Genomic DNA, 57,671 nt, shown 5'->3' with positions numbered 1-57,671 from the left:
TTTTTGCGGGCCACTGTTTCTCAAAGGGATGACCGCCAGCGGGCATGCTTTTCGGTCGTTGAACTTATCACCGCCACTGCAATTAGCACTGGGCGGGATGATTGTTGGGTTATTATCGCTAATTTTCCCGGAAGTCTGGGGCAATGGTTACAGCGTGGTGCAATCATTATTAACCACGCCACCGGGAATTTTATTAATTGGCGGAATACTGATTTGTAAGTTGTTGGCGGTATTAGCCAGCAGCGGTTCGGGGGCTCCTGGCGGGGTATTTACACCCACTCTGTTTGTTGGTGCGGCGCTAGGTATGTTATGTGGGCAGATGTTTGCCTGGTGGCCATGGTTTGGTGGCAATATGTTTGGTGACAATATTGCGCTATTAATGGCATTAACAGGTATGGCGACATTGCTGGCTGCCACCACACACGCGCCTATCATGGCCGCGCTGATGGTGTGTGAAATGACCGGTGAATACACCCTGCTTCCAGGGCTACTATTATCCTGTGTTATTTCGACAACAATAGCCCGTTGGTTACGTCCTATTTCTGTCTATCATTCACGCTAAAATGCGTCGATAATGACGTCAATCAGAGACGATTATTCATTTCGCCAAAAACAAATTAACCATAACAGGTTTACCCATAAAAATAACCGTAATATATATTATTTAACCATCGCCGTTAGATCTAAATACTTGCCCAGAGGCTTTTGCTCTGGGTGCGGCAGATAAGGTAATTGCCCTAATTGTGGTGCAGGTAAACGTTCGCGTAACATTGCGATTGTTTCAGCATAATGGGCAAGTCCTGGATTAATACGGTTAGCAACCCACCCTAATAAGGGTAAGCCATCATTGATAATAGCTTGAGCTGTTAATAAAGCATGATTAATACAGCCTAATTTAATACCGACGACTAAAATAACCGGTAATTGCTCTTGCACCACCCAATCAGAATAAAAACGCTGATCGTTCATCATCACTTTCCAGCCGCCACAACCTTCGACGACAACAGTATCGGCTTTGGTGGCTAATTGCCGCAATCCTTCTGTCATTTTGTTGTAGTTAATGAGGGTGCCGGAGCAGGCATGGATAACATCCCCAACCAGTGGGTATGGGTTAACTTCCTGATAATCCACTTCAATTGAGGATGAAGCTTGTAAAATCAGTGCATCTTGGTTACGCAATCCATTCGGAGTTTCTTGACTCATCGTCGCTACCGGCTTATAACCCACAGCTGTTCTGCCATTTTGGCTTAAGGCCTGAAGTAAGGCCCGTGACACTACGGTTTTACCAACAGCTGTGTCGGTACCCGTCACAAAAACACGCGTTAACATAACAATACTCCGCCATCTGGCCACGTCGACTTAAGTCTTTCCGCCTAATATTAGCGAAATTGATAATATAGATAAAAGTCTAGGCGATGCCGACCACCGACAGCTTGCGTTAGCGCAATGTTTTGCTGAACGGGGAGATATTTTTAACGAATAGCGCTCAATAATACTGGGAATATGGGCCATATACCCACTAATAATTAACTCTTAATTATTAGTGGCGCTCTATCCTTGGAGTAATTTCACCAACAATGAACCATTATATAATGCTTCTTTTACCAGTGCCGCTCCGGGCATTGTTCCCTGATTAAAAAATGCGGTCGGTTCAACAAGAATATTTTCGCTGTAAGCCGGTAGTGCTTGTTGGCGGATACAAGATGCAATGGCGGGATGAAGAATAGAAGCTGCTTTATTTAATGGTGAACCGACCAGAATTTTTTCCGGATTAAATAAATTAACCATAATGGCAATAATTCGCCCGACGCTATGACCAACACCCAAGATAATATCTTTAGCTAATTGATCGCCAGTTAAAGCCGCATCACATAAAGATTCAACGGTCAGTGGTGAGCCATGTAATAAAGAACTCATTGAGCCATTTAATCGTTGTTGGGCAATTTCTAGCATATTTTCAATGCTGGCAACGGTTTCCAGGCAACCGTGATTACCGCAATAACAGCGTTTGCCGTAAGGGTCAACTTGAGTATGACCCATTTCAATGACGCTACGGCTACCCGCATGTAATACTCGGCCAGCAGTAATCACCCCAGCACCAACATTATGATCAATCACGACTTGAATAACATTCTGACAGCCGCGCGAAGCCCCATACAGAGCTTCAGCCATCGTCCAGGCGCAAATATCATGTTGCAGATAAACCGGTAACCCAGTTAACTCTTCTAACGCTGAGCCCAGTAGCATCTCATTGACGTCATAAAACGGCATTTTATGTACAATACCCGCTGGCGCATCAATAATGCCTGGCATAGTAATGGCGATGGCAGTCAGCCTTTCAAGTTTTTCCTGATGCCGGATAAAGAACTGTTCGACTTCGCTGAGAATACGATTAAGTAAAGGTTCTGGGTGACTATCCGGTAATGGAATCTGGTCTTCAACCACCAGTTTACTGCTGAGATCACGCAATGCGAGAGTAATAAAACCTCGGCTGATTCGCCCAGAGACATAGTGCCAAGCCTCGGTATCAAGCACCAAACCAATTGCTGGCCGCCCCCGGCTGCCCACATCTTGATATTCAGTCTCTTTCACCAGATGGGCTTCAACCAATTCCCGCACAATTTTGGTGATACTGGCAGGGGCCAGTTGTGCCCTTTTAGACAGTTCAATACGGGATATCGGGCCGAACAAATCAATCAGCCGATAAACGGCCCCTGCATTGGTTTGCTTGATTTGATCAATATGCCCAGGCTGTCCATCCGTTATCACTAAACCGGCTCCTTCTCTGTCACCGAGTATTTTTCGCGCTTCTAAATAAAGATTATGGGCTATGTTGGGGCTTTTAGCATATGGCGTCAACTATTTGATTAGTTATGTGATTTACTGCACATAATCACCCATACCCTTTCACTTTGTGCTGGTTATTTACACGAAATAAGCTTAAAAAACAGCCGCTGTTATTATTGACTCCCGGCGGACTAAACGTTTTTATGCTTTGCCGCATTGGGGATATCCGCCACCATCAGGCGAATCAATGCTTCTGCCGGCGCGGTCACTGGCCGATGTTTATGATTAACCAGCCACACCTCGGTAGTGGCACTGGCTTCCGCCAATGGCAAATATTTCACCCCATCCACTTTTATTCGTGTAAATGATGCGGGCAAGATAGAAACACCTAAACCTGAGGAAACCAGACCGACAATCGTCATCGCCTCCCCGACTTCTTGCGTAATATATGGCGTGATACCGGCGCGAGCTAACAATGCAAGAATCTCGTCGTAAAGTGCGGTGCCAACCTCCCGCGAAAAGAACACAAAAGGTTGTTCAGCCAAGGCGCTAAATTTAACTCGGCCCAAGGGCAAGGCGGCTAACGGACTTTCTTCGTGCACCACGGCGACTAAGGGCTCACGTAATAGCAGACGGTATTGCAGTGCATCGGGCAAGCGAGTGTTGCGCATGACGCCAAGATCCAGTCGCCCGTCCAGTAAGGGTTCAATTTGCTGTTTGCTATTGATTTCACGCATTTTAATATGGACTTGCGGATGTAATTGACGAAAAGCCCGCAAATTTTTGGACACTGTGCTAATAAAAGGGGCGGATGAGGTAAAACCGATGGTCAGTTCCCCAGACTCTCCGCGATGCAGCCGCGCAGCTTTCTCAGACGCCGAATTTACCTGCGCCAGAATTTGATAGGCTTCTTTTAAAAACAGTTCGCCAGCTTGAGTCAGACTGACATTGCGGTTATTGCGGGCAAACAACCGCGCCCCAATTTGTTCTTCCAGAATTTGAATTTGTTGACTCAATGGTGGTTGAGAAATGCGCAAACGCTCTGCGGCTCGTCCGAAATGCAACTCTTCTGCCACCGCAATGAAATAACGTAAGTGCCTGAGTTCAATACTCATCCAACCCCATTGAGACTTTTAAAGTATTATTATGAATGATTAATATATTAGACAAAAAAGTCCGCTATTCCTATGATTTTGTTATTAGCTGGCCTCTTGCTCTCGCAGCACCTGTATTATTGATAAGGAAATACCGTGACTCCCTCTTTGCGCACTCCGACGACGGATACCGCAGTGCCGCCCCTCTCAGTAAATGATGCTACCACGCGCTTAATTGCGGCACGAAAACGCCCTTATATTCAACGCGGTACGCCAGAATTCATGCGCGTCACACTGGCTTTCTTTTCAGCCGGTTTAGCCACTTTTGCCCTGCTCTATTGCATCCAACCCATATTGCCGCTGTTATCGCAGGATTTTTCTATCTCTCCGGCAAGCAGCAGTTTATCGCTTTCATCTGCGACTGGAATGCTGGCTTTGGGGCTGATGTTTACCGGCCCATTATCAGATGCGATTGGCCGTAAATCAGTGATGGTGGTTGCGCTGATGCTGGCGGCTATCTGCACATTAATTTGTTCTTTTATGACGAGCTGGCATGGGATTTTGCTGATGCGGGCATTGATTGGCTTATCCCTGAGTGGGGTGGCGGCCGTAGCTATGACCTATCTCAGTGAGGAAATTCACCCCAGTTTTGTCGCGCTCTCGATGGGGTTGTATATCAGTGGAAACTCTATTGGCGGGATGAGTGGCCGCTTGGTCACAGGGGTGCTGAGTGATTTCTTTTCCTGGCGTATCGCACTGGCGGTAATTGGTTTATTTGCTTTGGCCGCCGCTTGTATGTTCTGGCGTATTCTTCCAGCCTCTAAACACTTCCGGGCAACCCCGCTACGGCCCCGAACACTTGTGATTAATTTCAAATTACATTGGCGTGATTCGGGCTTACCTCTGCTGTTCGCCGAAGGCTTTTTAATTATGGGCAGCTTTGTGACTTTATTTAATTACATTGGTTATCGTTTGTTGGCGCAGCCTTATTATCTCAGTCAGGCCATCGTGGGTTTATTATCGATAGTTTATCTTACCGGCTCTTATAGCTCACCCAAAGCCGGTGCTTTGACCAGCCGCTATGGCCGGGGGCCGGTGTTAATGGCCTCAATAGGCATGATGTTGATTGGGGTTATTATCACCGGTTTCTCTCCTGTAATAATAATCTTTATCGGCATGATGATATTTACCGCCGGTTTCTTTGCCGCACATTCTGTCGCCAGCAGTTGGATTGGCCGCCGTGCTCGCCGCGCTAAAGCACAGGCTTCTTCACTTTATCTCTTTTGTTATTATGCAGGATCGAGTGTTGCGGGAACATTAGGCGGTATTTTCTGGCTTAATTTAGGTTGGACCGGCGTTGTTTCATTTATCGCCACCCTTTTGTTGCTCGCGTTGTATGTCGGTCAGAGATTACGAAAATTGCCCGAAGCCGCCAAAATTTAATCTGAAATCAAATAAAGTCTCTGTGACGTCAAATTACAATTTGACGTCCTCTCTGCTATGTACCTATGATTAGAACGAACCTAACGACTTTAGGTGACTGTTGCTTGGAATATAAATTAAGTCTCTAATGTATTAAGGGATTTTATGACGAGACGTTTCCTTAATTTATTTAATGTCAGGAGAAAATATGACAACTCACTTTCTTACGCTTTGGGACATACTGGCGACAACATTTTCAATTTTCTTTTTCATCGCATACTTGCTGATTTTGTTCCAGGTCATTTCCGATCTCTTCAGGGATCATGAGCTTGGTGGCTTTTATAAAGCAATTTGGATTTTGTTCTTGCTCTTCATCCCGTTACTCACCTCTCTTGTGTATCTTATTACTCGCGGCAAAGGTATGGCGCAGCGCTATCGGGCCTCGGTGCAGAAATCAGTTTCGGATACTAATGAGTATATCCGTCACGTTGCAGGTAAATCGCCGGCAGAACAGATTTCTGATGCTAAAAAATTATTAGATGAAGGCACTATTACTGAAAGTGAATATCAGCAGTTAAAAGCGAAAGCGCTGGCCTGATATTCTGATTTATCACTAAAGGCTAACGGGCACTCATCTGCCAGTTAGCTTTTTTTATTCTTAGGATTAAATGGATAAAAACAATCGACAGTGTTTAGCGATATTCGGCAATAAAACTCTCTTCATTACCCTGTTCACGACTCAATCCTGTTATAAATGACTCAGCATAAAGAGGAAGGTCGCCGTAGGCTTCCTAATAATATCTGCTACAGTCAGCCCCCTCCAGTGATGTGGAGAATGTTTTTACATTTTTGTATATACCCGTTTATTGATGGTTACTTCGGGCTTTCAGATCTGTCTTTTTACTGATATAACATAGTGTATGTTGTAACTAAAATGGCTTTTGTCAGAAAAGATGATGAATAAATATGATTTGATAGATCGACTAAATAACCGCTTTACCTCATTGGAGATCGGATTGCAGGACCTCCACCAGCAACTGGAAGACTTACCTTTACTTGCAGCTCGTGTTTTCTCTCTCCCTGAAATAGAGAAAGGCACGGAAAATCAACCTATTAAGCATATCACTGTGAGTGCCACAGTGGGTACTCCGGCACGAGATATGGCTTTACAGCATTACCAGCGGCTATTTATTCATCACCAAGGCCAGAATGTCAGCAGCAAAGCCGCCCTCCGACTGCCAGGAATACTCTGTTTTTCAGTGACTGATAGTCAATTAGCGGCTTGCCAACAGAGCATCAAATACATTAATCAATTAAAAACCGAGCTGGAACATATCATTACCGTTGAATCGGGCTTGCCGAGTGAACAGCGTTTCGAGTTTGTTCACACCCATTTGCATGGGCTGATCACATTAAATACTTACCGCACCATTACCCCATTAATAAATCCCAGTTCGGTGCGTTTTGGTTGGGCGAACAAACATATTATTAAAAATGTCACGCGCGAAGAAATTCTGACACAACTAAACAAAAGCTTGAATGCAGGCCGTGCTGTTCCGCCATTTACCCGTGAGCAATGGGCTGAATTGATTAATAAAGAAATTAATGAGGTTAAGCAACTGCCAAAAAAGGTGCGCTTAAAAATCAAGCGCCCAGTAAAAGTACAGCCGATTGCGCGAATCTGGTATCAGGAACAGCAGAAACAAGTGCAACACCCCTGCCCTATGCCATTGATTGCATTTTGCCAAATTCAATCAGAGATTGAATTGCCTAAATTAGGGGAGTTAACCGACTACGATGTCACTCAGATTAAGCATAAATATAAACCCGATGCCAAGCCTTTACGTTTGTTGGTGCCAAGGTTGCATTTACATGTCGAAATAGAGGGAGAAAGTATAATTTAATTATTATACCGTCCATAAAACCTAAAACTTATGCTTCTCTCGGGGTTATTATTGCAGCTCAATCACCAGAAGAAATTAACCCCTTCACGTAGAACTTTCTTAGGGACATAGTTATTCAAACCTGACGAATGGCAATATTCAATCAAATCTTTTAAAGAGTGACAGCCCACTTTTTCATAAATATACCTAAGCCTATTTTCAATGGTTCTATTTGATAAGAATAATTTCTCTGCTATTTCTTTTGCTGTCATTTTTTGAATTGCATAAAATATGATATCAAGCTCTCTTTCTGAAAAATCATTTACCGGAGGGGTTAGTGTAATAACAGAGGGTTTTAAACTGTTAAAAAAATCACAGACAGAAATAAAGTTAAACTTTTTACCAAAAAAAACAGTCCCTAACACATCCCCATTGGGGTTATAAATAGGAAACTTAGGGAAGTACCATGGTGAAAGAATCCTTTCACGTCCAAAAGACGACGTAACAATGATCTCGGCCCCCTCTCTGCTTTGCTCTGCCTTTCTGTCGTGAGCCTTGAAATCATCACTATACTCAGACCATTGGCATGGCATCTCCTCATCTAAACGCCCTTCAAAATCAAAGCCCGGCTGAATATCAAATAAATCCAGACAAGATTCATTTAAATAAACGAATTGGGATTTATTGTCTTTTATCGCCCAAGGAATTCTGGCTTTTTCCATTATAGCAATGAGCGATATTTCACTAAGTGAACTAACTGTTAGGCTAGATTCATCGGGTTGACTACTTTTTTCTTTTTTATCTTCCATAAAATAAACTCCTGCCGAGTCAAAATAACACCTTGATAAATACAAACCACCTTAACTATAGCCACCTGATGGCTCACGTAAAAAATACTACTCAATGAAACTATTCACGAAAGTAAATAATTGTTCACTTTAAACTACATCATTGATATATATCATGCAAAGAGAAGCAAATATTATTCTAAGCTAAAAACGAAAAAAAACACTACCTAAATAAGATGATTTTTTATTTTTAGCCTATTAGCTGACACTGTTTTAATTATCACGCTTATTAGATTCTGATAATATAATGCAATTGAATTTCCCCTAACCACGCCGAAAAAGATCCCGACGTGGTTAGAGAGGCTCAAATGCGCGTTATTTCATACTTCCAACCATATCCTCTGGTTTGACCCATTCATCAAACTGCTCATCAGTAACATAGCCGAGTTTCAGGGCAGCGGCTTTGAGTGTCAGCCCCTCTTTATGAGCTTTCTTGGCAATCTCCGCCGCTTTGTCATAGCCAATATGTGTATTTAGCGCAGTAACCAACATCAGCGATTCATTCAATAGCTGAGTAATTCGGTCGCGATTTGGCTCAATACCCACCGCACAATGCTCATTAAAACCGCGCATACCATCAGCCAGCAAACGAATGGATTGCAGGAAGTTATGAATCACCAATGGGCGGAATACGTTCAGTTCGAAGTTACCGGACGCCCCGCCAATATTGACGGCCACATCATTACCCATCACTTGCGCGCATAGCATGGTCATAGCTTCACATTGTGTCGGGTTCACTTTACCCGGCATGATAGAACTGCCCGGCTCATTCTCAGGAATGGAAATCTCACCAATACCACAGCGAGGGCCTGAGGACAGCCAGCGCACATCGTTGGCAATTTTCATCAGCGATGCCGCTAAACCTTTCAATGCACCATGACCATGAACTAATGCATCGCAAGTGGCAAGTGCTTCAAATTTATTCGGCGCAGTGATAAAAGGTTGCTGAACCAATGCGGCTATCTCATTCGCTACGCGCACGGCATATTCTGGATGAGTATTCAGGCCGGTTCCTACTGCGGTGCCGCCTAGCGCCAACTCACAAAGGTGGGGAATAGTCGCTTCAATATGCTGCACGCTGTGGGCCAGCATTGCCACCCAGCCAGAAATCTCCTGCCCCAATGTCAATGGGGTGGCGTCTTGCAAATGCGTCCGACCAATCTTCACTATATCGCGATAGGCTTCAGCTTTCTTAGCCAAAGTCCCCTGCAATGCTTTTAACTCAGGCAATAAGTGTTCTCTTAACCCAATAACTGCGGCGACATGCATTGCGGTTGGGAATACATCATTTGAACTTTGGCTTTTATTAACATCATCATTAGGATGAACCAAACGATGATTCCCCCGCTCCCCCCCTAATAATTCACTGGCACGATTAGCCAGCACCTCATTCATATTCATATTAGTTTGAGTGCCGGAACCGGTTTGCCAAATAGAAAGCGGAAACTCGCCAGCATGGTCGCCATTCAATACTTCGTCAGCCGCCGCCATGATAGCTTTAGCGCGATCGGCGGGTAACAAGCCCAGCGCCATATTGACCTGTGCCGCCGCCCGTTTGGTCAGCGCCAGCGCATAAATCAATTCGGTCGGCATTTTCTCTTGCGAAATACGGAAATGTTCCAGTGAACGCTGGGTTTGTGCGCCCCATAATTGACTTGCTGGCACATCGATAGGCCCCATTGAGTCGTTTTCACTGCGGGTGGTCACCATCACTGTCTCCTTAGCATATAGAACAAAAAATTGAGGACTGACGGGTATATCATGGCATATTTATCATCATCTTTATGCGACTGATTCGCATTTTCACCATTTTATTGATTTCAGCAACGCGGTGAATTGCATTACCACTTGCAACCCCTACATCCCCATTGTTTACTAAGGGACTATTTTTATCAGGGCGATGCGTTTCGCCAGATTCGGGGGCAGATAGCCAACATGCAAAAAATGAAGAATGCAGTACAGAACTACGCCTGGGGCAGTACTGATGCACTGACTAAACTTTACGGCATGGCGAATCCGCAAAATCAGCCCATGGCTGAATTATGGATGGGGGCTCATCCCAAAAGCAGTTCTGAAGTGGTGGATGCTAAAGGGCAATGGCATTCATTGCGTGAAGTTATTGAGCAAGATCCTGATGCCAATTTAGGCCACGATGTTTTCCAACGTTTCGGCGAATTACCTTTCCTGTTCAAAGTGCTGTGTGCCGCCCAGCCATTATCCATTCAGGTACACCCAAGTAAGGCCGCAGCTGAAATTGGCTTTGCTAAAGAGAATCAGGCCGGTATTCCACTGGATGCTGCCGAACGCAATTATAAAGATGCTAACCATAAGCCAGAGTTGGTTTATGCCCTGACCCCTTTCCAGGCCATGAATGGTTTCCGCACCTTGGATGACATCGCAACATTACTCCAGCCGTTAGCCGCCGCTCATCCAAATATCGCCGCGTTTCTCCGCGAACCTGACACTGAACATTTAGCAACATTATTTGCCCGTTTGCTGAGTATGGCTGGCGAAGAAAAAACGCGCGCGCTGGGGATTTTGAAAGCGGCCTTGAACAACCAATTAGGTGAGCCATGGGATACTATCCGCAGTATTTCGCGTTTCTACCCTGATGACAGCGGTTTGTTCTCGCCCTTATTGTTAAATGTGGTGACACTGCAACCCGGTGAAGCCATGTTCCTGTATGCTGAAACACCGCATGCCTATCTGGACGGTGTGGCGCTGGAGGTGATGGCAAACTCGGATAATGTATTACGCGCCGGGCTGACACCTAAGTTTATTGATATTCCCGAGTTAATGGCTAATCTGCAATTTATCCCGAAACCCGCGTCTACTTTGCTGACAACACCACAACAGCAGGGTCACGAATTGGTGTTCCCAATTCCGGTTGAGGATTTTGCTTTTTCGCTGCATACATTAACGCCAGAGCCGCAAGTGTTGGCGCAGAACAGTGCCGCTATCGTATTTTGCGTTCAAGGCCAGGCGGTGTTGACGAAACAACAGCAAGTCATCACGCTGCAACCGGGGGAATCCTGTTTTATTCCGGCGAATGAGTCACCAGTGAGTGTTCTCGGAGTGGGGTCAATTGCCCGTGTTTACAACGGAGGGTGAACGAACTCACTCATTTTGTTGTCTATTGCTGGCCTTTTGATGCTGCAGTGGTTAGATTTCACCATCGTCATCAGCCGTTATCGTCGCAATAATATTTGTGAATGGTTAATCTAGGCCTATATTAGTTTGGTGAATGTTATTTTCTTACGCATTCCCGCTGGTGTTATTTAATTAGTGACTCATTACCGCGTTCAACATAGTGAATTTGGTGTATTAGAAAAGGATGAACAGAACAATGAAAAAATCGTTAGTGGCTGTCAGCGTCATTGTGGTACTTGGCGCTGCATGGACTGGGGCCTCATGGTATACCGGCAAATTGATTGAACAACGAATGGGCGAATTGGTTAACAACGCCAACGGCCAGATCAGAACTTTGCTACCTAAAGCTGGCGTAAAATTCGCCTATAAAGATTATCAGCGCGGTCTGTTCAGTAGCCAGGTTCGCTATATTTTACAAGCCGATAGCACTGTTGCGGGCGAAAAAGCCTTAAAAGATGGTGATGAAGTGGCATTTATCGAAACTATCGATCACGGCCCATTCCCATTAGCGCAGTTAAAAAAATTCAATCTGATCCCAAGCATGGCCTCGGTACACACCGAGCTTGCCAATACGCCAGCCTTGAAAAAACTGTTTGAAGTGACTAAAGGCCAATCACCCTTTACTGCAGACTCCCGCATTTCGTACAGCGGCGATACCTCTTCTGCCATTACGTTTATTCCAATTGATTATCAGCAAAACACCACTAGCATGAAATTCGCTGGCGCTAAAATTGATGCTGATGTGTCGCGAGATCTGCGCAATGTGAAAATGAGCGGTTCTAGTGACAGTCTTGTTTTTGCGAGCAAAAATCAGTGGGATCAACTTGAGCAATTTAGCCTGCAAGGTTTGGTTATTAAAAGTAACACCAATGTAGGCAAGTTTGATCTCAGCATTGGTGACCAACAACTGGGCATCAAGCAGATTGGTTTAAATGTCGATGGCAAAGACACCGCGACACTGGTTGGTTTTAACCTGAATACTCAATTAGGTGAAACCGATAAAGATTTGAACGGTAAGTTGACCTATACATTAGACGCTCTAAAAATTCAGGATAATGATTTTGGTGCCGGTAAATTGGCCTTCACTTTCGACCATTTGGACGGTCAAAGCTTGAAACAATTCTCCAGCGCCTATAATCAACAAGCTTTGCAAGCTGTTCAGGCGGGTGAAAATCTGGATCCGGAAGCTTATCAGCAACAAATGGCCGATATGTTACTGGCTAACCTCCCTGCCTTGCTGAAAGGTAATCCGACCATTAGCATTGCACCACTGAGCTGGAAAAATGCCAAAGGGGAAAGCACCTTTACTCTGAATGTCGCTCTGACTGATCCAACACAAGCGAAAGCAAGTAATGAGCCGCTACTCGCGCAGTCAGTGAAAAAAGTCGACGCGACGCTGACCATTCCGATGGCAATGGCGACCGAGCTGACCACCCAAACTGCGCGTCTACAGGGCTACAGCCCAGAAGAAGCACAAAAATTGGCACAACAGCAGGTTCAAGGCATTGCGGCTATGGGCCAGATGTTTAAACTGACCACCACCAAAGATGATGTTATCAGCAGCAGTTTCCATTTTGCCGATAACCAGGTTGATTTGAATGGTCAGAAAATGTCGCTGCAAGAATTCGTTGGCCTGTTTGGTATGTTCGGTGGCGCACCCGCTGAAGAAGATACCGGCCCCGAGTCTGAAGATGTGCCAGTAGAACCTGCACCCGCAGTTCCAGCACCATAAGTTGCTGAACAGCTATCAGTAATAGCATTCAGTCATAAACTTGAAATAGCGAACGGGGCCTAATGGCTCCGTTTTTATCTAAAGAGGTCTGGATAATGGAAGATAAGACGATTATCGATGAAAAAACAATTATCGAAGAAAAAACAAAGTTAGGGCCAGATCCCCACTGTAAGCACCCGATGGCAGGGTTTCCCCAAGTGTGCTTTATCAAAAATACCACCCAGAACCCAAACATTATTATTGGTGATTATACCTATTACGACGATCCGCAAGACTCTGAGAACTTTGAGCGCAACGTGCTCTATCACTACCCCTTTATCGGCGATAAGTTGATTATCGGTAAATTCTGCGCATTGGCGCATGGGGTTAAATTTATTATGAATGGTGCCAACCATAAGATTTCAGGATTTTCGACTTATCCATTTAATATTTTTGGCAATGGCTGGGAAAGAGTCACACCGTCAATGGATGAGCTGCCTTATAAGGGCGATACTCATGTCGGAAATGATGTCTGGATCGGCTATGAGGTACTGATTATGCCGGGTGTCACTATTGGCAACGGAGCCATTATTTCCTCGCGTTCAGTGGTCACTCGCGATGTCCCAGCTTATAGCGTGGTGGGCGGAAATCCTGCAACACTGATTAAAAACCGCTTCTCACCCGAAGTAACCCGCAAGCTGGAGGCCATTGCCTGGTGGGATTGGCCAATAGCAAAAATTAGCCGCCACCTCCATTTGATCACCGCGGGTGATGTTGAGGCGCTGACATTAGCAAACAGCGAGAGCGATCAGCCGTGATCAGGCTGAGCCGCGACGGATCAACACCGGCGGTAATATAACGCTTTGTAGCTGCAAATCGACACCTGCGATACGCTGAAGTAATCTCTGCCCAGCACTGTAGCCAATTTCTCGAGCAGAGCTGGTGATAAAGGTGAGTGGCGGTTCAGTGAGTTCAGCTTCTGGGACATCACCAAAACCAATTAATGCAACTTGCTGATCGAGATAAGCATCTACTCCCGCGCTGCCAATCGTCCGGCCGGTGCGCAAAATACCAAAGTATGCCCCGAGCGCGACGGATGCTTGATGGCAAACTATGGCACTGACATTGGGGTGATGACGTAATAACCTTTCGGCAGCATCCGCCGCTGCCTGCTGCTGACCATCACATTCAACCACCCATTCCGAACGAAAGGGTAGCCCATATTGCACTAGCGTGGCACAAAAGCCCCCTAGCCGCTCGGCCCGGGTTAATGAGTGCGAATGCCCGCCAAGATAGGCAATTTGCCGATGACCACGGCCAATAAGGAATTCGGTTGCCATTTTTGCCGCTTGCATATTATCGGGCCGGACCACATCCACCCCATCCAACACATTTGAACGAGCAGCACAAATCAGCGGAATATCATGCTCTGCGGCCTTTTCTTGCAGCCCCATCTCACGTTTAGCACCACCGCCCAGCACCAAGCCATCGACGCCTTGATCAATCAGCGTATCAAAACACCGCGATAATCCCTTTCCTTCGCGGCCACTTTGCGTCAGGAACAACAGCTTGCCTTCCGCCTCAATTGCCTCACTGAGCCCGGCAGTCATTTCTGCATAAAAGGGATCACTGATATCGCGCACAATCAAGCCAATCACGCCGGACGCCCCGCCGCGTAATTGTGCCGCCTGACGGTTACGCACATAGCCTAATTGTTCAATTGCCTGATTGACCCGGTCAGCAGTTGCCGGGGAGATACGTCCTTTGCCACTGATAGCTAATGAGACGGTCGCCACGGACACACCCGCCAATTTAGCCACATCGATGATGGTTATTTTTTTTGTTGTCATAACTGCGGATAAACAAGCCAAGTTAAACGTTTAATCTGATGATCCCCCCTGACATGCCCAAAGAATTTGGAGTTGCAGGTCGGCGGCCAGCAAGTGAGTCTCAAAGAGGCTCATTAATCCCGATGAGCTTACACCTTGTAAGTGATTCGGGTGAATGTGCGCAGCTAACAACCCTGCGGCTTCAAATGTGAGGGTATACAAAAATAGGATCAGTAATTGTGACATATCACTCATATTATCTGGGTTAAACGTTTTATCTTATTTTACCTCCAGACAGGGAGACGAAATAGTCGCCGTTATCCATCAATCAATCGTTATCTATCAATATCGTTATCTATCAATATGGTGTAAACGGCGTTTTTTAACATCAGGTGTATCAGTACAGGAGCCACTATGTCAGCGGCAAAAAAACAAAAAATTACGCTGTGGGAGTTTTTCCAGAGTTTAGGGAAAACCTTCATGTTACCGGTCGCCTTGCTCTCCTTCTGCGGGATCATGCTGGGTATCGGTAGTTCGCTTAGCAGTAAAGATGTCATCACACTCTTACCCTTTATTGGTCACCCTGCTTTCCAGCTATTGTTTACTTGGATGAGTAAGGTCGGTTCATTTGCCTTTAGCTTCTTGCCGGTGATGTTCGCCATCGCGATCCCATTGGGGATGGCGCGCGAAAACAAAGGTGTGGCGGCTTTCTCTGGTTTCGTCGGCTTTGCTGTCCTGAATCTGGCCACCAACTTTTACCTCACCACCAGCGGTGTATTACCCACCACTGACCCGTTGGTACTGAAAACCCATAACATCCAGAATATTTTAGGTATTCAGTCCATCGACACCGGCATTTTGGGTGCGGTGATCGTGGGGATCATTGTTTACTTACTGCATGAGCGCTTCAATACCATTCGCTTACCTGATGCATTAGCTTTCTTTGGTGGCACTCGTTTTGTGCCGATTGTCACCACTGTGGTGCTTGGGTTAGTCGGCTTGTTGATCCCATTGATCTGGCCTTGGTTCGCCGCAGGTATTAATGGATTGGGCCGATTGATTAACGGCGCGGGCATGTTCGGGCCAATGATCTTCGGCAGCGGTGAGCGCTTATTACTGCCTTTCGGCTTACACCATATCTTAGTTGCACTGATCCGCTTCACTGAAGCAGGCGGCACCATGGATGTGTGTGGTCATAGTGTCAGTGGGGCTTTAACCATCTTCCAGGCGCAGTTATCTTGCCCTACCACCACCGGTTTCTCTGAAAGTGCCACGCGCTTCTTGTCGCAAGGCAAAATGCCGGCCTTCCTGGGCGGTCTGCCGGGCGCGGCACTGGCGATGTATCATTGCGCCAAACCTGAGAACCGTCATAAAATTAAAGGCTTGCTGATTTCAGGTGTAGTGGCTTGTGTCATCGGCGGCACCACAGAACCGATCGAATTCCTGTTCCTGTTTGTGGCCCCATTCTTGTATCTGATCCACGCCATCCTGACCGGGCTGGGCTTTACTGTCATGGCGTTGTTGGGTGTGACCATCGGGAATACTGACGGTAATATCATTGATTTCGTGGTATTTGGCATCTTGCACGGCACAGCAACCAAATGGTATTGGGTGCCCGTGGTCGCCGGGATTTGGTTCGTCGCTTACTATTGCATTTTCCGTTTTGCTATTCAGCACTTCAATATCAAAACACCGGGCCGTGAGAGTGAGACCCTCGCCAGCAGCAATGCAGAAAAAGCCGCCAGTGGTGCAATCACCGGGAAATCTGGCTATAACTCCCCGGCTATTTTGGCCGCTCTGGGTGGCGCTGATAATATTGTCTCACTGGACAATTGCATCACCCGCTTACGAATGTCAGTTAAAGATATGAATTTGGTAGATAAAGAGGCGCTGAAAGCTAACCGTGCTATTGGTGTGATTCAGCTCAATGACCACAATCTTCAAGTTGTTATTGGTCCACAAGTGCAATCAGTGAAAGATGAATTAGACTCACTGATAGGCAATGAACAATTCGCAACATCTTAGGATGGTAATTCGCTAAATAGCGTTGCCTCAATACTAGTTACATAGAAACTATACCCAAAGTCATTGGCGTCGCAGGTAGGCAGCCAGCAAACTCATCCCGATGAGCTTACACGAGTAAGTGATTCGGGTGAGTTAGTGCAGCTAACACCCCTGCGGCGTCAAGGGCGAAGGGTATATTTGATAAGCGAGATGCTGATGTTTGATTTCTCCACACCTGTCGACCGTCACGGCACTTGGTGTACCCAATGGGACTATATTGCTGACCGTTTTGGTGCTGCGGACTTACTGCCATTCACTATCTCGGATATGGACTTCCCCACTGCGCCGGTTATTTTACAAGCACTTAATCAGCGCATCGGGCACGGTGTGCTGGGGTATAGCCGCTGGCAACATGAAGACTTTCTCGGCGCAATTCGTCATTGGTATCAGCAGCGTTTTCATTGCTCGATTGATACATCAATGGCGGTCTATGGCCCGTCAGTTATCTATATGGTGGCCCAGTTGATTCGCTGCTGGTCAGCGCCCGGTGATTTTGTCGTCACCCACACTCCGGCCTATGATGCTTTTTATAAAGTGATCCTCGGCAATCAACGCCAATTACTCAATTGCCCGCTGCAAAAAATTGATAATCAGTGGCAATGTGATATGGCGCATTTGGAAGCATTACTGGCACGTCCGCAAACTAAAATATTGTTGCTGTGCAGCCCGCATAATCCCACCGGCAAAGTCTGGACAGCGCAAGAACTTGCGCTCATGGCTGAGCTGTGTGAGCGCCATCAGGTCAACGTTATCAGTGATGAAATCCACATGGACATGACTTGGGGTAATCAAGTACATACCCCCTGGAGTCAGGTGGGACAAACCCCGTGGGCTTTACTGACCTCCGGCTCTAAGACATTTAATATCCCCGCGTTAACCGGGGCTTACGGTTTTATCAGTGATACTGAAACCCGCGATAGCTACAACCAAATGCTAAAAGGCCGCGATGGCCTCTCTTCTCCTGCGGTACTGGCGATCGTCGCGCATATCGCGGCTTACCGACAGGCAGAACCCTGGTTGGATGAATTACGCCGTTATCTGCAAGCCAATTTGGCTTATGTTGCGCTGCGGTTAAATGAAGCATTTCCGGCATTAAATTGGCAGCCACCACAGGCAACTTACTTAGCCTGGATAGATTTACGCCCCTTAAATCTTGACGATCATCAATTGCAGAACGTGCTGATTGAAAAAGAGAAAGTCGCCATTATGCCCGGTTTCACCTACGGCGAAGAGGGCCGCGGCTTCCTACGTCTCAATGTCGGTTGCTCGCGCAGCAAAGTTGAAGCTGGGATGGATAAATTGATTAGCGGCATCCAGTTTTTGCAGGGGAAATAGCGTTTTCACCTCGGTTATAACGGCTTGTTGAACGGATAAATAAGTATAAAAATGTGGCTTCCCATTAAGGTAATTGCATTCATTTATTTATAGGGAACAAGGATTTGTGCCTAAAATAACAACCATGAATTTTATAACGGCTAATTATGGCGATTTCACTTACCATAGACTGGACTTTTCGATTGATGATCATGATTTTATTATGATCTTCTCTGAAGTTCTCATGCTAGAGAGCGGTGGAACCTCAAATTTCTCCAACGAGGATGTGGGGTTTATCATCCCCGCTGATACTTATGAAGTGAAATTTGATCGTGCGGAGAATTTTCATAATGACCGCTTCTTTGAATTACCGACAAGCCAATACAGCAGGCTCAACTATAAAGGTTTAATGCGGCTGGGTTGTGCTCTAAATCTATTAATCATGAATCATTATCAAAGCTTTAAACCTAAACTTTATTTATCAGTAGCCGTAAATACTCGGTTAAAACTGCTCTATGACCGTTTATCTGGCCATCAGAATTTTAACATTCCTGTTGAAATCAAAAAGAACATTGGCGAAGGAGGGAGAGGATATGCCATCAAAACACCTCGATTCTATGATATTGCAGCGTAAAAAAGAGGGAATGAAGCGAGCCAAAGCCGCCTTTGTTGCCGCTGAAAAAAATGGAACATTAACTGTGGTAAAAGCGGTATTCCCATCGCGTTAGTCCTATTTTCGGCACCTTTCATCTCTAAAAGGTGCCGAAATGAGATTTAAGTCACTTTTTTATGCAACATGTTGGCTATTTTCACTGGTTTGTTTTTATAATGTTCTGCACTTTACCGACAACATCCATTTAAAAGAGTGAGTGCACCTATGATTGACCTCCGCCTACCCTTGACTGACATTCATCGCCACCTTGACGGCAATATCCGTGCGCAAACTATTTTGGATTTGGGCCGTCAGTTTAATCTGTCGTTACCCGCTGATGAATTAGAAACCCTGCGCCCACATGTTCAAATCACTCAAACTGAACCCGATTTGGTCAGCTTTCTGCAAAAACTGGATTGGGGGGTCGCGGTGTTAGGCTCCCTCGATGCTTGCCGCCGCGTGGCATATGAAAACGTCGAAGATGCCGCCAATGCGGGTTTACATTATGCCGAACTGCGTTTTTCTCCATTCTATATGGCAATGAAACACCAGTTACCCGTCGCCGGTGTGGTAGAAGCCGTCATTGATGGTATCCAATCTGGTTGCCGTGATTTTGATATTGATATTCGTCTTATCGGGATCCTTAGCCGCACTTTTGGTGAGCAAGCCTGTTTACAAGAACTTGATGGTTTACTGGCGCATCGTGACGGTATTACTGCGCTGGATCTGGCGGGTGATGAGCTGGGCTTCCCTGGTGGCCTATTCCGCAGTCATTTTAACCGCGCGCGGGATGCTGGTTTGCGGATTACCGTCCATGCCGGTGAAGCCGCAGGCCCTGAAAGTATCTGGCAAGCTATCCGCGAGTTAGGCGCGGAACGTATCGGTCACGGTGTTAAGGCCGTGGAAGATATTAAGCTGATGGATTATTTAGCTGAGCATAGCATTGGCATTGAGTCCTGTCTGACTTCCAATATTCAGACCAGCACGGTCGCCTCACTGGCGGCTCACCCCTTGGCCATCTTCTTACGCCATGGAGTGTTAGCATCAATAAACACCGATGACCCTGCAGTGCAAGGCATTGAAATTGCCAATGAATATCATGTTGCCGCGCCAGCTGCGGGCCTGACACCGCAAGAAATTCGTCAGGCTCAGGAAAATGGGCTGACAATGGCCTTTATTAGCGAACAAGAAAAACAGGCGCTGCGCGATAAAATCCGCGCTTAAGTGACTGAAAGAAGGCTAACAAAAAACGCCCGTGTTTCAATGAAATACGGGCGTTTTTTTATTGATAATGCGCTATGACTTAGTTTCAGTATTCTCAGCCAAAAGCGGTTGGGTGCTTGCCAGCTCTTTGGCCGCATTTTCTTTAGCAACCCGTTTGGCGTAATGTTGTGCCAATACCGCACAAACCATCAATTGAACCTGATGGAATATCATCAGCGGCAATACCATCACCCCCACTACCGAGGCAGGAAACAACACATTAGCCATCGGGATCCCATTTGCCAGGCTTTTCTTCGAGCCACAGAACACAATGGTAATCTCATCGGCGGTGTTAAAACCCAGCCAACGCGCGGCTAGCGTATTGATAACCAATACGAATATCAGCAACACCATTGAACAAACTAATATTGCCAACAAAGACCAGCCGTCGATTTGGTGCCAAATCCCCTCCACCACCGCCTCACTGAAGGCCACATAAACCACTAATAGAATTGATGACCGGTCAGTGATATTAACCAGCTTTTTATAACGTTCAACCCATTTGGCAATCAGTGGACGGGATAAATGACCGACAATAAATGGCACCATCAATTGCATGACGATAGAACCGATAGCATGCAAGGTATCAGAATCGCCCCCCTGTGTTTGCATCAGCATGCCCACCAAAATCGGTGATAAAAAAACACCGAGGATACTGGAGGCCGATGCGCTACATATGGCGGCCGCCACATTCCCGCCCGCCACCGAGGTATAGGCGATGGCAGATTGAACTGTTGCTGGCAATGCACACAGATAAAGGAAACCCAGATACAATGTTGGCGTTAACACCCCCGGAACCAATACATTCATGCCTAATCCCAGTAACGGGAACAGAGCAAAGGTACTGAGGAACACCACCAAGTGCAGCTTCCAATGCCCCATGCCGGAAACTATCGCGGCGCGGGAAAGTTTGGCCCCGTGCATAAAGAACAATAATGCGATAGCCGCCGTCGTCAAGTGCTCGAACCACACCTTAACTTCGCCCTCACAGGGGAAGATTGAAGCAATGATAACGACCAGTATCAATACCAATAAAAACTTATCTATTCGTAAGCGTTGTAACCAGGGCATGCCACTGTATTCCTTCAATTATCCCCTTCGCTCTAGAAGCCGCGGGGGTGTTAGCTACGCTCACTCACCCGAATCACTGACTTATGTCAGCTCATCGGGATTTGTTCACTTGCTGCCTACTCGCAACTCCAATAGCTTTGGGTATGGTTTTTAGGCCTAATTCAGTTTGCAGTGACAACTGGCAACGTTTTTTTCTGTTGATCAGAGGCAATGCCCAGCTCGATCAACTCCATCACCTTAATCGCTTCAGAGGCTGGTACCGGATTGGCGGCCGTCCCCAAAATGGCATCGCGAACTCCGGCATAATAAGCAGGATAATTACCTGGCAATGTCAGCAAAGGTTTCTCGGTCAGCACACCGTCATGTGACAGTGTCACGATACCATCGCGCATATCATAGCCCCAGTCAGCTTGTGGTAAACGCTCACCCGCTTTCAGCCGGTCTTCCTGCGGGTCTAAACCAAATTTAATATAGCTGCCCTGCATACCGTGGACGATATAACGCGCGTTTTCTGCCGCCGCGATTACAGTGCCGTGCAACACCACGCGTTGCCCCGGATAGCTGAGAATAGCATGGAAATAGTCAACGGATTGCGCCCCTGGGCGTAACATCCCTAAATCAACATTCAGTTGATCTGGCAAACCAAACAGTTGTAGCGCTTGATCCAATAAATGTGGCCCCAAATCGTACCAGATACCGCTGCCAGCACCGGCTTGTTCACGCCACCGCTGACGGATCTCCGGGCGATAGCGGTCAAAGTGAGATTCAAAATAGACCACTTTACCCAACGAGCCTTCCGCCAATAAGGTTTTTAATGTCAGGAAATCACTGTCCCAGCGGCGATTGTGGAACACGGACAGCAAAAGACCGGCGTCGTCAGCTTGTTGCTTCAGATCATTTGCTTGTGACAGTGTCACAGTAAACGGCTTATCAACCACCACATGCTTACCCGCTGCCAGCGCCTTTTGAGCCAAAGGATAGTGGGTATCATTAGGGGTAGGAATGACGATGAGATCAATGGCAGGGTCATCAAATAACGCTTGCGGGTCAGAAACAACAGTCATCGATGGCCAGTCAGCATGAACTTTACTGGCATCACTACTAGAAACGCCCGCCAGTTCCAGCCCTGGAGTCCCCATAATCAGCGGTGCATGAAAGGTTTTACTGGCGTAGCCATAACCCAGTAAACCCACTTTTATTTTTTCGGCCATCATGTATTTCCTCTTGCCCGATATATGCCCTAAATAATGCAAGCAGCCAACACACATGCCGCTTGAAGTATGACGGGCATGCCCGCTATTTGATATCACTCGAACAACCGATTTGACACCATGATGATTGCTGCGACAAGAGGTAATTTTTTGCTAAACATAACTGGCGCGGTTAAATCCGCGTAATTTCAGCTGAATCATCACGCCATTCAGGGGGGTGCAAGCTACGTTGTGGGTAGTTGGTTTCAATGCTGCGACGCCTGAAATCACTGGGGCTGACGCCCACGCGCTTACGGAAAACGCGGGAGAAATACAGCTGGTCATCATAGCCCACGACACGGCCAATGGTGGCAATAGGTTCTTGCGTGGTTTGCAGCAATAATTTAGCCCGGATAACCCGTTGGTCTTCGCGCCAACGCAAGATATTGATACCGACCTGATCGCGAAACAGATGCGCCAACCGTGACGGCGACAAACACACATGCCGCGCCACTTCATCAATGCGCAACTCGCCCGCCAGATTGCCGGTGATAAATTGACATGCTTCGATAACGCGAGGGTCCATAATGCGTTGCGGGCTGAGGGGGTCTTCTTCCATTGAACGCAATAACAGCCGCTCCAGTAAGTTCATCCCTAACTCTTCGCCAAAACGCCGCCCGGATTTTTGTGTTTCTTCTATATTGGCAAACAGCCGATCAAACTCCAGCAGTAAATTATTGTTGGTATCGGTCGGTAAGGATAAACGCCCTACTTCATGGGCTTTACTGTGCCACTCTAGCCAATCAGCCCAGTAGGCCCGAGGCCGGAAATAGACCCAACGGTGATACCAACAATCACTGTTGGGTGAGCGGCCATAATAATGAGCAACCTTAGGCGGAAATAACAACAAGTCACCGGGTTTACTGTAAAACGTGTTTTCTCCATCAAAAATTTTGCCCTGCCCTTTAATGGTCAGGTTTAGAATGTAACCTTTCATACCGCCGGGTCGGTCGATAAAAAAATCGAGCGGCCCATCAGCTAAAATAGGGGTTAATCCCGCCACCAGATAAGCATTAAAGGTATAGCCTGGCAGCAAGGGGTTAGGTTGCGGTTCCTGAGCCATTCGATGATACATTGAGTCTCCTTGGCATCCCTTTCTGATTTTTTATGCGCTTATCTCAGTCTATCGAACCCATTTTACACTGCCCAATAGTGATAACAAAATTGTGAGCCAGAATGGTTTTTTATGGACTTTTCTGTCGTCCACCCACTGATACCCTCTATTTGGCCTAGTGGGAGCGAAGCTGCAAAATGCGACATTTAGAAAGAGAGTCTCTTTAACTAGTTGATATTAAACTATAATAAAATTAACTGTTGCTATTCAAGAGGCGTTTCTGTCCTTCTAACTTGATATCTTCCATCGGTTTTTCGCTATTGCTATTATTTTGAAATCCCATCGATTCGCATTTATCCCGTTTTTCGGCTCAGATTAACTGCAAATGAAAAGACGTCTCTTTGGGCTCTGGATGCTAATTATTGTTTATCTCGTAAATCTGTCCCAATCCTTTATGAGACGGTCTGCTTTAGGTAGACCTGTACAAGACAAATATGACGGCGGAAACTTTGCACTCTGCAATAAGTGGAGTTTCTCACCGCCGTGAATAGTTAACTGTCATTAAACGAAAATGCAATAATTTCGGGCAATACATTGCCCTGAGGAAAATATTAATACACTTATTTAATTGATAATTAAACGAAAGCCAGCGCATTAGTGGTAGGGAATAATACGCAGCTTTACTTTTTATCCGTGATAATAAAACAGAAGGTTTAGCGTTCGTTAAAAAAATATCAATATATTACGATTGTGTAATATTTTCGTAATGTCGCTGTTCTGCCCGGCATTTATGTTAACGGACTGTTTTAAACCTGCCTCCTCCCTGTTTTAAGGATAAAACATGAAAACCAAATCACGTTTGGTGCTGGGTACTTCACTGGGTTGCCTCTTTTTTCCGGCAGCCGTTCTGGCCGCCGGGAGCCCTTTCCCAGAGTCCGGTCGGCCTGGCGTACCGGACAGCTGGCTGACCCCCGAATTCAACTGTCAGTGGGGACTGGGGGCGATTAATGCGCACCATGCCTACGCCCGGGGTTACAACGGGCAGGGGGTGAACATGGGTGTGCTTGATGGGAAGCTTTTCCCCCACCCCGAGTTTGCCGGCAAGCTCGCCATTATTTCCGATTATCTGCCTTATAATTTTGACAAGGATGAGAACAGTGAAGCGATCACCTTCGGGTCGCACGGCGCCCATGTGGCCGGCATTGCGGCGGCCAGCCGGGATGGTGCCGGCATGCACGGGGTGGCTTTCGGTGCCACCCTCGCCACGGGCAGTGTTCCGCGCACGGACAGCCAGCTGGAATACATGACCCAGAGCAACGTCAGGGTGATTAATAACAGCTGGGGAGATTACCCACCGATTGAAACAGATGCCGAAGGAAACGACGTATCCCTGCCTAATGGTACCTATAAGTATCAACAGGTCACGCCAGCGTCCCAGCTCGATAAGCTGGCCCCCCTCAAAGCGCGGATAGACGCCTTCAGCCGGGCCCCGATCCCCAGGGTTATCGCCAATGACAACCTGGATATTGCCGGTTACGCCGGCATGCTGCGCGCTGCGCGCCACGGCAAGCTGATTGTTTTCGCGGCCGGCAACTCCAACAATTACAATGTGCCCATGAGGGATGAAAGCATTCCTTATTTCTTTCCTGAGGTGGTGAGCCACTACCTGATGGTCACCAACCTGACGCCAGACGATGAACTGGCGGTCAGTTCCACAAGCTGCGGGCATACCGCCAGCTACTGCGTTTCGGCACCCGGTACGGATATCTACAGCGCAGTAGGACACTTTGCTTCCCGTACCGGCGACCACATCACGGAAGCGGCGCTGAACCAGGGAGAACTGAGCGTGGCACCGGGCTACGCGAACATGACGGGCACCTCCATGGCTGCGCCCCTCGTCACCGGGGCGGCCGCCGTGCTGATGCAGCGCTTCCCCTACATGACGACGGAGCAAATCAGCACCGTACTGAAAACCACCGCCACCGACCTCGGTGCGCCGGGCATCGATGCCCGCTTCGGCTGGGGAAAAATCAACCTGAAAGATGCCATTGACGGCCCCAGGATGCTGATTGCCCCGGCGGACATCCCGGCGGAACTCTATGTGCCCGGTTCGTACACCCAGACCCAGTTTGTGGCCACTATCCCGGGGGCCGGTGCGCTTCTTGACCCCGGGACGCCGCTGGAACGGCGATGTACCGGTCCGGAATGTGCCTGGGATATCTGGCGTAATGATATTGCCGGCCATGGCGGGCTGACCAAAGAGGGAGCAGGGACGCTGGTGCTGAGGGGGCACAACACCTACCATGGGCCGACGCAGGTCAATCAGGGCACGCTGATGGTCAACGGTTCGCTGACGTCGGACGTGTCGGTGCAGGATGGTGGTGTGTTGGGTGGCAACGGCTCGATCGGGTCACTCGTGGCCCAGGCCGGTGGCGCCGTGGCGCCGGGTAACGGTATCGGCACGCTGACGGTCGCGAATGACGTCACCTTTGACGCCGATTCAGGCTATGCCGTGGAGGTCACGACAGAGGGCCGTAGCGACCGCATTCAAAGCGCCGGCAAGGCACGGCTGAAGGGCGGTGAGGTGGCGGTGACGCTGGAAAGCCGGGGCAACCTGCTGAGCCCAAAAGAAGTACGCAGCCTGCTGGGGCAGCGGTACAGCATCCTGACAGCGGCCCAGGGGATTGAGGGGCAGTTTACTGCGGTACAACCCAACTCCCTGTTCCTGGGTACCGGACTGAGCTACCGGCCGCAACAGGTGGAGTTGACCGTGGTGCGCAACGCCACCCCGTTTGCCGTCGTGGCCGCCACGACCAACGAACGGGCCGTGGCGGTGGCGGCAGAACGCCTGCCTGTCGGCCACCCGGTGTACGAATCGGTGCTGATGTCGGACTCTGCCACTCAGGCCCGTCAGGCGTTTCGTCAGCTGTCCGGCCAGGTGCATGCCGATGTGCTGGCGGCGCAGATAAACGACAGTCACGCCTTGCGGGAAACCCTGAATGGACGTTTGCGCCAAAGCGAAGGTTTGGCCGGCACCTCCGGCATCAGGGCGGATGAACATGGCGCCTGGGCAACGCTGCTGGGCGGCTGGGGACAGGCGACCGGCGATACCAACGCCACCGGGTATCAGACGTCAACGTCCGGGGTAATGCTGGGCGCTGACCGCCGCGTGGGTGGCCATCTGCGGCTGGGCGTGGCCACGGGCTATACCCGCACCACGCTGCAAGGGGGCTACGGGGCCTCAGCCACCCGTAAAAACGTTCCTCTGGCGCTTTACGGCAGCGTCGCCTGGGGCGACCTGGCCCTGCGCGCCGGGGCGGCCAACACCTGGCACCGTATCGATACTCGACGCAACATTGCGTACGGCAGCCAGTCCGACCGGGTGGAGGCCGGGTATACCGCCCAGACACAGCAGCTGTTCGCCGAGGCCGGCTATCGGCTGGATATGCCGCTGGGCGTCAGCCTGGAGCCGTTTGCCGGTCTGGCCTATGTGCGGACAGCGAACGGCGGGTTTGCCGAGAAAGGCGGCGGCGCCGCGCTGCAGGGCAACCGACAGCATCAGGACGCCATGTTTTCCACGGCGGGCCTGCGGGCAGAAAAGCGCTGGCAGGCCGGCGGTGCCGTTGATATGGGGGTGTACGGAGAACTGGGCTGGCAACACCAGTTAGGGAAAACGGCACGCGATGCGGACCTGAAATTTAACAACACGGCAGCCTTTACCGTCGGCAGCGTACCGGCCGACCGCGACAGCGCACTGGTCAGGGCAGGCGTTGAGGCGAAGCTGTATGACAACGCCACCCTGTCGCTGGGCTACGGCGGCCAGTTGTCCTCGCGTCAGCAGGACAATAGCGTGAACGCCGGGTTTAGCTGGCGTTTCTGATCCCGGAGACGGTGCGGCCGGCGTCAGGGTACGGCACCATCACAAAACAGCATGTTATCCGATCAGACACAACCGTCAGTAAAGGCGGATGCGTGTCAATGCATCCCATTAACAAGGAAGCTAAAGCATGAAATTACGCCACTCACTGTTACTGGCGCTCCCATTATGCGCATTGCCAGCCCTGTCGTTTGCGGCAGAAGGCAGCTGCGCCACCAAGGAACAGAACATCCAGCAACAGATAGATTACGCCACCCAGCACGACAATCCCCACCGTGTGGCCGGGCTGAAAAAAGCGTTGAGCGAAGTGCAGACCAACTGCACCGAAGCTGGCCAGCAGGCCGGCAGTCTGGAGAACAACTCTTTTGCTATTCCCGGCCACCTGTTCAATGCACATGCTGGCCCAGCCGGAAGCACCTGGACGCTGGTAACTTACACGGGGGAGTTACTGCAAGAAATTGAAAAGCGCTATGGGCCGCGTGAGGATGGCTGGACGCTGCTCGGCGTGGAGTTTCATGATGCCGCGCCTCAGATCTGGTTTCCGGGCAGCCATGAGACCTCGTCCCGCAGACACATTGCCATCATGCTGAGTGGCAGAGCCTTTCATGATGAAAAGCGCGCGGTTTACCAGTTGGCGCACGAGTGCGTGCATCTGCTGGCACCGGTCGTGGGCGGCGGGTCACTGGTCATTGAGGAAGGTCTGGCCACCGCGTTCTCGGAAGACATGCTGGAAATATGGTTTAATGACAAGAACAAGCAGGCGTATACCAAAGATGATCCGCGTTACAGGGATGCGGCAGCGAAAGTACGTCACCTGCTGCAGCTGGAGCCGGATGCCATCCCCCGGCTCCGGAAGGTGGAACCGGCTTTTAAAAACATGACGGCGGCAACATTTGCCACTGCGGGACTTCAGGTGCCAGCCCAACTGGTGCAGGAGCTGCTGGCCGACTTTCCCATAGTTCAGTAACCTGAACCGCCTCAAGTTTTCTGGAGAGTTTTCACTCCAGGAACATCACCACCATCATGGAAGAATTGGACAACCTTTATGTTAAAACCGCTGTCATTGACATTGCTTATTGCCGGTATTATCCCGTTCAGCAGCCAGGCTGGCTCAATCCAATGGGAGTCCTGCTTAAACAGCAAGTTTCACTCCTGGTTTAACGGCTTTCCCCCCTCCCCACAACTGCGCTGTGGCTTTCTGGAAGTGCCATTGCAGTATAAAAATGGCACCAGTATTGAAGAATACGGCACAGATAAAACCGTCAGACTTGCATTGACCCTGCTGCCAGCGAAAGGCGTGCGCGAGGGGGGCTTAGTCATGATCAGCGGCGGTCCGGGTCAGTCAGGTATATCAGGTAAAAAGCCCTCCCGAGATGCTGACTGGCCAGTCACTAACCTGCACGAATCCTGGGATATCGTGAGGTACGATCCGCGAGGTGTCGGGCAATCTACCCCTAAAATTAACTGCACGGTGCCAGAGAATGCATCAGCCGCGGTCACCAGTCAGGAGCAGAAAATCCACAATAAGCTTAAAGCCTGCATCGATAATACCGGCGTTGAGGTACTAAAACATATTGGCACTGATGAAGCCGTCAGTGATGTGGATCGTATTCGCCAGGCGCTGGGTGACAGCAAGCTGACAGCAGTGGCTTATTCCTACGGCACTCAGGTTGCAGCGCTCTACGCCGAACGTTTTCCCTCAACGACCCGGGCAATAGTGCTGGATGGGGTTGTCGAACTGGAGGTGGCAAAGGATGATTTCATCTGGCAGCTTAATGATGCACGGGGATACCAACAGACCTTTGAGCGCTTTGCTGCCTGGTGCGCAGAAACCGGCAGTTGCCCTCTCTCATCAGACAAAATGCTCGCTACCCAGCAGTATCGCAATCTGTTGAGTCAACTGCACGCTCAGCCGCTATACGGAGCTGAAGGTCGGCAAATATCCGCCAATGACCTGCGATTCCTGACACAAGTTCTTCTGCTATGGCGCTCATCCTGGCCTTCCCTGGCCACTGCGGTCAGGCAGCTCAGTGCCGGTATTGTCAGTACAGAAGTCAACGGATTGCTGAATAATTCCGCATCAATTCTTGATTGGGATGCATTGAGCGTTATCACTTGCGCTGATCAACCCATACGTAAATATAGCCAGAATGACATTCTCCGTCAGCGCCAGTTGATTAGGGAGGCGTTCGCGGCGACGAATTATCCGCCTCAGACAGCGGATCCCCTGAATTTGTGTGACTTATGGCCATGGAAAAACAATGTTCTTGCCAAACGCCCGGTTCATGTACCTCATCTGCCGCAGTTACTGTTTGTTGCGCAGCGGCACGATCCCACCACCCCCTGGCACAATGCCAGAGCCATGGCCACGCTATTCAGCAGTCCGCTGCTGACACGGGAAGGTGACGGGCATACGCTGGCGTTGTCAGGAGCGAATCTGTGTGTGGATAAGACGGTAGTGGATTACCTGATAAATCCTGATAAAAAGCGCCACGATAGCGTCTGTCGGTGAAGCCTTTTGGAATAACCGTTTTCGGCAGCTCTGCCGCTCATCAGTATTTGAGCAATGGTACGCAGGTGCAAGCGCACCGTTATTCTCTACCGTGCAGATGATCTTATCCGCAGAACCGTCTGGCGTGTGGTGTTAAACTCACGCGCCACGGCACTGATACTGACACCTTCTTTTCTGTTCAGCAATAGCGCGCACAATGCCTGTAGGGAATTCGTTTATTGATTCAGGGTAATGACCCTGTACTTGTCGGAATTTCAGTTGAAGGGCAAATCCTAAACGCCCCGTATCGGTCATACCAGGGAGCAAGGAAAGCTCATCAGCAAGCAAACTCCACACGTCCCTGTCATCAAAAGTCTGATCCTGTGACAACATCCCAACTCCCTGAATCATCAATGGGTAATCGCTATGGCAACCATTTCACAGGTGAGTGATTTTTACTCAGATCCAGTTCAAAAAAGTCAGATGTCGCATTTTGCAGCTTCGCTTCCACTGGGCCTATTTGGCCCACCGTTCGTGGTGTCAGCCTTATGGACTGGCAGCGTTATTGCCCCACACTTTTTTATGCCCCCCCATTAGCCACTTTTTCATAAGTTCTAAATAAATGTACAACCTGATTTAATAAACCGTTCAGGAATATAACGATTCAAACCTTCTGCTTTGCAGTATTCTTTAAAGGTGCTTAGCGAATTTACTTTTGCCTTGCCGTATATCAATTGCAATTTATTTTCTATTGTGCGGTAAGAAAGATTGAGTTTTTTCGCTATCTCTTTAGCGTTAAGGGATTGTAATAAGAAAAAAATCACTTCAAGTTCTTTTTGATTAAAATCATTTGTCGGTGGTTTCATTACCAATACAGGGGGGATTTCCTGATTAAATAAGTCATATAAAGAAATAAAATTGAACTTTGTCACATGATAAATAGTGCCGATACATTTTTTTTCATTATCAAAAAGAGGGAATTTTTCGCAAAGCGTATGCTCTTGCCCCCATAAACAGGTCTGAATCATCGCCACACGTTGCTTATCTGTCTCAACCTCCCGGTCTTGTTTTTGTAAATCTGACGCAAATTCTGCCCACTGGGCAGGACACTCGCTGTCTAATCGGCCTTCAATATCAAATTCAAGCGGTAATTGGCTAAGTTTAAGGGTGGCTTTATTGGCATACATAAAGCGCGATTCGCAATCTTTTACCCCCCAAGGCTCTTCATTATTTTCCATAAATGATACGAGCGAACCAAAAGTCTCTACATCTAGTCCTTTAGAACCCATTATTTTGGGGTGATTAATTTTATCTATCATTATTAGCTCCTTTTAAAGTGATCAATATTCTATGGTAAGAATTTAAAATATTATTTTCCCTTTATGCTACCCATTATCCAATAAATAACACTGGCAATGATTAATGAATTGAATGACGGAATACCAAGTTCAATATTCATACTGCCGATAGTTCCCACGATACAAGCCGCAATAGCCTTCCAGCCAATTAATGGCGTTGATTCAGGCAATGTCTGTGCCTGGCGAGTGGCATCAAGCAATTGGCGGCTGCTGCGTAACACATAGTAGTCCACCAGCATGACACCTGATATTGGCGGAAAGACAACACCGAGTAGCGTGAGAAAATCAGTAAACTTATCTAAAATCCCGACTATTGATAGGAGAGTTCCTACGATACCGAGTAACAGCGTCAACCAAGTGCGACTCCACCGGTTACCGGTGATTCCCTCTACCACGTTGGTCAGAGCAAGCGATGAAGAATACAAGCAAACATCATTTACCTTGATAGTCGCAAGAATAACGGTGAGCAACCCGATCCACCCTGATGTTTGGATCATGATGGTGACCACATCGTCAGTGTTGAGCGCATGCGCAATCAATATGGCGATGCCATTGATCATAAATTCACCCACCAAGATGCAGACCATCGTCATCCAAAATACGTGCCTACTATTTTTACAATAGCGGCTAATATCGGGTGTCATAAGTGCGCCGACGATGTATCCCCCGGCAACCATCGTAGCACCTGCAGCAATAGTCATCGACGTTCCGGTCGGGATGACGACTGCCAGATCAACAATATTGTGTCCGGCTAGCAGATTTAACGAAATCCAACCCATCGCCAGAAAAAAGAGCGGTACGGCGAATTTTGCGGTCCAGCTTAACGCTTTGAATCCAAATGCAACCAGTAGTGTAAATGCTATGCCAGAGATAGCAGCAGCCCATCTAAAGCTGAGAAAGTCGCCCAACATATGATTCAAACTATTAGCAAAAACTGCATTCAATATACCAAACCAACCCAGAAGGCTAATCGCAATTCCGCTGCCAATAATCACCGAACCAACACGACCAAAACCGCACCACCGAGCCAACAAACTAATTGACAATCCCTCACGCGCACCGGCAATGCCGAGCCCAAGGCTAATAAATTGGAGTAGTAAACTCCCTAACACGGTGGCCAGCATCGCCTGGCTAAACGTCATCGCATGCCCTAAAGTGGCACCTAACATAAATTGTGCTAAGGTTGTGATTGCGCCCACTCTGACCAAAGTAACGGAGAGAAAACTTGATTTGGCAGATAACGGTAAGCGACTCAAGGAATAATCGTCACCGCGGGAAGAGAGTCCATTCATGCTTATACTCCTTATATTTTTTGAACTTTAAACTACTTTAAATTGGTTTTATTAATGTGAACAAACCTGGTTTCATTTATATAAATGAAATCAATTTTATTAATGCAAATATGGTTATTGTTATTCCGTGAACCATTGTCTTAAATGGAAGTTTTGTTATAAGATAAATAACTCAGCAAGGATTGAAAAGCAAGTTCTGCTTAATCTACAAAGGCTAATTAATTTCATTTAATGATATAACCTTATTCAACATTTAATATGAGACTTATATGTGCAAAAACAACCAACACTTTCACCTTCCTGACGAAGTTCCGTTGCAGTTCATTTTTTTGTGGGAGAGCAGTGATGAAGCTTGGGGTTTCAAAGACCTTGACTCGCGCTATTTATATGCTAACACCCCATTCTTTAAACTATTAAATTTGCCACCAAAATTTCGTATTAACGGTTTGTCACAGAGTGAACTGCCCCATCCCTCTTTTGCAAAATTTTCATCCCAATTCAGAGCACAAGAGCAGCTAGCAGCGATAACTAAAAAACGAGTCTCTTCAATTGAGATGCATTGCTTTGGCCGCGAACAAAAACTTCAACCTTATATATTTGATAAATTCCCACTTTTAAATAGAGAAAAAGAGTGCCTGGGTGTTATTTTCCATGGAAAAAAACTGGATTTACTCACCGCTGAGCAATATTTTAATAAAGAGTTACTTCTTACATTCTTAGTTGAAAAGCCAGATAATTTTTTTACTGATGAAGAATTTGATGTCGTGTTTTATATACTTCAAAACGCAAGTAATAAGACTATCGCCCAGAAGCTGGCGCGCTCTGAGCAACATGTCGAAAGTTATCGGAGAAAAATTTACTTTAAAGCACATTGTTATTCATTCTACGATTTTAAAAAATTCTGCCATAAAAAGGGATATAACCATTATGTTCCGCAAAAATTCCTCGCACCTGGTTCCATAATTATTCCGAATTCAGTATGGAATCTTGGTGATGCCGGGTGCCCAGTCGAACAAAATTAGCCCGGTGGTTGCTTGTTGTTTGACTGCCATCACAAAAACGCTATACGAAGCAGAAAAGTGCATACTTCCAGCGATTGACTCCTCACCTTTGGCTGCCACTCACTCCTATCTTGGTTAGCAATCAATGAGCAATTGCCAATGAATCTTTTTTCAGCAATGAGTTAGGAGCAACCACCATGACAGGCGAAGTTATATCGATAGACAGCCCTATCGCGCTCGGGTTGGATTTTGGCAGCGATTCTGTCCGGGTATTGGCGGTGGATTGTCAACATGGCACCGAAATTGATACTGAGGTTGTTTACTATCCTCGCTGGCAGAAAGGGCTTTACAGCAACGCGGCACAAAACCAGTTCCGCCATCATCCTCTCGACTATATCGAGGCTATGGAACAGGCTATTTTTCAGTTAGTTGGCCGTCTGTCAGCAGATCAACGTCAACATATTATCGGCATTGGCGTGGATACGACCGGCTCTACCCCTGCACCTATTGATGAACACGGCCAGGTCTTGGCGTTACGCCCTGATTTTGCTGACAATCCCAATGCTATGTTTGTGTTATGGAAAGATCACACTGCTATAGAGGAAGCGGAGAAAATTAACCGTTTATGCAGCAGTGGTGAATTTGATGATTATTCGCGTTATATCGGCGGAGTGTATTCATCCGAGTGGTTTTGGGCAAAGATTCTGCATGTTACGCGTGCGGATCAGGCCGTCCGTGACGCGGCGGTGTCATGGGTTGAGCTGTGCGACTGGATCCCTGCGCTACTCTCTGGCACCACTGCCCCTAAGGATATTCAACGGGGCCGTTGCGGCGCTGGGCATAAAAGTTTGTGGCATCCATCTTGGGGAGGATTACCCCCTCGCGAATTCTTGGCCGCACTCGATAGCCGTTTAGTCGAGCATCTCGATTACCCAATGTTCACCGATACTTATACCGCTGAACGCCCGGTGGGCAAGATTACGGCTGAATGGGCCGAGCGCTTAGGATTACCCACGACTGTGGTTATTTCTGGTGGTGCATTCGATTGCCATATGGGTGCTGTCGGTGCAGGTGCTCAACCTTATACTTTGGTGAAAGTCATTGGAACTTCCACTTGCGATATTTTGATTGCCGACAAAAAGTTAGTGGGTAAGCGAGCCATTGCAGGGATTTGTGGTCAAGTGGAAGGTAGCGTAGTGCCCGGTTGGATCGGCATGGAAGCGGGTCAGTCCGCATTTGGCGATATGTACGCCTGGTTCAGCCGGTTATTAAGCTGGCCATTGCATCAGGCTGCGCTGGCACAGCCTGAATTACAGTCACAGTTAAAATTGATTGAATCTACTTTACTGGCCTCACTGACGACAGAATGGGCTAAAAACCCCTCATTGGATAACCTGCCAGTGGTATTGGATTGGTTTAATGGCCGCCGCACCCCAAATGCTAATCAGCGGCTAAAGGGGGTTATCACTGATCTGAACTTGGGGACTGATGCCCCCACGCTGTTTGGCGGTTTTATCGCAGCTACTGCATTTGGTGCTCGCGCGATAATGGAATGCTTCGAACAGCAGAATATTCCGGTTGAAAACATACTTGCCTTAGGGGGTATTGCACGAAAATCACCGGTTATCATGCAGGTTTGTGCTGATGTCATGAACAGGCCGCTCCAAATTGTGGCATCGGATCAATGCTGTGCATTGGGTGCAGCTATTTTTGCCGCTGTTGCCGCGGGTGTTTTTGCTGATGTCCCCACCGCACAGCGCCATATGGCGTGCAAAATTGAGCGAACCCTGACACCCAATGCGACCCAGGTAGCCCGCTATCAGCAGCTTTATCAACGTTATCAACAATGGTGTCTGTCGGCCGAGCCACACTACATACCCGTCACCAAAGCGACACTATGACCTTGATGATCAGGACGATTTATCACTGTATGCTGTATGAAAATTGATTAAATGGAGTATCCGATGGACGTATTCAAGCAATCAGAAGTATGGTTTGTGGTCGGTAGCCAAAATTTGTATGGCCCTAAAACCCTGCAACACGTCATGGATAATGCCCATCATGTCGTTAACAGCCTGAATAACGAAGCCGGTTTACCGATAAAACTGGTGCTGAAGCCGGTGGTGACAACGCCAGATGAAATCACCACTTTGTGCCGCGAGGCCAACTACAATACCACCTGTGTTGGTGTTATGGCCTGGCTACATACTTTTTCCCCGGCCAAAATGTGGATTGGTGGACTGAGTATTCTGAGTAAGCCATTGCTACAATTCCATACGCAGTTTAATGCTCAGATCCCATGGGAAACCATGGATATGGACTTTATGAACTTGAACCAAACCGCCCATGGTGGCCGGGAATTTGGTTTTATCGGTGCAAGGATGCGCCAACAACACAGTGTTATCGCCGGCCATTGGCAAGATAAAACAGCACATCAACGTATCAACCAATGGATGCGTGTCGCGGCGGCTAAACAAGAAAGCCAACAACTGAAAGTGGCCCGCTTTGGCGATAATATGCGCGAAGTGGCAGTGACCGAAGGGGATAAAGTCGCTGCGCAAATCCAGTTTGGCTATTCGGTTAATGCCTATGGTATCGGTGATTTGGTTGCAGTGGTAGATGCCGTCAGTAAAGTTAATATTGATACCTTGGTTGAAGAATACGAAGCGACTTATCGGCTGACAGACGCCGTGAAACTGAACGGCAATAAACGCGAAAACTTACTAGATGCTGCTCGTATTGAGTTGGGTATGAAGTATTTTCTGGAACAAGGCGGCTTTAACGCTTTTACCACTAACTTTGAAAACCTTTATGGATTGAAGCAGTTACCGGGCCTGGCGGTTCAACGCCTGATGCAACAAGGCTATGGTTTTGGTGCCGAAGGCGATTGGAAAACCGCCGCGTTATTGCGCATTATGAAAGTGATGGGAACTGGCCTGCAAGGCGGTACTTCCTTTATGGAGGATTACACTTATCACTTCCAACCGGGTAATGATTTGGTGGTTGGCTCCCATATGCTGGAAGTCTGCCCGTCGATCGCCACAGCAGAAAAACCGCTGTTGGATGTACAGCATTTAGGTATTGGCGGTAAAGCCGCTCCCGCCCGGTTGATCTTTTCGACTCCCGCCGGCACGGCGCTAAATGCCAGCTTGATCGATATGGGTAACCGCTTCCGTTTATTGGTCAATGTGGTCGACACCATTGAGCAACCCTATCCATTGCCCAAACTGCCGGTGGCCCGTGCTATCTGGCAAGCTCAGCCTTCACTGGCAACAGCCGCCGAAGCCTGGATTATCGCAGGGGGCGCGCACCATACGGTCTTCTCGCAAGCTATCGGAGTGGATGAGTTGCGTTTGTATGCCGAAATGCATGGCATTGAGTTCCTGCTTATTGATAACGACACCACTTTGCCAACCTTCAAAAATGAAATTCGCTGGAATGAAGTGTATTACCATCAATACCCTAAATAATTCGAGTTGCAGGAAGGCAGCAATTGAGCGAGTCCCCTGGAGCTTACACCAGTAAGTGGCTGGGGTGAACGAAAACAGCCAACGCACATGCAGCTTGAAGTCTGACAGGTATTAATCGTTAAATTAACCATTCTGTACTTAGCGTTTATTGAACAGCAAACTTTATCGGTAATTCCGGGGCCTAACCGCCCCTTATTATTTTTTCAACTTATTTTTTTGACCCTACTTCTCTAACGTGATGGCCACTGCCAATTTGGATTGATTTCTTGCTGTACCCTGGTTTCACTGAGTTCTTTATGCAACAAGATATGCTGGCAGTTCTCTTCCTGCTCAAGCGCGCCCACCAACTCTGCGGCATGGGAAACAACAATCACCTGGGTGTGTTGTGCTGCCTGAGCAATCAGGCGGGCTAAAGGTTTTAGTAAGTCAACATGTAAGCTGATTTCCGGTTCATTGAGGATCATCATTTCGGGTGGGCGTGGGGAGAGTAGCGCCGCCGCCAGCAATAAGTAACGCAATGTGCCATCCGATAGCTCGGCCACTTTAAGAGGCCTTAACAAGCCGTGCTGTGCCAGCAATAGCTCAAAATTCGGTTGGATGTTCAGAGTTGTACCGGGAAATGCATCGGCAATAGTATGGTTTAGCGCCTCGATATCCCCTATCTCTCTGATGGTTTGCAGCGCTGCGGCCAAATCAGAACCGTCGCTGGCAAGCACCGGCGTGTAAGTGCCTATTTGTGCCTGACGAGCCGGTGCATGACGATCTGTACGCAGGTTGTCATAAAAACGCCACGCCCGCATCCGCTCACGCATGACCAAAATCTCCGGAGCATTACGGGGATCGGTACTGTGCGTCATCATGCTGTCATAGGCCGCCAGTCCATGATATGCCTCGCGCCAAACACCGTTATCATCACGAATTTTAACTCTCGGGCCACGACGTTCCGCAAAAATATTACTGTGGTGCAGAGCATCGCCACACCATAAGCTTTCAACCTTAATTTCAGGGTCACGAGTAAAAAAGGAGCCTTCAACCCCAGCATTGCTAACAGCAAAGTCACCGCGAGCAACAGGAAGCCCTAAGTCGATGGCATAGCCGTAATCTGCCCCGGAAAAACCGAGTTTTAGGCTAACAGGGTTATGACGAACCATGCCTTGAATCGGCTGCTCTCCTCGTTTCATCGCCCGAGAGAATGACTCCGGCCCAGCCCAGAGAGTAGATTGTAGCCCCCCCTCTGCCGCCAGTGATTGGATAACCTGCCCTTGGCCAATATCTGACAGCAATCGTAGTGCACGATAGAGGCTAGATTTACCGCTGCCATTAGCACCGGTAATCACATTCAACTGCCCCAATTCCAGCACCACATCACGCAAAGAACGGTAGCCAGAGATAGCAAGCCGAGTAATCATAACTCTCCTTTTGAAACGACAAGTTCCATAACACTCAATGGACTGATTATATATACAGTGGTTTCTGGTTGCACGGTTTGTCTATTCTCTGTTTAACGAATATTTAATTTCTGTGAAAAGTGTTTACAGCATCCGTGCACTTTACTCGGTCTGTAATCGCCACAAACGGGCATAAGTACCAGACTGATTCAGTAACTCTTGATGGCTACCTTGTTCCAATATTTGCCCCTCTTTTAATACCAAGATACGATGACATTGGCGCAACGTATTTAACCGATGCGCGATGCAAATAACTGTACGATTGCGAGTGATCTCGGGCAGCTGGCGCATGATCGCGGCCTCTGACTCATAATCCAAGGCACTGGTGGCTTCATCAAGAATCAGTATTTTGGGGTTTGCCATCAATGCCCTTGCCAATGCGACTCGCTGCCGCTGTCCGCCAGATAACAAACCGCCCCGCTCACCAACTTGCGTTTGATAGCCCTGTGGCAGCGCCGTAATAAAATCATGCGCGCCAGCCAGGCGGGCAATATGCTCAATTTGTGTATCATCCGCTGTTGGGCGGCACTGGCATATGTTGTCACGTATCGATCCTGAAAACAGGACGCTTTCTTGCAACACCACACTCATCTGGCAACGTAATGTGGTGGCGTCAGTAATAGCCAAATCCTGACCATCGACCAGAATTTGCCCGTGTTGTGGGGTGTATAGCCGTTGGAGTAGCTTGGTTAATGTCGATTTCCCACAGCCTGATGGCCCGGTAATACCGATAAACTCCCCACCGGCAATCTCTAAGTTTAGGTTTTGTATCACTTCAGCAGTATCTGCTTGATAACGAAAACGCACCTGTTTAAAAGCCAAACTCCCCGGCCGATAGGATTTAGACAGTAGCCCGGCGCTGCCCGGCTCGGTGGGGGAATCCAAAATGGTGCCAATACGCTTTAGCGCCACTTGCGTATGCTGAAAATCTTGCCAGATTTGCGCCAAACGCAGGATGGGTTGAGTGACATAGCCTGAAAACAGTGTAAATGCGATAAACTGCCCAGGACTAAGCTCGCCAGCTAATACCAACGTCACACCCATCCACAACAGGATTGCCGACGTGACTTTATTGATGAGCGCGATACCTTGCTCAGCAACATTTGCTGCCCTGGCACAGGAAAATGAGGCGCGCACATAACCTGCCAATGAGTGTCGCCAGCGCCGATTAAATTGGTTCTCAGTAGCGGATGTTTTGATGGTTTCCAGCCCGCTGATAGTTTCGGTGAGAAAGGCTGTATTCTGCGCACTGGTTTCATATTGCCGCTCCACTCGCTTGCGTAGCGCCCCCCCAGCGGCCCACCAGAACAACAGATAGCAAACCAGAGAACACAATACTATCCATGTCAATTGGGTACTGTAGCAAAACATCACTGCGATAAAGGTGCTGACAAAGACTAAATCCAGCAGCATGGTGAGTGCAGAACCGGTCAGAAAGCTGCGAATTTGCTCCATTTCCCGCATTTTCGCAATAGTCTGCCCGGTTTGTTGTGAAGCAAAGTAACTCAGTGGTAGCCCCATTAAATGGCGATAAAGCCCGGTATTCAGTTCAGCACCCACGCGACTGGATAAATGTGAAAACAACCATCCACGCAAAAAGGTATAACACGGCTCCACAACCGCCAGCGTAACCATGGCAATCCCCAACACCATCAAGCTCCCCATCCCACGGCTTACCAGAACTTTGTCGATGACTGTTTCAAATAGCATCGGCGTCACCAGCAAAATGCCCTGCAATAACAATGAAACCAAAACGATGTTACGCAACTGATGGCGGTATTTGGTCATAACCGGGATAAACCAGCCAAATCCAAACGACGTTTTCTTTTGCTCCGGTTGTTCGGCTTTAGCCAGTAATATGGCCTCGCCACACCACAAGTTGGCCAGTTCCTGCTGACTCAATTGTCGTTGCTGATTATCAGCGGAAAAATAAACACTGGCCCCTTGTGCATTGAGGGCCAATAGCACATACCACTGCGCGCCATTTCTGAACAAAACAGGAAGCGCCAAATGGCCTAATCGCGACAAGGGCTGGTTGATGATTCGGGCCCGCAAGCCAATCCAACTCGCACAGCGGCAGACGGCAATATTATCGATATCTTGAGGTGCTAATCCGACCTTGTGGGCTAAATGTGATGCCTCGACGGCCAGATCAAAACACGCCGCAGCCCGAGCCAGTGCTTCTAACGGCTCAATAGTCTGAGTCGCGGTTGAATTCACCATATCAACGCTCCCTCATGGCTTCTGATTGATATTGCTGCAATGGGCTGAGTAAGTAATCAATAACCCGTCGTCGGCCGGTTTTAATCTCGACGCTAACAGCCATCCCCGCAGATAACCGCACGGGCTTCCCCTCAACAGTGAGCGTATCGCTACTGAGTCTAATACGCGCAGGGAACACCAATCCGTGCTGTTGATCTTCCATGGCATCACGCGAGATATGTTTGACTTCACCCGAAAGTGTGCCGAATCGGGTATAGGGGAAACTGTCGATTTTGACTTCCACCGCTTGGCCGGGGAGAACAAAGCCAACATCTTTATTGAGGATCATCACATCCAGCTCTAGTTGATAATGTTCCGGAACCAAAACCATGAGCGGTTGAGCGCTGGTGACAACCCCACCGAGAGTATGCACCGTGGATTGCTGTATAACGCCAGCTACGGGGGCACGTAAGGTTTGTTGCCGCTGTTTTTCCATCAGTTTTACCCGTTCTTGCTGTAATTGGCTGAGAACTTCATGGGTCTTATTCAGTTGCTCCTGATAACCTCGTTTCTTCTCAGCTAAATAGTGCAATCGGGTTTGCTTTAGATGGTGTTTTTTAGCATGCAAAACAGCTTGTTCATTCTGTAAGCGACTGGCTTCCGCCTTGGCATTCAGCCACTCTCGTTCTTGTATTAATACCTCGACCTCAGCAATGGATTTGGATTTCGCCAGTGTTCGCAATGCCTGTAACCTTTGATAAATATTTTTCATCAAATCTTGCTGATGAACAACATTAGCGCCTCCAGCTTGGATATAAGCTTGATTAACCGCCTGTTCACTCTCTTGACGTGCAAGCTCCGCATTAACTTCGTCATATTCTTTCGCCAAAAGAGCTTTGGCGGTCATCACCAAACTTTCAGGGCTGTCATATGGATAGAGGAAATTCGACAGAGGATTATCGGTCAGTAGCGCCGCCATTCGCGCGGCCTCCAGCGAACGATGCATTAATTGTTGGTTGATATTGCTGACCTCGGCATCAATGCCAATGGGATTAAGTTCAATTAACACCTGACCCGCATCTACCCGATCACCATCGCGAACATGGATAGCGGCTACCACCCCCGGTTCAAAAGATTGAATGACTTTGGAATGCTCAGAAACAATCACTTTGCCATTGGCTGAGGCATGAATATCAAGCTCCCCAACAATTGACCAGACCAATACCAGTAACAATGTTAGTGTCAAAAACCAGGCGGTACACCGGGCCAATGGGGCTACCGGGCGCTCTACAATATCCAAATAAGCAGGAAGAAAGTCATATTCGTCACGGGTTCGTCCCGCCGAAAAGTGGCTTTGCCAGCATTTTTTTAGCGTTTTAAACATCGATGATTTCACTCAAAACCGCATCAGCTTCATGTCAATTCCCCAAGGGAAAAATCGGCTTGTTGCCGCCAAAGTTGGGCATAACCCCCTTTTTGGGCCAGCAGTTGGCTGTGATTTGCCAGCTCAGACACACGGCCTTGCGTTATGACGGCGATACGATGGCAGTGCCGTACCGTCGAAAGACGGTGAGCAATGGTGATAACAGTACGATTGGCGATGATTTGGGCCATATTCTTCTGTACTTCGGCTTGCAATTCATCATCCAAAGCGCTGGTTGCTTCATCAAAAATCAATACCCGGGGATTCGCCAGTAGCGTGCGGGCAATAGCAATACGTTGGCGTTGCCCGCCAGAAAGAGAGGTTCCGCCCTCTGATAGCACAGTGTCATACCCTAGCGGCAAGGCCAAAATAAAGGCATTAGCACCAGCCAAACAGGCGGCATCGACGACCTCACTGAATGCGGCTGTTGGCCGAGAATAGGCAATATTTTCACGCACCGTGCGGTTAAACAGGTAATTTTCCTGCATCACCACACCAATCTGACGCCGTAAGCATTCAGGAGAAAAATGGCTTATCGGGCAGCCATCAATGTTAATAACCCCCTGCTCAGCAATATAAAGGCGCTGTAATAAGCGTGCTACCGTACTTTTACCCGACCCTGATGGGCCCACCAGCCCGATATGCTCGCCCGCACGCAGTGACAATGAAAAATTATGCAGCACGGGCTCAAGGTCAGGTCGATAACGAAAAGTCACATTTTCCAATGTGATATCGCCGTTAATTTGGCGGTTAGAGGGTACAACGCCCGAGGCCTGTTCGGCCGGTAAACTCAAAATATCAGATATCAGCATCAGCCCAACCTGCGCGCGTATGCTTTGCTGCCATAAATCAACCAACTTACTCATCGGCATTAATGCTTGAACGGCTAGCATGTTAAAGGCAATTAGTTGCCCGATACTGAGCTGCACAGACATCACTTGATAGGCCCCAATGACGATAACCAGTGCCCCCGCTAACTTTTGCAGTAATTGAGCACATTGACTGCTAAGGTTTTGCAAATTTTGCACCTGAAAATTGGCTTGGGCAAAAACCCGCGTTTGTGTCTCCCAGCGCTGCTGCATTTGCGGTTCTAGCGCCAAACTTTTTACCGTTTCAACCCCCGAGACGGTTTCGGTTAAAAATGCGCCATTTTGTGCTGCACAGCTGCACAGAACTTCGACTTTTTTTTGCAATGGCCGCGTGGTCATTGCCGCCAATAACAGATAAAGAGGCAATGTGCCCAGAATAATAAATGTCAGGAACGGTGAAATACACCACATAACAATAAATAATACGAATGTAAAAACGATATCTACACATAAAGTCAGCGCGGTGCCGGTAATGAATTCACGAATATTATCTAACTCCCGCACTCTGGCGACAATATTCCCGACATGGCGTCGCTTAAAAAAACTTAGCGGCAATTTAATTAAATGGTTGAATAGCTTACCACCCAATAAAATATCCACCCGAGTCATGGTATGACTAAAGATATATTCACGCAAAAACTTGAGTGCAACTTCATAGATCCCGACCACCAACAAGACAATAATTAACACATCAAGAGTGGTTAATGCATTATGGACCAAGACCTTATCCATGATAACTTGAAAGAAAAGTGGGGATATTAATGCCAAAAACTGTAATAGCATTGATAACACCAAGACCTGAATCAGCGGTTTACGGTGTCGCAATAACACCGGGATAAACCAGCGAATATCAAAGCGTGAATGACTACAATAGAGTACAACCCCGCCCCACATTGTAGCAAGATCTTGATAATTAACTATTTGTGGTTTATTGCTATCAGGGTATTGTAGCAATGCCTGATTATCATTTAATCCAGCCAATAAGATAAAACGCCCTTGAATATCGCGAAACGCCAGTGGCAATTGCTCGGTTTTAATTTTATTTAAGGGTTGTTTTTTGATTTTAAAACGAACGGATATCGCACGCGATAATTGTGATAAATATCGTTGTAATGATGTGAATGTTACCTTTGTTGAGATGTCGATGGCGGCATTCTTGCCAAATACCTCTACGAGTTCTGCATTGCCCCCCGCTAAACGAAGTAACCGCGCCGCACAGACTAAAGAAGAATGAATATGGTTTTCCATAAATTACATTGCCTATATTTTCACCGTCAAAATTAGATGATTTTCCGTGGCCATAAAATATAATCGTGAAATTGTACAGCAGCTTTTATATACCGATTTTATAAAGTAAGGATCTGTAAGGAATCCAATATTAAAAATACGTTGATTTATTTAATGTCATTAAAAAATTTCACATTAAAGTTATATACCCTAAATAATTCGAGTTCGGGAATCCCAATCAACACTTCGGTGTTACTGGAGATGCGGTAAACCCACAGTGTTATCCACCACTGACGCCTCACATTTATTGATTTGTATCGCCAATTTTTTATCGCTTTGTGTGATAATTTCGCGGTGTTTTATAGCCATCGTGATTGGCAGCCGCCGTTTTATCACCGATAACAGGAATTTTCCTCACCATGACACCGACACTACCTCCTACCGCCGATGCTCTATCCCCTTTATCTGATATTAATCCTGACGCCAATTTGCGCCCTATCCACCATATTGCGCAAAAATTAGGCTTGAGCGCAGAGGATTTAATCCCTTATGGGCATCATATGGCGAAAGTCGATATCAGAGCATTACGCCCCGGTGGCCCGCAGGGCAAGCTGATTCTGGTTTCCAGCATTACCCCTACGCCGCTGGGAGAAGGTAAAACTGTCACGACGATTGGATTAAGTCAGGGAATCAACCGGTTAGGTTATCGTGGCGTCGCTTGTATCCGTCAACCTAGCCTTGGCCCGGTTTTTGGTGTTAAAGGAGGCGCGGCAGGCGGCGGTGCGGCCCAAGTTTTGCCCATGGAGAAACTGAACCTGCATTTGACGGGGGATATCCATGCCATCAGTGCCGCGCATAATCTGGCGGCAGCGGCGCTGGATGCGCGGTTATACCATGAACAGCGTCTGGGGCCGGCTTTTAGTCAGCAAACCGGGATGCCACTCCTCAATATTGATGTCCAACAAATTCTCTGGCCACGGGTGGTTGATCATAATGATCGGGCGCTGCGGCACATCCAAGTGGGCGTGGGCGGTGGGACTCACGGCGTGGAGCGGCCCGACCATGTGGAGATTACTGCCGCATCAGAACTGATGGCGATTTTGGCGTTGTCCGAAAGTTTGCATGATATGCGCCAACGTATTGGCCGGATTATTTTGGCCCACAGCACCGCCGGGCACCCTATTACCGCCGATGATTTGGGTGTGGCCGGTGCCATGGCCGCGCTGATGAAAGAAACTATCCACCCGACCCTGATGCAAACCAGTGAGCAAACACCGGTACTGATCCATGCGGGGCCATTTGCCAACATTGCACACGGGAACTCCTCGGTGCTGGCTGACCGTCTGGGATTACAGTTAGCTGAGTATGTGGTGACTGAAGCCGGTTTTGGCTCGGATATGGGCATGGAGAAATTCTTTAATATTAAGTATCGCCAATCCGGCATTGCCCCGTCCTGTGTAGTCTTGGTCGCCACATTGCGTAGCCTGAAAGCTAATAGCGGTGTTTTTGACATCAAACCGGGCCAACCCCTACCCGCTGACATTCTCAATACCAATATCCCTTTATTGAGCCAAGGTTGTGCCAATCTAAAATGGCATATTCAGCATGCTAAAAGCTATGGTTTACCGGTGGTGGTGGCGGTCAATCGCTTCCCTGACGACAGTGCCGAAGAGCTGGCGTTTTTGAGTGATTATGCGCTATCCTGCGGCGCAGTTGCCTGCGAAATTAGTGAAGCTTTTGCCAAAGGCGGCCTCGGGACTACCGCTTTGGCACAGCAAGTTATCAATGCCTGTGCCCATGCCTCTGAGCTGGTTCTGCCTTATCCTGATAGCGCCTCATTGGAGCAGAAAATAGCGGTTTTGGCCCAAAGTTATGGTGCCCGTGACATCACCTTTACCCCACAAGCGCGCCAGCAACTTGCGGCCATCACGGCGGCCGGTTTTGCTCATTTACCACTGTGTATGGCCAAAACGCCGCTTTCTATCAGCGCCGATGCCAGTTTGAAGAATGTTCCACGGGACTTTGTGCTGCCCATCACCGCCTGTGCTGTGTCAGCCGGTGCCGGGTTTGTTCGCATTTATGCGGGGAATATTATGACCATGCCAGGGCTGGGAACTCAGCCCGCGTATTATCATATTGATATAGATGACGAAGGGCGCATTCACGGGTTAAGCTAGTATGATGCAGATAAGGGATAACCCTATGATGGGTTATCCTTTTTAATTAATAGATAAGGTTTTTTATGTCTCAACCGCAGGAATATCAACGTATTGGCGGCTGGTTATTGGCTCCGCTGGCCTATCTGATTGTGACATTGCTCAGTGCCAGTTTAATGTTGGCGCTCTATGCTATGGCGATATTTACGCCAGAATCCAGAGAATACCTGGTGACTAACTCACAGGCGTTTACCTTGCAATGGTATTTCTCGGTGGTGACCACACTGGTGATGTGGCTTTATACTTTATGGGTTATCTGGCTGTTTTGTAGCCGCTCAAAACGTTTGCCAAAATGGCTTATTTTGTGGTTATTGCTCACCGTATTATTAGCGTTGAAGGCATTTGCTTTCTCGCCAGTCAGTGACGATATTGCCTTGCGCAGCTTGGGTTGGCCCCTGTTAGCTGCTGCTGTTTTTGTGCCCTATATCAAACGTTCTCAGCGAGTGAAGTATACCTTTATCGAACATTAAGGCGATTTCACATCTTTCCCCGCCGTGTATCCAATAGATTTCAAGGTGCAGGAAGGCGGCAAGCAAGAGACAGCTTGGCTGTAAACCATGTTGAACAGCGCTTGCGCTGGCCCGCAGGGTGAGCTTCGTTAGAGGCCCATAATCCCGATGAGCTAACATAATTCATTGATTTGTGTAACAAATCGGTCAGGAATTGATTTAAACGCTGCTTGCAGCGGCCTCAAAGAGGCGAGGCCTATGGACGGGCCGAGTAACGAGTGCAGACAACACACCTGCAACTTGAAAGATGACGGATAAAATCGTAATAACCTTGTACTTCATCTGTTGTCCTTCGCCCGCCAATTTTGGATAATAGGCAGCTTTGTTTTTTTAGGCTCCGCAATGACTTTTTAGGCTCCGTAATGACTGAATACCTGCTCCTGTTTGTCGGTACTGTTTTGGTAAACAACTTCGTTCTGGTCAAATTTCTTGGCCTGTGCCCTTTTATGGGTGTCTCCAAAAAACTGGAGACCGCCATTGGTATGGGGCTGGCGACCACTTTTGTACTGACTTTGGCTTCAGTTTGCGCCTGGATGGTTAACAGCTTTATTTTGCTGCCTCTTGGTTTGGTCTATTTACGGACGCTGGCCTTTATTTTAGTTATCGCGGTGGTGGTGCAATTTACTGAGTTGGTGGTGCGCAAAACCAGCCCGGCGCTTTATCGTTTGCTGGGAATTTTTTTACCGCTTATCACCACTAACTGTGCGGTGTTAGGTGTGGCCTTGCTCAATGTCAATCAATCCCACAATTTTATGCAATCGGCGGTCTATGGCTTCAGTGCTGCCGCCGGTTTCTCTCTGGTCATGGTGTTATTCGCCGCGATCCGCGAGCGGCTAGCCGTCGCTGATGTTCCCGCGCCTTTCCGCGGTTCATCCATTGCGCTGATAACCGCCGGGCTAATGTCATTGGCCTTTATGGGCTTTACCGGGTTGGTGAAGTTCTAATGATGTCGCTATGGATTGCCATTGGGGCATTAAGTGCATTGGCGTTGATTTCCGGCGTGGTGCTGGGTTTTGCTGCTCGTCGTTTTCAGGTTGAACAAGACCCGGTCGTCGAACAAGTCGAGGCTATTTTACCGCAGAGCCAATGTGGTCAATGCGGCTATCCCGGCTGTCGCCCTTATGCCGAAGCGGTTTCGGCGGGCGGTGAAAAAATCAATAAATGCGCCCCCGGTGGCGAGCAAGTGATGCTCAAATTGGCCGAGTTGCTGGCCGTCGAGCCGCAACCGCTGGAGGGTGACGAAACTGCCGCCCATCCGCAACGCAAAGTCGCATTTATCGATGAAGAAAATTGCATCGGTTGCACTAAATGCATTCAGGCCTGCCCAGTTGATGCCATTGTCGGCGCGACCCGCGCTATGCATACTGTGTTGCCGGATCTCTGCACTGGTTGCGACCTTTGCGTCGCTCCATGTCCGACCGACTGTATTGAAATGATCCCGGTTGCTACCACCACCACCAACTGGAAGTGGGATTTAAGCACCATCCCAGTGAAGAATCTTCCTAGCCAATTAGCTGCCTCGCAGATGATTCCGGTGAAAATGATAGATGTGGAGCAACATGTTTAAGCTGTTTTCTGCCCGTCAACTTTTTGTCCATCAACACGACAAAATTTGGGATTTCGACGGCGGTATCCATCCGCCGGAAATGAAGCTGCAATCCAGCCAAGTTCCGATGCGTATCGCGACGTTGCCGGATCACATGATTATTCCGTTGCAGCAGCATCTCGGGCCTGAAGGTGAACTGCGTGTCAAAACCGGTGAACTGGTGTTAAAAGGGCAACCACTGACGATAGGTCGTGGCCGCACGGTGCCGGTACACGCGCCAACTTCCGGTGTTATTACCGCCATCGCCCCACACACCACTGCCCACCCATCAGGTTTGGCGGAACTCTGTGTGCATATTACCCCAGACGGTGAAGACCGCTGGCGCGAGCAACAGCCGTGGGTGGATTACCATCAGCGCGATAGAAATGTGCTACTGGAGAGGATCCACCAGGCGGGTATTGCCGGTTTAGGTGGCGCAGGTTTCCCCACCGCCAGTAAGTTACAAGGCGGTTTGAACAACGTTACCACACTCATTATTAACGCAGCTGAGTGCGAGCCTTATATCACTGCTGATGACCGTTTGATGCAAGACCATGCTAGTGAAGTGGTCTTGGGGATTCAGATTTTAATCTACTTGCTGCAACCTCAGCAGGTATTGATTGGCATTGAAGATAATAAACCCGAAGCTATTGCCGCCCTGCAACAGGCGCTGCGCGCTCAGGATGAAATACAGCTACGCGTGGTTCCCACTAAATATCCGTCAGGTGGGGCCAAGCAACTCACCAAAATCCTGACCGGCAAAGAAGTGCCGTTCGGTAAACACTCGTCATCCATTGGGGTATTGATGCACAACGTCGGTACTGTGGTGGCTATCAAGCGGGCGATTATTGATGACGAGCCATTAATCGAGCGCGTGGTGACATTAACCGGCGATGCATTATCACAACCGGGGAATTTCTGGGCCAGGATCGGCACCCCCGTCTTGCACTTGTTAAAACTGGCGGGCTTTATGCCGCAACAGCAGCCCATGGTTATTATGGGCGGCCCCTTGATGGGCTTTACCCTCCCCAGCTTAGATGTACCAATTGTTAAAATTAGTAACTGTATTTTGGCCCCCGCTGAAGCTGAAATGGGGTTATCCGAGCCGGAGCAATCCTGTATCCGCTGTGGTTTATGTGTTGATGCCTGTCCGGCGGGCTTATTACCTCAGCAACTCTATTGGTTTAGCCGGGGCGAAGAGCATGAGAAAGCGCGCAATCATAATCTATTTGATTGTATTGAATGCGGTGCCTGTGCTTATGTTTGCCCAAGTAATATTCCGCTAGTGCAATATTACCGTCAGGAAAAAGCCGAAATACGCGCCCTTGATCAAGAGGCCGCGCGCGCTGCCGAAGCAAAAGCACGTTTTGAGGCCAAACAGGCACGTCTTGAGCGGGAAAAACTGGCGCGAGAATTGCGCCACAAACAAGCCGCCGTCAAGCTGACCGATGTTGATCAGCAGACAGTTGACGCGGCCGTCAGCCGGTTAGCGCGGGAGTCCAATAAGACAGATTCAGCTATCACTGTGCCCCTTGGGCAGACACCGGATAACAGTGCGGTTATTGTTGCCCGTGAAGCCCGTAAAGCACAAGCTCGAGCGCGTCAGGCAGAGAAACGGGTTGCCGTCGAGGAAAAAACTGACGCGATTGATCCACGTCAGACGGCAGTTGCTGCAGCTATTGCTCGAGTAAAAGCCAAAAAAGCCGCCCAAGCACAGCTTGAGTCAGAACCGGTGCAAAGTGAAAGCACAGTGGCGGAGGAAGACCCGCGCAAAGCTGCGGTCGCGGCAGCCATTGCTCGAGTAAAAGCTAAAAAAGCCGCCCAAGCCGTTAATCCGGATTAACGATTGAACTGACGCCCTGCAATAGGGTGTCAGTTCACTGACATCAGGTAAGTGTAAGCGGCTGTAATATCGCGCAATTTAGATTCCGCATGGCAGCTGTCTACCTCAATAACTTCCATTTCGATACCGCCGCCGAACTCATCACGTAACTTAGGCAGCACTTCATTAAACAGATATATTGAAAACTTTATACATTCTTTAGCATTACCTTGATGGGAAATAGATAAAAACTCTCCCGCCGGGATAGACAGCGCATCAATCTCGCGATGCCCCTGAATTTCATGCCGTTTATCTTTATCAATGGCAGTCGAATAATACATACTTTTCTGCCCTTGTTGAGACGGCTTCGCCGAAAACAGTGAATAGATCCGCTGGCAGGAAAAATTAACTTCCTTGAAGAAATCGAGCAAAATTTCATCTTTCATGGCCATACAAGATGAATGCTGACCACTGCAATGATTGTGTTCATCAAAATCCAGCCGTCGGGTAAAGCCCACTAGCTCTTGTGAAGGTAAAGATATCCGCTTGATTTCTGGTGTATAATTCTCATAGAAATTAAAACGGGGAAGCATCCCTTGCACATCCCACTGCTCCATCTGGCGAAAACTATTCGGCGTGACACCAAAGCGCTTCTTAAAGGTACGAGTAAACGTCTGTTGTGAGTCAAAACCCAACTCATCAGAGATTTCAATGATGGGCCGACGCGAGATACGCAAGGCAACCGCCGCACGAGTCAGTACCCGCCCACGTATATAGGACGCTAATTGTAACCCCACAACACTTTTAAATTTGCGTTGCAGATGCCATTTTGAATATCCGGAAATTTTTGCCACATCATCCAATGTGGGTCGTTTTTCTAAATTAATTTCAATCCACTCAATTAATTCATCTATAAACAATATGTCTTCATTAATCATTTCATTGTTCTTTAAATATATAATTACCCTGCATACTACATTAATTTATCATTATGCCAACGCTTTTCTCAACCCTAATTTCAATTGTTAATAAGTCTTTAATTTACAATTGATTACAAATAAGACCCCAACAATAAGCGCTATTATAATCAAGTTGTTAGGCTCCCTTTTCTGTTACTAACAGCCTAATTATGCCCATAGAAAAAACAGTATTTCTGAGGGTTCTCCTGTTACTATTCGGATATAAATTGCAAGTGAAATTTTAAGATTAGCGCGGTTTATTAAATGCGCTAATTCCCTTAATATTGCTGCATATAATGAATAATAACCCTATAATTAAAGCGTATTACACTTTGTCCGAATAGGGTAGAATGCGGCACTGATATTATCCCTGACGACTGAGTGTATTGATGCCCGCAAGTATTCACTTGCCCGCGTAACGCCTGCGTTTGAGAACTCTGTTAAGTATTTGACATATGGTTGCAATTTCATGAAATTCAGGCCTGTAACACCGACCCAGAACAAAGGGTTGCAGATAGCCAGTTCCCCTTTTACGCATAATCAACGTAGCACCCGCAGTATTATGCTGCTGGTTATTTTGGCCTGTATTCCGGGGATTGTCGCCCAGACCTATTTCTTTGGGTATGGCAGCCTGATCCAAGTGGCGCTGGCCATGGTGACCGCCGTGCTAGCCGAAGGCGCGGTTTTACAATTGCGTCACCAGCCCGTCCTGATGCGGTTGCAGGACAATTCTGCCCTGCTCACCGGCTTGCTATTGGGGATAAGTCTGCCTCCGCTGGCCCCTTGGTGGATGATTGTATTAGGGACGCTATTCGCCATTGTCATTGCCAAGCAGTTGTATGGGGGCTTGGGGCAAAATCCCTTTAACCCCGCCATGGTCGGCTATGTCGTTCTGCTGATTTCATTCCCAGTGCAAATGACCAGTTGGCTCCCTCCGCTACCCTTGCAGGGAACCCCGGTTGGCTTCTATGACAGTCTGTTAACCATATTCACCGGTTTTACCCATAGCGGTGCAGATATTCATCAATTGCAGATTGGCTATGATGGGGTCAGTCAGGCCACCCCGCTTGATGGCTTTAAAACCGCCCTGCGCTCACAACCGACTGAGCAAATTCTGCAACACCCTATCTTTGCCGGCGGGCTAGCGGGCGTCGGTTGGCAATGGGTTAACCTCGGTTTCCTGGCGGGTGGGCTGCTACTGCTGTGGCGTAAAGCTATTCACTGGCATATTCCGGTGAGTTTCCTGCTGGCTTTAGCCGGTTGTGCCGCCCTCAGTTGGATGATTGCGCCACAAAGTTTTGCCCCGCCAATGCTGCATTTGTTTTCCGGTGCCACCATGCTAGGGGCTTTCTTTATTGCCACCGATCCCGTCAGCGCATCAACCACGCCCCGTGGGCGACTGATTTTCGGCGCATTAATTGGTATTCTGGTGTGGCTCATTCGTGTTTACGGCGGTTATCCTGATGGCGTAGCATTTGCTGTGTTGCTGGCTAACATCACTGTTCCGCTGATTGACCACTATACCCAGCCACGCGTTTATGGTCATCACCCTGGGCACAAATAAGGAGCCGTTATGCTAAACACTATGAGGCGTCACGGCATAACTCTGGCACTGTTTGCTGCCGGTGCCACCGGGTTGACGGCAGTGGTTAATGCACTGACCGAAACCACCATTGCCCATCAGGCGGCGCTACAGCAAAAAGCCTTGCTGGATCAGGTTGTTCCCGCTGAGTATTATGACAATGACATGCAAGCTGAATGTTACGTTGTCACGAACTCTGCGCTGGGCAATATGGCCCCTCACCGCCTTTATCTGGCACGTAAAGAGGGCCAGCCGGTCGCCGCCGCCATTGAAACTACCGCACCAGATGGCTATTCCGGTGCGATTCAATTATTGGTTGGGGCAGATTTTCGCGGTAACCTACTGGGCAGCCGGGTAGTCGAACATCACGAAACCCCCGGTCTGGGTGATAAAATTGATATCCGCATTTCTGATTGGATAAGTCATTTCAGTGGTCAACACGTAGAAAGTGAACAAGATAAGCGCTGGGCGGTGAAAAAAGACGGTGGTGATTTTGATCAGTTTACCGGTGCGACCATCACGCCAAGAGCGGTGGTTCTGGCGGTGAAAAATACCGCGCTATTTTTAGAAACTCTGCCGGAAAAACTTGATGGTTTGCCTGTCTGTGGAGAAAATCAATGAGTGAAGCAAAAGATCTCTTCGCCCAAGGGCTATGGAAAAACAACTCGGCATTAGTGCAACTGCTGGGCCTCTGCCCGCTGTTGGCTGTCTCATCAACGGCAACCAACGCACTGGGCTTAGGGTTGGCCACCACGCTGGTATTAGTCTGCACCAACACGGCAGTATCGGCGTTACGCCGCTGGGTGCCGAATGAAATTCGCATTCCTATTTACGTCATGATTATTGCGTCAGTGGTCAGTACTGTCCAAATGCTGATTAACGCCTATGCCTTTGGGTTATATCAGTCCCTTGGGATATTCATCCCATTGATTGTGACCAACTGTATTGTGATTGGCCGGGCGGAAGCATATGCCGCTAAAAATCCAGTGGGATTATCTGCAATAGATGGCCTCTCGATGGGGCTGGGAGCAACCTGCGCCTTATTTGTCTTGGGTTCACTACGTGAAATTCTGGGTAACGGCACCCTGTTTGATGGCGCAGATATGCTGCTCGGAAGCTGGGCAAAAGTGTTGCGTATTGACGTCTTGCATCTGGACAGTCCGTTCCTGTTAGCCATGTTGCCACCGGGCGCTTTTATCGGCTTAGGTTTACTGTTAGCCGGTAAATATGTAATTGATGAAAAAATGAAAGCGCGCAAAGCCAAAGCATTAACGGCTGCGCCACAGGCTCGGGATATCGTGGTAGAGAAAGTCTCATGAATAAAGAAAAACGCGTCGCTATTTTGACTCGCCTGCGGGATAACGACCCACACCCCACCACCGAGTTAGTCTATAGCACGCCCTTTGAGTTATTGATTTCGGTACTTTTATCGGCGCAAGCAACTGATGTGAGTGTCAATAAAGCCACCGCCAAGCTTTATCCGGTGGCTAACACCCCACAGGCTATACTGGATCTGGGGGTTGATGGCCTCAAATCATATATTAAAACTATTGGTCTATTTAATACCAAAGCCGAGAATGTAATTAAAACCTGTCGGATATTGCTGGAAAAACATCAAGGTGAAGTGCCAGAGGATCGCGCTGCACTTGAAGCTTTGCCGGGTGTGGGCCGCAAAACAGCCAATGTGGTGCTGAATACCGCCTTTGGCTGGCCAACCATTGCGGTTGATACCCATATATTCCGCGTATGTAACCGCACCGGTTTTGCCCCCGGCAGTAATGTGGATCAGGTTGAAACCAAGTTACTCAACGTGGTTCCGGCTGAATTTAAACTGGACTGCCACCACTGGCTCATTCTGCATGGCCGCTACACCTGTATTGCCCGTAAGCCACGCTGTGGCTCATGCATTATTGAAGACCTATGCGAGTTTAAAGAGAAAGTTTATCCGGAACATTAATCACCAAGACCAGCGAAATAGGCTGGACTGGTGATTTAAATAGGCTGCCGGCTACACTGATACTGCATTACCAGGTTCAGGCTGACCACTCATAAATTTGCCGACCTCCACCTGTTGAGCATCAATATTCTTACTACTGGCATAAGCTTCTTTAGCTGCCTGGGTAAATGCCCCTGTCTCTGTGTGATTAGGGTGATCTATCGTCTGTTTACGATAATATTTTACTTTACCCAACGTGCCAGAATCCATCGACTGAACCATATATTTAGGCATAGTTAACCTCGAGAACATCAGTGAAATAGAACATTAGTGAAATAGAATGTCATTTAAGCGAGTATCGGCTTAAATAAGTCATTACCATGATAAAAAAGCACTCATTGAGTTATAACTGAACGAACTGTTTGATTAATGATTCTAAATAACTCTGTTGTTTTATTAGTGGTTTAGATAGCCCAATTTCATTCAGTGCAGTACCCTGCAATGCCGCTATCTCATTAATAAAAAGGTGCCATGCGCGGCTCAACTTTTCGGCTTCAGCAACAACAGCACTTTTCTCTTTATCAATTTTAATGACAGCGTTAATACCAGAAACTAACTTATCAGATTTTTCTAACTGATGATTTAACTCTGTTAAACGGGTGGAAATTGTATCTATTTGGTTATCCAGTTTTTTCCGTGCCTCAGTTAAATCTATATATTTCAAACCCGCAGAAAACTGCCCTAATACCTTTTTAGTAATCTCTAATGACTGTTTTATCAATTCCAGTTCAGGTTTAGCCAGATCTAATTCACTTAAATTTTCGCCTGTCGGAATAAGATCGTTAAATGCATCAATTAGATTATGCTCGCGGATAACATCCAAAGCCTCTATTATCTTATCCCTTTTCTTTTCTATCTCTTTTCTTTCCAGTTCTTTTGTACCAATATCTTCTGTCAGTTGTTTCTGTCGTAATTGTTCAGCTTGTAAGACCTTATCGGTTCCCTCAATAATAACTACGTTATGAAGGTCCGCCGCCGATTTATCTAGTAACTCTGCTTTTTCGATAAAAAGGTTCCTCAGTTGAGCGATGTCATTACCCAAACTTTTAATCAAATCAAGACGTTCTTTACGCATTTCAGATTTACTTTCTTCATCAATATCATGATTTCCAAGTGCCTCGTCGATTTCCTCCAAGGTAGTGAAATAGGTTTGTGCCAGAGTATTTTTCAATTTAACCTGTAAGCTTGAGAGTGACTCGCGCACATTAACATCCAACCTTTGTGAATATAAACTGACTCGTAACGCTTTTTCCTGTAATACTTCGACGCCTTCCGTTTTCAACTGAGCAAGATGTGATATATTTTTAACCCCTTGGTTTAAAACTTTAATATTAACGTCTGGGTAATTCAGGGTACTGTGCGGAAATGTGCTTATTTCAGCCATAGTGATAATCCTCATAATAAATTGATTAAACAGGGTAAAATGGATTAGCCATATACTTTTTTATATTCATTTATTGCTTCATCAAATATATGCACCAGCTGGAGGGCCGAATCTGCGACACTTTTCCATGGTGTAATCACCTGCTGGAATTTATTAACAAAGCTAGTCAGGCGCAAGGCATTGTTAATGGTGCTGAACTGCGTCTGAGATTCATTGATTTGATTGAGAACAGATAACCACATAAAATCCAGATGGTTAAGTGCCGACTCGGCATCAACCATCCGAATGCCAATATCACTGAATAACAGAGAAAGTGTCTCTAACGAGCTTTGCAATGTTCTTTGATGGCTAACTTTCGCTTCTAATTCAGAAACTTCATGGATTAATTCATTTTTTTCTTTCCGGGCTTTTTCGGCTTTAGCACCAAAGATTCCACCAGTAATAGCAATGCCTATTATGCCCCCTGCTGCCCCGGTAAAAGATAGACCGACAAACTTATCGTAATCTTTCTTTAACTGCTCAATTCTTTGTTTCTTCTCTTTTATTTTGTCGTCTAATTCCTTTATTGATTTTCTCATATTATTTTTTTCCATCAGGTCATATTTTGCTTTGACCTGCGGTTCCAATCCATTCACTTTATTTCCCGATGATAGTTCACCGCCAGTCAAGGTAATTCGATAATTTGATACCTTTTTCCTAATATTTTCAGTCGTTTTCTGATGTCTATTGATATCCGCTTTCATGTCATCAAGTATATCTTTTAATGCCGTAGCTACTTCATGATCAGCAGATTCATAAGTGATATCTTCCAACTGTTTGTCTGTAATATCACCCAGCAAGGTTTTGACTCGCACTGTTATTGGCATTTGATTTATCACATTGATAATTTCATCACCCGTGCTGACGATGTTCTTGGCGGCAATATCCAAGTCCAGGCTCTGTTGTAATACACCTTGTTCAACATCGTTCCAATTTAACGCATGATTATGAATCTCATCAAATAAAAGCTTAATATCTATTGGTTCAAGACCAGGAATATCTATTTTTTTATATCCAAGGTAAGTTTCCACTTCATCCTGCTTGATGGGTAAAGATAGCCCCTTCCTGACATAAAGCTTAAGGTTAATTAAGTCCTCTTTGGTGAAAATACCACCAGAGCGCGCAACCCCCGTTTGTTCCCCAGTAATAAAATCCAGAACAACCTCTGGTAATTCATTAATTTTCACTGTGCTTTCAGCACTCGCCAAGACATTATCAATAGCCAATTGTGTCTGTGTCATTGTATTATCCTCACCTAAGTCATTATGGGTATAGACGAGTAAAGGCAGGTAAAATATTTGCCTTTATATTCAACAGCAATGTGAACATCACTGTTATTATTGTTTATTTTGTTAGAATGACTATCATGAACATGATAAATGCCACTTCGCACTTATATCTTCATGAATCTTAATCACAAGGTGTTTATAATGAGATGTGATAAACCAGCGAACACAGCAACATGGTTTAAGTATAATAGTAGCTACTTTGGGTTATTTATATTTAGTCTTATATTGAACAAGCTAAGT

The 57,671-nt window shown here is 47.7% G+C and carries 45 protein-coding genes and 2 pseudogenes (1 of these 47 running past the window's edge); 26 read left to right on the top strand and 21 right to left on the bottom strand.

Annotation, left to right across the window (positions count from 1 at the left end):
- On the top strand, positions 1 to 562 hold the 3' portion of the coding sequence (gene clcB / locus FTA91_RS03770; RefSeq protein WP_145535962.1) for a voltage-gated ClC-type chloride channel ClcB. Its footprint begins 734 nt before the window's first position; 562 of the gene's 1,296 nt are visible here — the last part of the coding sequence; its start codon lies beyond the left edge, outside the window; the stop codon is at positions 560 to 562.
- Positions 563 to 660: 98 nt separating this feature from the next.
- Here the strand turns inward: clcB and bioD are convergent, their stop codons facing one another.
- The 3 genes from bioD to FTA91_RS03755 all read right to left on the bottom strand — a co-directional run bounded on the left by bioD (position 661) and on the right by FTA91_RS03755 (position 3,902).
- Positions 661 to 1,329 carry a dethiobiotin synthase gene (bioD, locus tag FTA91_RS03765; RefSeq protein WP_145535961.1) on the bottom strand — a complete coding sequence of 223 codons (669 nt, stop codon included), beginning with the start codon at positions 1,327 to 1,329 and terminating at the stop codon, positions 661 to 663.
- A gap of 222 nt (positions 1,330 to 1,551) precedes the next feature.
- Complete coding sequence (mlc, locus tag FTA91_RS03760) at positions 1,552 to 2,769, bottom strand: sugar metabolism global transcriptional regulator Mlc (RefSeq protein WP_145582963.1); 1,218 nt, start codon at positions 2,767 to 2,769, stop codon at positions 1,552 to 1,554.
- Positions 2,770 to 2,978: 209 nt separating this feature from the next.
- Positions 2,979 to 3,902: a LysR family transcriptional regulator gene (locus FTA91_RS03755; RefSeq protein WP_050114576.1), complete on the bottom strand. Its 924-nt coding sequence runs from the start codon at positions 3,900 to 3,902 to the stop codon at positions 2,979 to 2,981.
- Between the two features lie 174 nt (positions 3,903 to 4,076).
- On the opposite strand from FTA91_RS03755, the gene FTA91_RS03750 reads away from it, so the two are divergent.
- From FTA91_RS03750 to tus, 3 genes are all read left to right on the top strand, one after another.
- Positions 4,077 to 5,324, top strand: coding sequence for an MFS transporter (locus FTA91_RS03750; RefSeq protein WP_050114691.1), 1,248 nt, complete (start codon positions 4,077 to 4,079; stop codon positions 5,322 to 5,324).
- A gap of 187 nt (positions 5,325 to 5,511) precedes the next feature.
- On the top strand, positions 5,512 to 5,901 hold the full coding sequence (locus FTA91_RS03745; protein ID WP_050114572.1) for an SHOCT domain-containing protein: 390 nt from the start codon (positions 5,512 to 5,514) through the stop codon (positions 5,899 to 5,901).
- Positions 5,902 to 6,259: 358 nt separating this feature from the next.
- Complete coding sequence (tus, locus tag FTA91_RS03740) at positions 6,260 to 7,207, top strand: DNA replication terminus site-binding protein (RefSeq protein ID WP_050114570.1); 948 nt, start codon at positions 6,260 to 6,262, stop codon at positions 7,205 to 7,207.
- 62 nt (positions 7,208 to 7,269) lie between these two features.
- Here the strand turns inward: tus and FTA91_RS03735 are convergent, their stop codons facing one another.
- Both FTA91_RS03735 and fumC read right to left on the bottom strand, forming a co-directional pair.
- Positions 7,270 to 7,995 (bottom strand): helix-turn-helix transcriptional regulator, encoded by a 726-nt coding sequence (locus tag FTA91_RS03735; RefSeq protein WP_145582962.1) that lies wholly within the window; start codon positions 7,993 to 7,995, stop codon positions 7,270 to 7,272.
- 354 nt (positions 7,996 to 8,349) lie between these two features.
- Positions 8,350 to 9,744 (bottom strand): class II fumarate hydratase, encoded by a 1,395-nt coding sequence (gene fumC / locus FTA91_RS03730; RefSeq protein WP_050114566.1) that lies wholly within the window; start codon positions 9,742 to 9,744, stop codon positions 8,350 to 8,352.
- Positions 9,745 to 9,969: 225 nt separating this feature from the next.
- Between fumC and manA the strand changes: the two genes are divergently transcribed.
- From manA to vat(F), 3 genes are all read left to right on the top strand, one after another.
- A complete protein-coding gene (gene manA, locus FTA91_RS03725) occupies positions 9,970 to 11,145 on the top strand; it encodes a mannose-6-phosphate isomerase (protein WP_145535956.1) in 1,176 nt (391 codons plus the stop codon).
- A gap of 235 nt (positions 11,146 to 11,380) precedes the next feature.
- Entirely contained in the window at positions 11,381 to 12,916 is a 1,536-nt protein-coding gene (locus tag FTA91_RS03720; protein ID WP_050114562.1) for a YdgA family protein, read from the top strand.
- A 131-nt stretch (positions 12,917 to 13,047) separates the two neighbouring features.
- On the top strand, positions 13,048 to 13,713 hold the full coding sequence (gene vat(F) / locus FTA91_RS03715; RefSeq protein WP_050114689.1) for a streptogramin A O-acetyltransferase Vat(F): 666 nt from the start codon (positions 13,048 to 13,050) through the stop codon (positions 13,711 to 13,713).
- On the opposite strand, the gene malI is transcribed toward vat(F), so the two are convergent.
- The gene (gene malI / locus FTA91_RS03710) at positions 13,714 to 14,745 is read right to left on the bottom strand and encodes a Mal regulon transcriptional regulator MalI (protein WP_050114687.1); all 1,032 of its coding nucleotides are present in this window, start codon (positions 14,743 to 14,745) and stop codon (positions 13,714 to 13,716) included.
- A gap of 393 nt (positions 14,746 to 15,138) precedes the next feature.
- On the opposite strand from malI, the gene malX reads away from it, so the two are divergent.
- The 4 genes from malX to add all read left to right on the top strand — a co-directional run bounded on the left by malX (position 15,139) and on the right by add (position 19,978).
- On the top strand, positions 15,139 to 16,749 hold the full coding sequence (malX, locus tag FTA91_RS03705; protein WP_050114561.1) for a maltose/glucose-specific PTS transporter subunit IIBC: 1,611 nt from the start codon (positions 15,139 to 15,141) through the stop codon (positions 16,747 to 16,749).
- Between the two features lie 195 nt (positions 16,750 to 16,944).
- Positions 16,945 to 18,123 carry a MalY/PatB family protein gene (locus tag FTA91_RS03700; protein WP_050114684.1) on the top strand — a complete coding sequence of 393 codons (1,179 nt, stop codon included), beginning with the start codon at positions 16,945 to 16,947 and terminating at the stop codon, positions 18,121 to 18,123.
- A 106-nt stretch (positions 18,124 to 18,229) separates the two neighbouring features.
- The gene (locus FTA91_RS03695) at positions 18,230 to 18,736 is read left to right on the top strand and encodes a hypothetical protein (protein WP_227507662.1); all 507 of its coding nucleotides are present in this window, start codon (positions 18,230 to 18,232) and stop codon (positions 18,734 to 18,736) included.
- A gap of 243 nt (positions 18,737 to 18,979) precedes the next feature.
- Entirely contained in the window at positions 18,980 to 19,978 is a 999-nt protein-coding gene (gene add, locus FTA91_RS03690; RefSeq protein WP_038632959.1) for an adenosine deaminase, read from the top strand.
- A gap of 72 nt (positions 19,979 to 20,050) precedes the next feature.
- On the opposite strand, the gene FTA91_RS03685 is transcribed toward add, so the two are convergent.
- The 3 genes from FTA91_RS03685 to araC form a co-directional block, all read right to left on the bottom strand.
- Entirely contained in the window at positions 20,051 to 21,088 is a 1,038-nt protein-coding gene (locus tag FTA91_RS03685; protein WP_050114557.1) for a bile acid:sodium symporter family protein, read from the bottom strand.
- A 161-nt stretch (positions 21,089 to 21,249) separates the two neighbouring features.
- Positions 21,250 to 22,299, bottom strand: coding sequence for an oxidoreductase (locus FTA91_RS03680; RefSeq protein ID WP_145535954.1), 1,050 nt, complete (start codon positions 22,297 to 22,299; stop codon positions 21,250 to 21,252).
- A gap of 172 nt (positions 22,300 to 22,471) precedes the next feature.
- Positions 22,472 to 23,413 carry an arabinose operon transcriptional regulator AraC gene (gene araC, locus FTA91_RS03675; protein WP_050114553.1) on the bottom strand — a complete coding sequence of 314 codons (942 nt, stop codon included), beginning with the start codon at positions 23,411 to 23,413 and terminating at the stop codon, positions 22,472 to 22,474.
- 820 nt (positions 23,414 to 24,233) lie between these two features.
- Between araC and FTA91_RS03670 the strand changes: the two genes are divergently transcribed.
- From FTA91_RS03670 to FTA91_RS03660, 3 genes and pseudogenes are all read left to right on the top strand, one after another.
- Positions 24,234 to 27,272: an autotransporter domain-containing protein gene (locus tag FTA91_RS03670; RefSeq protein ID WP_145582960.1), complete on the top strand. Its 3,039-nt coding sequence runs from the start codon at positions 24,234 to 24,236 to the stop codon at positions 27,270 to 27,272.
- 127 nt (positions 27,273 to 27,399) lie between these two features.
- Positions 27,400 to 27,612 (top strand): annotated as a pseudogene (locus FTA91_RS03665) (DUF1090 family protein); the annotation flags it as partial.
- A 702-nt stretch (positions 27,613 to 28,314) separates the two neighbouring features.
- Entirely contained in the window at positions 28,315 to 29,781 is a 1,467-nt protein-coding gene (locus tag FTA91_RS03660) for an alpha/beta fold hydrolase (protein WP_050114549.1), read from the top strand.
- 86 nt (positions 29,782 to 29,867) lie between these two features.
- Here the strand turns inward: FTA91_RS03660 and FTA91_RS20530 are convergent, their stop codons facing one another.
- The 4 genes and pseudogenes from FTA91_RS20530 to FTA91_RS03640 all read right to left on the bottom strand — a co-directional run bounded on the left by FTA91_RS20530 (position 29,868) and on the right by FTA91_RS03640 (position 32,410).
- The gene (locus tag FTA91_RS20530) at positions 29,868 to 29,966 is read right to left on the bottom strand and encodes a helix-turn-helix domain-containing protein (protein WP_174634414.1); all 99 of its coding nucleotides are present in this window, start codon (positions 29,964 to 29,966) and stop codon (positions 29,868 to 29,870) included.
- Positions 29,956 to 30,171: pseudogene (locus tag FTA91_RS03650) on the bottom strand (hypothetical protein); the annotation flags it as partial. The gene FTA91_RS20530 and the pseudogene FTA91_RS03650, both read right to left, overlap by 11 nt.
- A gap of 203 nt (positions 30,172 to 30,374) precedes the next feature.
- Positions 30,375 to 31,076: a PAS domain-containing protein gene (locus tag FTA91_RS03645; protein WP_145535995.1), complete on the bottom strand. Its 702-nt coding sequence runs from the start codon at positions 31,074 to 31,076 to the stop codon at positions 30,375 to 30,377.
- 53 nt (positions 31,077 to 31,129) lie between these two features.
- Positions 31,130 to 32,410, bottom strand: a complete 1,281-nt coding sequence (locus FTA91_RS03640; protein ID WP_145535952.1) for a cytosine permease — start codon at positions 32,408 to 32,410, stop codon at positions 31,130 to 31,132.
- A gap of 269 nt (positions 32,411 to 32,679) precedes the next feature.
- On the opposite strand from FTA91_RS03640, the gene FTA91_RS03635 reads away from it, so the two are divergent.
- From FTA91_RS03635 to araA, 3 genes are all read left to right on the top strand, one after another.
- Positions 32,680 to 33,432, top strand: coding sequence for a PAS domain-containing protein (locus FTA91_RS03635; protein WP_050114538.1), 753 nt, complete (start codon positions 32,680 to 32,682; stop codon positions 33,430 to 33,432).
- A 176-nt stretch (positions 33,433 to 33,608) separates the two neighbouring features.
- Positions 33,609 to 35,312: a ribulokinase gene (locus FTA91_RS03630; protein ID WP_145582958.1), complete on the top strand. Its 1,704-nt coding sequence runs from the start codon at positions 33,609 to 33,611 to the stop codon at positions 35,310 to 35,312.
- Positions 35,313 to 35,375: 63 nt separating this feature from the next.
- Complete coding sequence (araA, locus tag FTA91_RS03625) at positions 35,376 to 36,881, top strand: L-arabinose isomerase (RefSeq protein ID WP_050114536.1); 1,506 nt, start codon at positions 35,376 to 35,378, stop codon at positions 36,879 to 36,881.
- Positions 36,882 to 37,111: 230 nt separating this feature from the next.
- On the opposite strand, the gene FTA91_RS03620 is transcribed toward araA, so the two are convergent.
- The 4 genes from FTA91_RS03620 to FTA91_RS03605 all read right to left on the bottom strand — a co-directional run bounded on the left by FTA91_RS03620 (position 37,112) and on the right by FTA91_RS03605 (position 44,071).
- The gene (locus FTA91_RS03620; RefSeq protein WP_050114535.1) at positions 37,112 to 38,290 is read right to left on the bottom strand and encodes an AAA family ATPase; all 1,179 of its coding nucleotides are present in this window, start codon (positions 38,288 to 38,290) and stop codon (positions 37,112 to 37,114) included.
- 141 nt (positions 38,291 to 38,431) lie between these two features.
- Entirely contained in the window at positions 38,432 to 40,552 is a 2,121-nt protein-coding gene (locus FTA91_RS03615) for a type I secretion system permease/ATPase (protein WP_050114534.1), read from the bottom strand.
- A gap of 1 nt (position 40,553) precedes the next feature.
- On the bottom strand, positions 40,554 to 41,915 hold the full coding sequence (locus tag FTA91_RS03610; protein ID WP_050114533.1) for an HlyD family type I secretion periplasmic adaptor subunit: 1,362 nt from the start codon (positions 41,913 to 41,915) through the stop codon (positions 40,554 to 40,556).
- 29 nt (positions 41,916 to 41,944) lie between these two features.
- On the bottom strand, positions 41,945 to 44,071 hold the full coding sequence (locus tag FTA91_RS03605; RefSeq protein ID WP_145535950.1) for a peptidase domain-containing ABC transporter: 2,127 nt from the start codon (positions 44,069 to 44,071) through the stop codon (positions 41,945 to 41,947).
- 398 nt (positions 44,072 to 44,469) lie between these two features.
- Between FTA91_RS03605 and FTA91_RS03600 the strand changes: the two genes are divergently transcribed.
- The 5 genes from FTA91_RS03600 to rsxC all read left to right on the top strand — a co-directional run bounded on the left by FTA91_RS03600 (position 44,470) and on the right by rsxC (position 50,203).
- Positions 44,470 to 46,227 carry a formate--tetrahydrofolate ligase gene (locus FTA91_RS03600; protein WP_145535949.1) on the top strand — a complete coding sequence of 586 codons (1,758 nt, stop codon included), beginning with the start codon at positions 44,470 to 44,472 and terminating at the stop codon, positions 46,225 to 46,227.
- Between the two features lie 65 nt (positions 46,228 to 46,292).
- Positions 46,293 to 46,736, top strand: a complete 444-nt coding sequence (locus FTA91_RS03595) for a DUF2569 domain-containing protein (protein ID WP_145535948.1) — start codon at positions 46,293 to 46,295, stop codon at positions 46,734 to 46,736.
- 401 nt (positions 46,737 to 47,137) lie between these two features.
- The gene (gene rsxA / locus FTA91_RS03590) at positions 47,138 to 47,719 is read left to right on the top strand and encodes an electron transport complex subunit RsxA (protein ID WP_013649928.1); all 582 of its coding nucleotides are present in this window, start codon (positions 47,138 to 47,140) and stop codon (positions 47,717 to 47,719) included.
- Positions 47,719 to 48,342, top strand: coding sequence for an electron transport complex subunit RsxB (gene rsxB, locus FTA91_RS03585; RefSeq protein WP_050114529.1), 624 nt, complete (start codon positions 47,719 to 47,721; stop codon positions 48,340 to 48,342). The genes rsxA and rsxB overlap by 1 nt, the downstream gene beginning before the upstream one ends.
- On the top strand, positions 48,335 to 50,203 hold the full coding sequence (gene rsxC / locus FTA91_RS03580; RefSeq protein ID WP_050114528.1) for an electron transport complex subunit RsxC: 1,869 nt from the start codon (positions 48,335 to 48,337) through the stop codon (positions 50,201 to 50,203). The genes rsxB and rsxC overlap by 8 nt, the downstream gene beginning before the upstream one ends.
- A 29-nt stretch (positions 50,204 to 50,232) precedes the next feature.
- Here rsxC and FTA91_RS03575 read toward each other — a convergent pair whose 3' ends face one another.
- Complete coding sequence (locus FTA91_RS03575; RefSeq protein WP_050114527.1) at positions 50,233 to 51,120, bottom strand: helix-turn-helix domain-containing protein; 888 nt, start codon at positions 51,118 to 51,120, stop codon at positions 50,233 to 50,235.
- Between the two features lie 490 nt (positions 51,121 to 51,610).
- Between FTA91_RS03575 and rsxD the strand changes: the two genes are divergently transcribed.
- The 4 genes from rsxD to nth are packed head-to-tail and all read left to right on the top strand — an operon-like array spanning position 51,611 to position 54,680.
- The gene (rsxD, locus tag FTA91_RS03570) at positions 51,611 to 52,705 is read left to right on the top strand and encodes an electron transport complex subunit RsxD (protein WP_050114526.1); all 1,095 of its coding nucleotides are present in this window, start codon (positions 51,611 to 51,613) and stop codon (positions 52,703 to 52,705) included.
- Between the two features lie 9 nt (positions 52,706 to 52,714).
- Positions 52,715 to 53,344 carry an electron transport complex subunit RsxG gene (gene rsxG / locus FTA91_RS03565; RefSeq protein ID WP_050114525.1) on the top strand — a complete coding sequence of 210 codons (630 nt, stop codon included), beginning with the start codon at positions 52,715 to 52,717 and terminating at the stop codon, positions 53,342 to 53,344.
- Entirely contained in the window at positions 53,341 to 54,042 is a 702-nt protein-coding gene (locus tag FTA91_RS03560) for an electron transport complex subunit E (protein ID WP_050114524.1), read from the top strand. Before rsxG ends, FTA91_RS03560 begins: the two co-directional genes overlap by 4 nt.
- Entirely contained in the window at positions 54,039 to 54,680 is a 642-nt protein-coding gene (nth, locus tag FTA91_RS03555; RefSeq protein WP_145535946.1) for an endonuclease III, read from the top strand. Before FTA91_RS03560 ends, nth begins: the two co-directional genes overlap by 4 nt.
- Before the next feature lie 51 nt (positions 54,681 to 54,731).
- Here nth and FTA91_RS03550 read toward each other — a convergent pair whose 3' ends face one another.
- From FTA91_RS03550 to FTA91_RS03540, 3 genes are all read right to left on the bottom strand, one after another.
- Positions 54,732 to 54,929: a hypothetical protein gene (locus FTA91_RS03550; protein WP_227507661.1), complete on the bottom strand. Its 198-nt coding sequence runs from the start codon at positions 54,927 to 54,929 to the stop codon at positions 54,732 to 54,734.
- Positions 54,930 to 55,062: 133 nt separating this feature from the next.
- Entirely contained in the window at positions 55,063 to 56,103 is a 1,041-nt protein-coding gene (locus tag FTA91_RS03545; protein ID WP_145535945.1) for an alpha-xenorhabdolysin family binary toxin subunit B, read from the bottom strand.
- A 44-nt stretch (positions 56,104 to 56,147) separates the two neighbouring features.
- A complete protein-coding gene (locus FTA91_RS03540; protein WP_050114520.1) occupies positions 56,148 to 57,383 on the bottom strand; it encodes an alpha-xenorhabdolysin family binary toxin subunit A in 1,236 nt (411 codons plus the stop codon).
- Positions 57,384 to 57,671: the final 288 nt, after the last annotated feature.

The sequence above is a fragment of the Yersinia thracica genome, assembly GCF_902170565.1.
In the GTDB taxonomy this organism is placed as follows: domain Bacteria; phylum Pseudomonadota; class Gammaproteobacteria; order Enterobacterales; family Enterobacteriaceae; genus Yersinia; species Yersinia thracica.
The sequence above is the reverse complement of the archived record's forward strand: the minus strand, read 5'-3'. Positions and strand labels throughout refer to the sequence as shown.

What these genes read in the sequence shown, in the direction of transcription:
- bioD (WP_145535961.1), bottom strand. Translation starts at nt 1,329, where the DNA reads ATGTTAACGCGTGTTTTTGTGACGGGTACCGACACAGCTGTTGGTAAA.
- FTA91_RS03755 (WP_050114576.1), bottom strand. Translation starts at nt 3,902, where the DNA reads ATGAGTATTGAACTCAGGCACTTACGTTATTTCATTGCGGTGGCAGAA.
- FTA91_RS03745 (WP_050114572.1), top strand. Translation starts at nt 5,512, where the DNA reads ATGACAACTCACTTTCTTACGCTTTGGGACATACTGGCGACAACATTT.
- tus (WP_050114570.1), top strand. Translation starts at nt 6,260, where the DNA reads ATGAATAAATATGATTTGATAGATCGACTAAATAACCGCTTTACCTCA.
- FTA91_RS03735 (WP_145582962.1), bottom strand. Translation starts at nt 7,995, where the DNA reads ATGGAAGATAAAAAAGAAAAAAGTAGTCAACCCGATGAATCTAGCCTA.
- fumC (WP_050114566.1), bottom strand. Translation starts at nt 9,744, where the DNA reads ATGGTGACCACCCGCAGTGAAAACGACTCAATGGGGCCTATCGATGTG.
- manA (WP_145535956.1), top strand. Translation starts at nt 9,970, where the DNA reads ATGCAAAAAATGAAGAATGCAGTACAGAACTACGCCTGGGGCAGTACT.
- FTA91_RS03720 (WP_050114562.1), top strand. Translation starts at nt 11,381, where the DNA reads ATGAAAAAATCGTTAGTGGCTGTCAGCGTCATTGTGGTACTTGGCGCT.
- malI (WP_050114687.1), bottom strand. Translation starts at nt 14,745, where the DNA reads ATGACAACAAAAAAAATAACCATCATCGATGTGGCTAAATTGGCGGGT.
- malX (WP_050114561.1), top strand. Translation starts at nt 15,139, where the DNA reads ATGTCAGCGGCAAAAAAACAAAAAATTACGCTGTGGGAGTTTTTCCAG.
- FTA91_RS03700 (WP_050114684.1), top strand. Translation starts at nt 16,945, where the DNA reads ATGTTTGATTTCTCCACACCTGTCGACCGTCACGGCACTTGGTGTACC.
- add (WP_038632959.1), top strand. Translation starts at nt 18,980, where the DNA reads ATGATTGACCTCCGCCTACCCTTGACTGACATTCATCGCCACCTTGAC.
- FTA91_RS03685 (WP_050114557.1), bottom strand. Translation starts at nt 21,088, where the DNA reads ATGCCCTGGTTACAACGCTTACGAATAGATAAGTTTTTATTGGTATTG.
- FTA91_RS03680 (WP_145535954.1), bottom strand. Translation starts at nt 22,299, where the DNA reads ATGGCCGAAAAAATAAAAGTGGGTTTACTGGGTTATGGCTACGCCAGT.
- araC (WP_050114553.1), bottom strand. Translation starts at nt 23,413, where the DNA reads ATGTATCATCGAATGGCTCAGGAACCGCAACCTAACCCCTTGCTGCCA.
- FTA91_RS03670 (WP_145582960.1), top strand. Translation starts at nt 24,234, where the DNA reads ATGAAAACCAAATCACGTTTGGTGCTGGGTACTTCACTGGGTTGCCTC.
- FTA91_RS03660 (WP_050114549.1), top strand. Translation starts at nt 28,315, where the DNA reads ATGTTAAAACCGCTGTCATTGACATTGCTTATTGCCGGTATTATCCCG.
- FTA91_RS03640 (WP_145535952.1), bottom strand. Translation starts at nt 32,410, where the DNA reads ATGAATGGACTCTCTTCCCGCGGTGACGATTATTCCTTGAGTCGCTTA.
- FTA91_RS03635 (WP_050114538.1), top strand. Translation starts at nt 32,680, where the DNA reads ATGTGCAAAAACAACCAACACTTTCACCTTCCTGACGAAGTTCCGTTG.
- FTA91_RS03630 (WP_145582958.1), top strand. Translation starts at nt 33,609, where the DNA reads ATGACAGGCGAAGTTATATCGATAGACAGCCCTATCGCGCTCGGGTTG.
- araA (WP_050114536.1), top strand. Translation starts at nt 35,376, where the DNA reads ATGGACGTATTCAAGCAATCAGAAGTATGGTTTGTGGTCGGTAGCCAA.
- FTA91_RS03620 (WP_050114535.1), bottom strand. Translation starts at nt 38,290, where the DNA reads ATGATTACTCGGCTTGCTATCTCTGGCTACCGTTCTTTGCGTGATGTG.
- FTA91_RS03615 (WP_050114534.1), bottom strand. Translation starts at nt 40,552, where the DNA reads ATGGTGAATTCAACCGCGACTCAGACTATTGAGCCGTTAGAAGCACTG.
- FTA91_RS03610 (WP_050114533.1), bottom strand. Translation starts at nt 41,915, where the DNA reads ATGTTTAAAACGCTAAAAAAATGCTGGCAAAGCCACTTTTCGGCGGGA.
- FTA91_RS03605 (WP_145535950.1), bottom strand. Translation starts at nt 44,071, where the DNA reads ATGGAAAACCATATTCATTCTTCTTTAGTCTGTGCGGCGCGGTTACTT.
- FTA91_RS03600 (WP_145535949.1), top strand. Translation starts at nt 44,470, where the DNA reads ATGACACCGACACTACCTCCTACCGCCGATGCTCTATCCCCTTTATCT.
- FTA91_RS03595 (WP_145535948.1), top strand. Translation starts at nt 46,293, where the DNA reads ATGTCTCAACCGCAGGAATATCAACGTATTGGCGGCTGGTTATTGGCT.
- rsxA (WP_013649928.1), top strand. Translation starts at nt 47,138, where the DNA reads ATGACTGAATACCTGCTCCTGTTTGTCGGTACTGTTTTGGTAAACAAC.
- rsxB (WP_050114529.1), top strand. Translation starts at nt 47,719, where the DNA reads ATGATGTCGCTATGGATTGCCATTGGGGCATTAAGTGCATTGGCGTTG.
- rsxC (WP_050114528.1), top strand. Translation starts at nt 48,335, where the DNA reads ATGTTTAAGCTGTTTTCTGCCCGTCAACTTTTTGTCCATCAACACGAC.
- FTA91_RS03575 (WP_050114527.1), bottom strand. Translation starts at nt 51,120, where the DNA reads ATGATTAATGAAGACATATTGTTTATAGATGAATTAATTGAGTGGATT.
- rsxD (WP_050114526.1), top strand. Translation starts at nt 51,611, where the DNA reads ATGAAATTCAGGCCTGTAACACCGACCCAGAACAAAGGGTTGCAGATA.
- rsxG (WP_050114525.1), top strand. Translation starts at nt 52,715, where the DNA reads ATGCTAAACACTATGAGGCGTCACGGCATAACTCTGGCACTGTTTGCT.
- FTA91_RS03560 (WP_050114524.1), top strand. Translation starts at nt 53,341, where the DNA reads ATGAGTGAAGCAAAAGATCTCTTCGCCCAAGGGCTATGGAAAAACAAC.
- nth (WP_145535946.1), top strand. Translation starts at nt 54,039, where the DNA reads ATGAATAAAGAAAAACGCGTCGCTATTTTGACTCGCCTGCGGGATAAC.
- FTA91_RS03550 (WP_227507661.1), bottom strand. Translation starts at nt 54,929, where the DNA reads ATGGATTCTGGCACGTTGGGTAAAGTAAAATATTATCGTAAACAGACG.
- FTA91_RS03545 (WP_145535945.1), bottom strand. Translation starts at nt 56,103, where the DNA reads ATGGCTGAAATAAGCACATTTCCGCACAGTACCCTGAATTACCCAGAC.
- FTA91_RS03540 (WP_050114520.1), bottom strand. Translation starts at nt 57,383, where the DNA reads ATGACACAGACACAATTGGCTATTGATAATGTCTTGGCGAGTGCTGAA.